This window comes from Pseudomonas entomophila L48 (assembly GCF_000026105.1).
In the GTDB taxonomy this organism is placed as follows: domain Bacteria; phylum Pseudomonadota; class Gammaproteobacteria; order Pseudomonadales; family Pseudomonadaceae; genus Aquipseudomonas; species Aquipseudomonas entomophila.
Window position 1 is genome coordinate 2,971,099 of the sequence record NC_008027.1, and the last position, 57,671, is coordinate 3,028,769.

Consider the following 57,671-nt stretch of genomic DNA (forward strand, 5'->3'; position numbering starts at 1 on the left):
CCAGTTGCTCGCTCTGGCCGCGCGCCTTGGCCAGCTGCGCGGTCAGCTCACGCACCTGCGCCTGGGCGGCGTCACGTTGCTGCTCGGCGGCCTGGCGGGCGGCGCTGGCCTGGGCCTGCTCGCTCTGCAGGGCCTGCAATTGCTGGGTGGTGCTGCGCAGCTGGGCGCGCAGGCGTTCCTCGAGGGTGTCGGCCGACACCGAGGCCGCCAGGCTCGCGCCCAGGGCCAGCATCAGCCAGGTGCAACGACGGCGATAGGCTCCCTTGTTCATGCCCGTGCTCCTTCCCTAGAACCGCGTGTTGACTTCAAGTTGTAGCACATCGATATCAAACGGCGCGCCGTAGACGGCTTCGCTGCTCAACCAACGGGCTGTGGCGTAGACGTTGTCGGCCAGGCCGTAGTTGCCGCCGAGGAAGTAGCCCTTGGCGTTGGTGCCACCCAAGTGGAAGCTGGAATCGTTGAAACCGTCCGGCAGCGCGTCGGGCTCGATGCGCTTGTAGCCGGCAAACAGGTTCCAGTCGCCCGCCTTGCGCATGTCCAGGGCATTGCCCAGGGTGAACTGGAACATCCAGGCATCACTGCCGCTCTTGATGTTGCCGTTCTCGTCGACGTTGTTGGCCAGCTGGCCGGCCGCGCGCTTGCGCATGTCGCCCTCGTCGTAGGCCAGGTTGTGGACGTAGTTGGCCTGGCTGCGCAGCTTGAAGTCGTGGGGCAGGTCGGCGTCCCACACCAGGTTCAGGTCGAGCAGGTCGAACTCCGAGGCGATCCCCACGAACTGCGGCTGCGGCGTGGCCGCCGGGTTGGCCGGGTTGGGTGTGATGTCGCGCAGCAGGAACAGGGTGTTGCCCTTCTGCATGAAGGTCGGCCGGGTTTCGTCGCTGTCGCAGCCCGGTTGGCCGTTCCACGGTGCGCAGGGGCTGGAGCGCTGGCCTGCGATATCGTCGAAGCGGTAGTAGGCCATGGCGCCCTTGAGTCGGTGGTGGTCGTTGATCGCCCACTTGGCGCCGAGCTGGGCGCCGTACAGCCACTTGTTCTCGCTGTCTTCCTTGTCGAAACCGTTGCTGCTGGCGCTGTCGTCGCTGTACTGCACCGGGAACGCGCCGACGGTGCCGAACAGGCTGAGGTCGCGGTTCAGCGGCTGGTCGAAGATCGCCGCCACGCCGTCGAAGTTGAGGTCGTGGGAGTACAGGATATCGGTGGACATGAACGGGTTGGCGATGCGCCCGCCGGTCAGGGTCAAGCGCTCGCTCGGGCTCCAGCTCACATAGCCCTGGTCGAGCCACAGGTCCTTCTTGCCGAAGCCGCCGCCCAGGTTCTGGGTGGTCGATACCGGGTTGTTGTTCGAACCGGTGGCGATGCGGATGCCCGCCACCCAGTTCTCGGCCAGCTGCGCCTTGAGGCCGAAGCGTGCGCGCAGACGCAAGATGCTGTCGCGATCTTCCCGCGTGTTGAGCAACGGCGGCAGGCTGGAACTGCTGTTGGGATTGACGTCGTAGGGCCCCTTTTCGTTGAGCTTGGCGAAATCGACGATCTCGTTGCTGTTGCCATCGGCGTAGTAGCGCGACTCGCCGCGCAGGCGCAGGTCACCGTCGAAGCTGATGCGCGAAGCCCAGTCGGGGAGTGTGTTGGGCGCGGCCCAGTTCTCCTGCTTGGCGGTGTTCATCACCTCGGCCTTGATCTCATCGCGGATCTGCTGGCGAACGATGGCCGGCACGTATTGCACCCGTACTTCGCCATTGGCCGCCGGGGCCTGGGCGACGATCGGCGCGGCGCTGGTGGCGGCGCGGGCCTGCTGGGCCTCGCGCTCGGCCTGGGCGATCAGCGCGTCGGCCTTGTCCTGCTTGAGCACGCCCTGCTCCACCAGCAGGCGGATCAGGTTGACGGTCGCGTTCTCCGACGGCGCGGCGTGGGCGACGGCCGGACCGACCGCGGTGGCGGCGGCCAGCAGGCCGAGCGCCAGGGTCAATCGGTTCACTGGGCACTTCATGGGTTTGCAACTCCTGTGGGTCAGTCGTGCTTCGTTGTTCATGGCCGGCGCCCCTGCAGGGCGATCTTCACCGGCAACGTCAGGCTGGCGGGCGGGCGCTGGTCGAGGGCCGGCGCCGCACGCAAGGCGGCGACCACCTGGGCGTCCACCTCGGGCTCGCCGCTGCCGCGCAGCAGCTCGACGCGGGTGATCTCGCCGGCGGCGCTGAGCCAGATCTCGGCCTGCAGGTTGAACACCAGGTTGCGCAGCTCGGGGTTGTCGCGCAGCAGGCGCTGGAAGGCGTAGGCCAGGTACTGGCTGTAGGTGCCGTTGCCCAAGCCCCCACCGCCGCCACCGGCCATGCCGCCGCCCTTGCCGGCGCCGACGTTGAAGCTGTCACCCCCCGCCTGTGCGTCGCCGTCCATCTGCATCGGTTCGGCCAGGTCCTGGGCGGGGTCCGGCGCGTCCTCGGCCGGCTTGACCTCCTCGGCCTCGGGCACCGGTTGCGGCTCGACGATCTTCTCCTCGACCGGTGGCTCGGGCTCTTTCGGTGGCTCGGGCGGCGGTGGCGGCGGTGGCGGTGGGGGCGGCGGCAACGGGATGATCGCCGGCACCTTGGGCGCCTCGCGGCGCACCCCGGCCATGTCGTTGGCCCACTGCCACAGCAGCCAGGCCAGGCCCGCGCCCGCCACGGCGAGCACGGCCCAGGTCAGCGGGCGGCGGGGGTTGGCTGTACGTTCCATGCCTGCCCTCACCCCTGGTTCGGCTTGCCGGTAACCAGCCCGACCTGGGCCAGTTCGAGGCGGCGCAGCAGGTCGAGCACCTCGACCACCTTCTGGTACTGCACGCCGGCGTCGCCGCGCACGATCAGCGGGAAGTCCGGGTTGCGCGCCTTCTCGCTGCGCAGGCGGTCCTCCAGCTCCTGCAAGGTCACCGGGTAGGCGTCGAGAAACACCTGGCCTGCGTCGTTGATCGAGATCGCCTTGGTCTTGGGCTGGGCCAGCGACACCGAGGCGCTGGCCTTGGGCAGCTGCACCTGGATGCCCGACACCTGGGCGGTGGCGGTGAGGATGAACATCACCAGCACCACCATCAGCACGTCCACCAGCGGGGTGATGTTGATGCTGTCCACCGCGGCGTCGGCGTCGTCGTCATGGGCGTTGTTCACGGATGCCATGGCTGCCTCCTCACGCCGGGACCGACGGGCTGACGGCACGGCCCTGGGGGCGCTGCGCCGCTTCGCCGGCCTGCCCTTCGCCATGCAGCTCGGCCAGGCGGGTGATGAACTCGTCGACGAACACCCGCATGTCGGCGCCAACCTCGCGATTGCGCGTGGTCAGGCGGTTGTAGCCGAACAGCGCGGGAATCGCGACGAACAAGCCCATGGCGGTGGCCAGCAGCGCGGCGGCCATGCCCGGGGCGATGGCGTTGATGTTCACGTCACCGGCCATGGCCGTGCCGAGGAACACCACCATGATCCCCAGCACGGTGCCCAGCAGGCCGATGTAGGGGCCCCCGGCAATGGCGTTGGACAGGGTCGAGAGTTTGGCTGAAAGCACCTGGTTCTCGCGGGTGCGCACGCCGTCCATGGAGCAGCGGATCGCCTCGATGGTGGCGGCGGACACCAAGGTGGTGTCCGCGCCTTGGGCGCGGCGGGTGCGCAGCTCCTGTACCGCCACCAGGTACAGGCGCCACAGCGACGAGCCCTGCAACCGTTGGTGCAGGCCTTGGTCGTCGGCGAACTGCTCAAGGCGCGTGCCCACCGTGGCGAAGTGTTCGCGGAACTGCGCGTTGGCCGCGGTGACCCGGCTCAGGGCGCGCTGCTTGCGCAGCATGATCACCCACGACTGCACCATCATCAGCACCAGCACGGCGATGATCACCCAGGCATCGACCGGCACCGCCTTGAGCAGGAAGCCCAGGCTGCCGAAGCCGAAGCCCGACTGCTCTTCATCGGCGCCATAGGCCACCAGGCGCGACTCGGCGCCCTGGGCCAGCGCATCCGCTTGCAGGCTGGCCTGGCTGCGAGCCACGCGGGAGATGCGCAGCTCATCCAGCGCGCCGACGAAGGGGGCGAAGCCGCTGGCAGGCGTGCCTTCGCTGGCGGGCAGGTCGCCACCGATGCCCACCGCGCCAGTGAATGCCGCCAGGCTGGCAGCCAGGCGGGCCACAGGCTGGCCATCGACCAGCAGGCTCAGGCTGCCACCCTCGCCCACCAGGGCCAGGTGCTGCCACTGGCCGGCCGTCAGCGCCTGGTTGGCGCTGACGCGCTGGCCATCCACCTCGACAAAGGCCACGCCCTGGGCCAGGCCCAGCAGCAAGCTGTGCCCCGCCTCGCGCCGGGCCAGCAGCAGCTGTTCGCCCACCGCCTGGTCCTGGCGCAGCCAGGTGCTGAAGGTGAAGGCCGCGCTGGCCGGCAATTGCAGCGAAGCACTGGCCGGTAGTTGCAGGGCCTGGCCGCCGAGCTGAATGGCCCGGCCGATTACACCGTCGACCGCCACGGCCTGGCCTTGCAGTTGATTGCCGTAAGGGCTGGCATCGCGCGGGCTGGTGCCGTCGAAGTGGTACAGCGCGGTGTAGTCGGCGTCGAAGCTGGGCTGGCCGTTGGCGGCCTGGGCCTTGGCGTTGCCGTAGTACATCCACAGGTCCTGGCGCTGGCCGGGCTCGATGCGCGGCACGTCGACCCAGATCAGGGCCATGCCCATCAGCGGGTCGAACTGCTCGATATGGTGGTTGAGCACGGTCTTGTCGTCGGCGCCGACGAAGCGAATGTCCGCGCCGGTCTCGCTGACACCATCGAAGGTGAAGTTGCCGGTGTGCAGGCGCACCAGCAAAGCAGTGCGGCCCAGCGCCTGGGTCAGGCCTGCGCCTTGCGGGGTGGTGTCCACGGCAATCTGCTTGCGGTACAGCCAGTCGTCCTGCCACCAGGCGCTGGCGCTGCCCGGCAGGGCGAAGCCCAGGCACAGCAGCAGGGTCAATATCAGGCGTTGCATGAGGGCTCTCCAGGGCGATGCCGGTCGGGGTTCAGAAAGTCGCCTGCACACTGAAGTGCACGCGCGAGTCGTTCTTGTCGGTGTTGGGGGCGTCCTTCAAGGGCACGGCCCAGTCGAGGCTGCCGGACAGCCAGTCGTTGAGCGTGGCGCGGGTGCCCACGCCGACGCTGGCCAGGCTGTAACGATCGTCCTGTTCGGGCAGGGCGTCCTGCAGGCGCAGCTGGGCGCCCTCGGCGAACAGGTAGAAGCGCCAGTCGCTGATGTAGCTGCCGACATAGCGGCCCAGGGAGGGGGTGCGCAGTTCCTGGGACAGCAGCACGCCGTCGTCGCCGGTGCGCTCGGCGGCCAGATAGCCGCGCACCGAGGTGGCGCCGCCGGCGGCGAACTGCTCGTTCGACACCAGTGGCCCGGAGGCCAGTTGGAAGGCCAGCTTCGAGGCGCTCTGCCATTGCCCGGCGAAGTCGAAGGTGTAGCTGGCGTCGCCCTTGAGCGCGGCGAAGCTCGAGTTGGCGCGGTAGCGCTTGTAGTCGAACGCCTGGTCGTCGCTGTTGTACCCCAGCAGCCCACGGGTGCCGGCCACCAGGCTCAGGCCCAGGCTCAGCTGGTCGTGCTCGGTGAAGCGGTAGCCGTTGTAGCCCAGGGTGATGGGCGAGTACTTGAGCGGGACCTTGTCGTGGTTGCCGCCCAGGGCGACCTTCTCGTCGAAGTCCTTGAAGTCGATGCCGATCGACAGCGCGTTGGCCCAGGCGCCGACACCCGGCAGGTTGTAGATCGCGGACACACCGTAGGAGTGGCCCTTGCCCAACACGTTGGTGCCGCCCACGGTGGCCACGTTGCTGTCGGAGTGGTAGCCGGAGAACTGCAGCGTCCAGCGTTCATTGAGCGGTGCGGCGTAGGAACCGGACCAGACCTGGGCGTTGTCACGGTCCTCGGGCGCGGTGAACCAGGTCAACGACACGCTGTGCCCGGCTTGCCAGAGGTTGTTGTAACCAAGGCTGACGACGCTGCGCAGCTTCTCGGTGTCGGCGCTGTGGTCGTTGTTCAACCCCAGGCTCAGGTTCCAGGGCTGCTTGTCCTCGACCTGCAGGTCGACGTCCATGGTGCCCGGGCGCTGGCCCTCGCGCACCAGTGGCAGCACCTGGCGCCCCGGCGTTCGGTTGAGGGTAGCCAGTTCGTTCTGCACCTGGGCGAAATCGGGCACCTTGCCCTCCTCCAGCGCCGGCACCTGCTCGCGGATCTCCACCGGCGAATAGTGCTTGGCCCCGACCACGCGTACCCGGCCGACCTTGGTCTCGGTGACCTGCAGGTAGACCACCCCGCCCTCGACCTTCTGCTCCGGCAGCTCGACGAACACCGACTGGTAGCCCCGGGCCTGGTAGCTTTTCTGCAGCGCCTCGCGGGCGCCCTCGAGGTCGGCCAGGGTTCGGTCCGGGCCGAGGTACGGGTACACCGCCGCCTCGATGGCCTGGGCGTCGAGCACGGTGTTGCCGCGCACCACGTACTCGTTGATCTCGACCCGGCGTTCAGGCTCGTTGGCAAGCGCCGTGGCGGACAGCAGGCACAGCAGTGCCCCTGCGCCCATGCCGCATCGTTTGAAGAAAAAGTGCTCCACACCGCCCCCTTGAGCGCCAGGAATTCGTTGGGTTTCTAGTGGTTGTGATCGGGCGTGCCCGGCCCGTGGTGACGGGCCAGCCAGCTGTGCAGCAGGGCCAGATTGAGACTGAATTCCGGCACCGCCTGCAGGCTGGCGCCGAGCACTTCATCGACCATGCGCTGCAACAGCGACACCGCCATGGCGCTGCTTAGCAGCAGCCCGAGGTCGTGGCTGAACAGGTTGAAGTTCCACACCCGCGACTTGAGCTCCAGGCCTGCGAACCAGCGGAACAGCAGGTTGTAGTTGAGTTGTTCGTAGAGCTGCTTCTCGCTGGGCACCGAATACAGCAGTTGCAACAGCAGCACATGCATCAGGGTGTGCGGGGCAATGGTCATGCCCTGCTGCTCGGCCAGCAGCGCCAGCGGCGCCTGGTACTCACCCAGCAGCGTTTCGATGCGCGGCTTGAGCAGGGCCAGCGAATGCCCCGGCGGCACGCAGCTGGCCACCTCGCGCAGGGCGCCCTGCCAATCTTCCTGGGAGACGATCCACACCCACGGCGCGCCGTAGCGGTACACCGAGACCGGCTGCTTGCGCGCCGCCTCGACGATCTTCGCCAGGCGCTGGTCGAGCTCCTGCATCCCCACTTTGGTGTAGCGTTCCACAGTTCCCATCGCCCCACTCCCCGCCCGCTCCTACGGTGCATCCGGCCCGTGGGCCAGACGCGTCGTCCGTGTCCATGGCTTTGACGGAGATGGCGCTTTGCTACCGAACTTTTGTCATGAAAGGTTCATCAGTGAGCGTATTTGGCGGGATTGTTGTGGCGACCATGAGATCGAGCGCCGCGCGGGCGGCGCTCGATCTAAAGGGCGAAGCAAGGCCATCGCCGGGCACCTGGCCGCTCTTGCGCGATCAAAAGCCCGACCGTGCCAGGGCCGGGCCTGAAGGAGACATCGGCGGAGGCCGCTTCGCCAGCAAGGCTGGCTCCTACAGGTGCGCGGCGTTCTCTCGATACATCATCGTGCAGGCAATGCCCGCACAACCAGGTTGTCCAGCACCACCTGGCTGTCGTCCTCCTCCGTGTCGACCGTGACGATCACCACTTCCGGGCCATCGATGATGAATTCCTTGGTGCCATAGTGCATGTCGCCAGGCCCATCCTCGAACAGCTCTTCGTGCTCCTGGGCAATCTCCCGCGTCATGCCGCAATAGCTGTTGCAACCCCACGAAAAGCTCACCAGCCGGCGCCCGGCCCCCTCAAGGACGAACCGAATCGTCGAGTTTGCCTCCAGGTGCTTGCCCTTGATCCGGCCTTCGCTCGCTTCATGGGGTTTGTCACTCACACCTCGGTTGTCACGGTTCAATGTGAACTCAACCCCATTCGACTCGACCCTCGCGTACGGCCCCACGGCCAACGCCTCGAAGTCCACGGTCGGGGTGGGCGTCGGTTGGCCCAACGCCTGGTCCCGCGGCTCATAGCTGAAGACCGCACGCTCACCCCTGTCGCCGGGAAACTTCACCCGCACGACCGGTATCGGCGGGCCGTACTGGTACGCATAACGAATCTGATCGAACTGTGCCTTCGCCAAAGCATCCCGCTCGCCTTCGACGTAGAAGAACGAGTGCAAGGGCAGCCGCCCACCCTGCCCCGGTTCCCAGACACGCAGCAGCACTTCGTTGTTGATGGGCCAGAACGCGTCGGCCAGCCCTCCACGCGCCTGCACCGACTTCTGGAAAGCGCTGGCCGCAGTGGCGGGCTCAGTGCGCAGGTCCCAACCACATACACGGTAGTTGCTCGCTTCGGGATACCTGTCCAGCCATTGCCGCGCCGATTCCACGCCCAGCGCCTGGCAGGTGTCGGTGGTGGTTTCATAACCGGCGATCGGGCCACACCCCTGCAAGGTCGGCCGTTGATTGGTGTTGGCATTGATCGGGAAGGTACACAGCACGTCGAGATCGTCGAGCTTGCCCTCTGGCGCCTCCAGGGGCGGATACAGGATCAGCCCGTTGAGGTTGCCGAAGGGTTTGCCGAACGTGCTGTCGTGGCGTATCCACGAGAACGCGACGCTGCCTTTTTCAATCTGACCGGCGCTCGGCTCCCAAGGCTGGACACCGGGGTTGCTGGCGGTGGTGCGCAGCGCGACGCCACTGCAGCGATAGCTGGGGCTGTCCGCGCCTGCGCAATCCTGAACCGAGCTTTCGTACCATCGCCTGAGTTCGAAGGCGGCCAGTTGCCCACGTTGGTCGAGGCTGAGGTGCGGTGATGGGTACGTGGCACAACCACTGATGACCACCACCAGCAGCAAACACAACTTGTACATGGGGATACCCCTGGCATTGAAATGTCGGGGTATTTGCCCATACACCCTGCCCAGGCGCCACTGGCAGAAATGACAGGTCCGACGCGAAACCCTGTTGCCGGCAGTACCGCCTAGGGTTGCTGATATTGACTCAGGTACTTGTCCAGCAGCGCCTTGTCCCCTGCCCCGTCCGCCGCCACCTGCCACAGCCGCCGCTCGATGCCCTGGGCCAGCAGGTGCCCCACCGCCGCCTCGATCGCCGACAGCACGCACAGCTGCGCCGGCTCGTTGGTGGTGTAGCCCACTTCGGCCTCGAGCAGCTTCTTGAACTCGATGAACTTGAACACCCCGGCGCTGCGCCCGACCGAATAGATGGTCTTGCTGGTCATCACGTTGGCCAGCACCTGCCCGGTGCGCACGTCCACCGCGCGCAGGTTCACGGTCACCTGGTCGACCCGGTACTCGCGGGATATGTCGATACCCAGGTAGCGGGCGCCCTCGCCGCCGCTGCGCACGTTGGTGTCGTAGGCGATGATGCCGCCTTCGAGCATCAGGTTGGCGGCCTGCAACGGCGGCAACTCGCCCTGGATGTTCTCGGCCACGTCGGGCTTCTTCTGCGAGGCGCGGATGATCTTGCGCTCGGTCAGCAGGTTCTGCAGGCCCTCGCGCTCAAGCACCACGAACCAGCCGCTGGCGTTGAGCGCGTCCATCAGCATGCTCGCCGCGCCCTGGGTGACGCTGGTGGAGAACGAGCTGGCCGGGGTCGGCTTGTACTGCCCGGTCTGGTCGCGGAAGCCGTACACCACGGCCATCAGCCGCCCGCGCGGCCGGGGCATGTTGATCAGGTCGTAGTAGGTCGAGGCCCGTGGCGTCAGGGTCGGCGTCTCGGCGTCCTGTTCGGCGGGCATCGGTTCGCGCAGGCCGCACCCTTGCAGGGCGGCGAGGATCAGCAACGTGCTCAGCAGGCGTTTCATGGTGTTCTCTCCCCAGTCATGGTCCCGTCCCTCTCAGGGGTTCAGGCCGCTCACGTCGATGATCGAGACTTCCCCCGTGGCCCGGTCGGTGACCCGGATGCTTAGGGCCCCGGAGTCGTCGAGCACATCGATCAGGAAGGCGTCGGTGGCCATGCTGCCGCCCTGGCCGTTGCCGATGTTGTCCAGCAACTGCCCCAGCAACCTCGATTCGAGCTGGTTGCTGAAGCGTTCCAGGGCGCTGGTGCCGCTGAACGCCGAGGCGCGGTCCTTGAGGTCCGGGTCATCGTGGTCGTTCTGCGCCTGGGCGTTGTTGAGCAGCCAGGTGCCGTTCAGCGGGTTGCCGCCGAATGCCGGGTTGACCGGCGTGTACACCAGCTCCGTGGCCAGGGCCGGGCCGGCGAGGCTGGCAGCCAGCAGGCAGGCGGCGATACGCAGGGGGGTGTGGGTGCTCATAGCTCGTCCCTCTCCAGGTCGGTGGTGTCCTGCAGCAGCCGTTGCAGCTTGCGCTGGACGATCTGCTGGCGGACCAGGTCCGCGGCCTCGATGGCCTCGTCGTGCAGTTGCGTGGTGTTGGGCGCCAGGAAGCGCCGGTACACCACCTCGCGTTCGTACTCCACGGTCACCAGGCTGCCCCAGCGGGCATCCGGGCGTTCGCGCACCACCAGGTTGAAATCCAGCCGGCTGGTGGCGCGCAGCCGGTCGCTGAAGGCGTAGTAGAAGTCGTGGCCGATGTGCGAGATGGTGTTGTCGACGATGAAGCCCATCATCTCGTCTTCGTCGCCGGCGTGAGCCTGGCCCTGCAACACCAGGCACAGGCACAGGGCGATGGCCAGGCGGTTCATGGCGCATCTCCCGGGCCGTTGTGCCGGCGCGCGCCACCGGCGCCTTCGGCGAAGGCTTGCTCGGCGACGAACTGCCAGTCGCTGTAGTGCTCCAGCCCCTCGAAACCGCTCCATTGGGCATCGAAGCCACTGCGCTTGAGCGGCAGCGCATCGGAGCGGCTGTGCACGCCGGTGATGCGGCCGTCGACCGCGCGCAGCAGGCCCCAGTCGCCGCTGCCGGTCAGCGGGTCGGGGTACAGCCGGCGAATATGCCGGCGTGGCGTGGGGAAGCGGTTGTCCTCGACCAGCTCGCCCAAGTCCTGCGGGTACTGGGCCAGCCCCGGCGAGGCGTGGTAGTAGCTGCGCAGGGCCTGGGCGTACTGGCCGCCCACCCACAGCAGCTGACGCTCGTGCTCGCGCTGGGCACTGGTGGCCCACAGCGTGCCGGTGGCGGCCAGGGCCACGCTGCTGACCGCGATCAGCAGCAGCACGCCCAGGTAGGTGAAACCCGCTTCACCATTCGGCATAGAGGCTGCCATCGCGCGCCCTCCCGCTGGCTCCGCTCTTGATGTCAGCCACGCCGCCCACCACGCCTTCGGGCGGCGGCACCAGCTGCCAGCCATCGCGGCGTTCGCTGATCGGATCGACCGGGGTGTTGCGCAGGTAGCGTTGCTCCACCAGTTGCTCAAGCGAATCGGGGTAATGCCCGGTGTCGCCGTAGTAGTGGTCCAGGGCTTCGCGCAGCACCGCCAGGCTCTGGCGCAGGGTGGCCTCGCGGGACGCCTCCAGGCTGTTGAAGTAGCGCGGCAAGGCGATGGTCATCAGGGTCGCGATGATCGCCATCACCACCAGCAGCTCGATCAGGGTGAAACCTTGGTTGCGTTTCATCACTGTCACCATTGCCCGTAGGGGATGCCGTTCAGGCCTTTGCCCGTGGCCGTGGAATACACGTCGAACACGTCCTCGCCTTCACGCGGGTTGTCGGCGCTGCTGTCGGAGGCGCGCAGCCCCCAGCCCCCCTGGTCGTCGGCCTTGGCCGGGCGCAGCGGGTCGTGGGGGATGCGCCGCAGGAAGTAGAACCGCGCGCCCTTGGCGCTGCGCACATCGCGCACGCCCTCGACCAGCACCTGCAGGCTCGGCGGGTAGCCGCTGGCGTTGAGGCGCTTCTCGATGTAGCCGGCATCGAAGGCGCGCTTGTAGGCGTCGATAGCGTCGCGGACCTGGTACAGGGCCTCGCGCAGCTGTTGCTCCTTGCCACGGCGCACCACGGTCTCGGTCAGTGGCGCGGCCATGCTGGCAAGCAGGCCCAGCAACGCCAGGGTGAGCACCACCTCGATCAGGCTGAAGCCCTGCTGGCGTTTCATGGCTGCGGCACCACGGCCATCTGGCCTTCGACCATGGGCACGCTACCCGGTGGTTGATCGCCATCGCTCGCGGGCAACGGCCGGGCCATCTGCCGGACCTGCATGCTCGACTCGGTGCCGGTGCCGAACTCCATGTCCGATGGGCTCTGGTACGGCAGGTTGCGCACGATGCGCGGGGTGATCGCCAGCACCAGCTCGGACTTGCTCATGTCGTCCTTGTTGCTGCCGAACAGCCGACCCAGGCCAGGAATATCGCCCAGCCCCGGGATCTTGTTGCCGCTGGCGTTGTGGTCGTTGCGCACCAGCCCAGCCAGCACCTGGGTCTCGCCGTCGTGCAGGCGCAGGCTGGTCTGGGCGTTGCGGGTGTCGACCTGGACCGGGATGGTGCCCTGGCGGGTCGCCTCCAGTGGCGTGGCGTTGCTCACCTCCAGCGCCACCTTGATCGCCACCTCATTGTTCAGGTGCACGGTGGGCTGCACTTCGAGCTTCAAACCGACATCCAGGTAGGTAACGCTTTCGGTGATCACCGGCCCTTGGGTCGAAGGCACCGAAGTGGCGCTGATGATCGGGACGCGCTGGCCGATATGGATACGCGCCTGCTCGCGGTTGCTGACCCGGATCACGGGGCTTGCCAGGGTGTTGATGTCCTTGTCCTGGGCGTTGATCTTGGCTTGCGGTGCCGGCGAGATGCTGATGCGGCTGGAGTCGATACCGCGCAGCTGGTCGAGCACGCTGACCGACTTGCCGTCGCTGGTCAGCACGCCAAAGGTGTTGGGCCATTGCAGGCCCAGGTCGAGGATGCGCGAGGTGGCCACCTCCATCACCTCCACCTCCAGCACCACCTCGGGGTTGGACTGATCCTGGGACTGCAGCAACTTCTCGGCCATGCGCACCGCGTCGGGGGTGTCGCGCATGGTCAGGGTGTTCAGGCGCTCGTCGACGAACACGTCGCGGGTCTTGAGCATGGTCTTGAGCATGTTCATCGCGGTATTGGCGTCGATGCTGGTCAGGTAGAAGGTGCGCATGACCAGTTCCTGGTAGTCCTTGGTCTTCTGCGGCGAGTCCGGGTAGACCAGCAGGGTGTTGTCGTTGACGATCTTCTGGCGCAGCTGGTTCTGCTCCAGCAGCAGCGCCACGGCGTCCTCGATACGCACCTCGCGCACGAAGATGGTGGCTTTCATGTCGGGGCGCAGGTCGCGGTCGAAGATGAAATTGATCCCGGCGACCTGGGCCAGCACCTCGAAGATGGTCTTCAGGTTGGCGTCGCGAAACTCCAGGGTGACCGGGCGCTCCAGCTTGCTGCGCAGTTGCGGGAACGGCTGCGCGGTGCGCGCCTGGACGTTCTCGATGTCGCTGCGCAGCATGATCCCCTTCTGGTTCTGCGGGTCCAGGCGCAGCACCTCGCGCATGTAGCGCTCGGCGCCGAACAGGTCGCCCTGGCGCAGCGCCGCCTGTCCCAGGGCAACGCGTTCGTCGAGGGTGCGGATCAACTCCAGCTGGCGGATGCCCTCCTGCGCGCGGCGGTTGTTCGGCTCGATGGTCAGCACCCGGCCATAGCCCATGCGCGCGGCGGCGAAGTCGTGGCGGATGCGGTCGCTGTCGGCCTGGCCCAGCAATGCCTCGACCGCCGCCTGGCGACCATGGGCCAGGGCGATGTTCAGCTCGGTGTCGCGCGGGTCGTCGCGCAGGGCCTCTTCCAGCCGGGCGATGCCGGCTTCGTACTGGCCCTCCTTCATCAATTCCGCGCTGTCCTTGCGCACGGCGCTGGAGCCACATCCGCCGATGGCCACGCACAGGGCCAGCAGCAGGAACGGCGTCTTCGAAGGCTTCATGGTGCGCTCCCTACAGACAGGGTCTGTGGCTGGTGCAGTGGCAGGTAGACCAGGCTCAGCTCGCTGGCCGAGACCCGGTCGAGGCGGTAGGTGTCTTCGATCACGTCGCCCTGGCGCACGACGTAGAGCTTCTCGCCGTTCTGCAGGAACACCTGCAGGTCGTCGCGGTCGCCCAGGCGGCCGACGAACTGGAACGGCAGCGCCGGCGCCGTGGGTGCGGCTACCACGGGGGCGGTGACCACGGGTTGCTCGGTGACGGTGGCCAGGGTTTGCGGTGGGGCCCATTGCTGGGCCGGGAACAGGTCTTTCGAAGGGGGTTGAGGTTTGTTCGCCGGCAAGCCGGCTCCTACAAGTGGCTGCGCGCTCCCTGTAGGAGCCGGCTTGCCGGCGAACGGGGCCACCTCACCCTCAAGGTCGAACCAATGCCCCGGCGCCCACGCCAGCAAGGCACTGACTCCAAGAAACCCACCCCACAACACCACGCGCTGAATGTTCATCACGACCTCGACAGGTAAAGGGTCATGCGTACCCGCCCGGTAAGCTCGCGCTCGCCGATCCGCTTGCGTTGCAGCTCCAGGTCTTCCAGCACCAGGGTCGGCAACTGGCCCAGCAGCGCCTTGAGAAACCCGCGGATCTGCGGGTAGCTGCCGCGCACCGGCAGGACGATCTGGTAACGCGCCAGCTGGGTCTTGGGGTCCACACCGAGGGCGTACTCGCCACGGGCCAGGCTGATGCGCTCGGCGTCGGCCAGCTGGTACAGCCGCTCGATCAGCTCGCTGGCCTGGGGTTGGCCAGGCAGTTGCTGGCGCAGATCGTCCAGCGCCTGTTGCTCAGGCCGCACCTGGACCTTCAGCTCGCCACGCGCCAGGCGCTGCACCTGAACGCTGGCGTCCGCCTCACTGGCGCGCAGCTCACGCACCTGCTGCCACAGCGGCAGCACCCAGGCCACGGCCACCGCCACCACCAACAGGGCCATCAGGATCGCGGCCAACCCCACGCGCCCCAGGCGCTGGACGGCCTCATGCAGGATCAGGCTAGGGACGCGCATGGCCGGTCTCCCAGGTGGCGGTAAGGTTGAAACGCACCGGGTGCTCGGCCTGCCCGGCGACGATCTCGTGGTTGAGCAGCGACACGTCCGACAGTTCCTCGCTGCGCTCCAGGCGCTGGTGGTACTGCAGCATGGCCTCCAGGTCGCGGGCCTCGGCGCTGATGCGCACCTGCCCCTTGCGCGCATCGGGGGTGAGGCTGAGCAGCGCCACATCCTCCTGGGGCATGGCCTCGAGCATGGCGAACAGCTGCTGCCAGGGCCGTTGCAGCTGTTGCGACACGCTGCGCATCTGCGCCAGGCGCTCGGCCTGCTCGCGGACCACCGCGCTGCTTTGTGGCACGGCACTGGCCGGGCGGCGGCCAAGTTGCAGTTCGAGCTGGTGCACACGGGCCTCGAGGCCGGTCTGCTCGCTCACCAGCTGTTGCTGGGCCAGCACCAGTACCGCCAGCGCCGCGCCCCCCAGGGCCAGCAGCGCCCAGGCCAGCGAGCCGTTGCGCCGGGGTTGGAATTCCAGGTCGAGGCGGCGCATGTCAGGCCACCGCCCGCCACATGGCGCACAGCGGATCGGTCTCGGCGGCCAGCGGGCACAGCTGCACCGCGCCGATGTCCGCGACCGCCTGCCGCCCGGGCGCATGCAGGTAGACCCGTGGCGGCTGCCCGCCGTACAGCTCGCAGGTGCGCGCGATCAACGCCTGCAGGGCCTGGTCGGTGTCGGCGCAGCCCTGGGCCAGCACCTGTTGCCAGGCGCCGTCGGCGGCCAGCAGCAGCACGCTGCGCCGTGGCTCGGCGAGCACGAAGAGGAAATCCCCCTGCGCCATCTGCGCCGCGCAGCGGTTGTAGGCGGCCATCAGGTAAGGCTGTACCGAGCGCAGGCTCAAGCGGCGCTCCCGGCCCAATTCGCGCAAGCCCTGCAACAGCGCCTCAGGCAGTGCCGTGGCGATCCGTGCGGCGCCGGCAGGCTCCGGCGACAGCACGATGCGCCAATCATCCAGCGGCTGCCCGTAGAGATGCTCGAAACAGGCCCGGGCATAGGTGTCCAGCTCGCGGGGCGTGGCGATTGCATCACTCCAGGGCACCAGGCAGAAGCGGCTGAAGCGCGCCGACAGCAATACCCGCAGTTGCCCGCCCTTCACTGGATGGGCGGCGAGCAGTTCGTCGAGGGCAGCCAGCGCCGCGCCCCAGGCCGGTTGCGCGGCCAGGCAGTCGAACGGGCGGCTGCCCAGCCAATGGTGGTGACGACCGTGCCAGCCTCCCAGGCCGACACCCTCGGCGCCGAGCACGGCGCAATAGTGATCAGGCAATGAATGTGACACGGTTGATCTCCTCAAGTGTGGTGCGGCCCGCACGGACCAGGTCCAGGGCCGAGGCGCGCAGCAGGCGCAGGCCGCGCTGGCAGGCCAGCTGGCGGATCTGCGCCAGGGGCCGGCGCTCGACGATCATCTGCCGCAGGTCGTCGTCCAGGTGCAGCAGTTCGGCGATGGCGCTGCGCCCGCGGTAACCACTGCCGCGGCACTGGCCGCAGCCCTGGGCGCGCATGAACCGCCAGCCCTCCACACCGTCACGGCTCAGCCCCGAGGCCGCGAGCAGTTCGTCGTCCGGCACGCAGGCCACCGCGCAGTGCGGGCAGGCCAGGCGCACCAGGCGCTGGGCCAGCACGGCGTTGAGCGCCGAGACGAAGCTGTAGGGGTCGACCTGCATCTGGCTGAAGCGGCCGATCACATCGAACACGTTGTTGGCGTGGATGGTGGTGAACACCAGGTGCCCGGTGAGCGCCGACTGCACGGCGATCTGCGCGGTGTCCGGGTCGCGGATCTCGCCGACCAGGATCTTGTCCGGGTCATGGCGCAGGATCGAGCGCAGGCCACGGGCGAAGGTCAGGCCCTTCTTCTCGTTGACCGGGATCTGCAGCACCCCGGGCAGCTGGTACTCGACCGGGTCCTCGATGGTGATGATCTTGTCGACGCCGTGGTTGATCTCGCTGAGCATGGCGTACAGCGTGGTGGTCTTGCCGCTGCCGGTGGGGCCGGTGACCAGGATCATGCCGTAGGGCTCGCTGGCCAGCCGGCGCAGGGCGCGCAAGGTGTGTTCCTCGAAGCCCAGGGCCTGCAACTGCACGCCGCTGACCTTGTCCGACAGGTCCTGCTTGTCGAGCACCCGCAGCACCGCGTCCTCACCGAAGATGCTCGGCATGATCGACACGCGAAAGTCGATCTGCCGCTCGCCGATGGCCACCTTGAAACGGCCATCCTGGGGGATGCGCTTCTCGCCGATGTCCAATTCGGCCATCACCTTGATCCGCGAGATCACCTGCTCGGCGAAGGCGCTGCCAGCGGCCTTGCCGGCGCCGTTGAGCACACCATCGATGCGGTATTTGATAGTCAGGCCCTGGCCGGTCATGCCCAGATGGATGTCGCTGGCGTGCTGCTTGAGCGCGTCGTAGAGGGTGGCGTTGACCAGCTTGACCACCTGGCTCTGGTCTTCGCTGATGCTGGTCAAGGACAGGCGTTGCAGCGGGTCGGCATCGGTGCCGGCCTCATTGTTGCTGTCGAGAGTGTCGACGGCGTGGAAGCTCTCTTCGTGACGCGCCAGGAACGCCGCAAGATCGGCGGCGTGGGCCAGGTACAGTGGCGCGCCCTGCAGGCAGTCGTCGATCCAGGCCAGACGGGCACCGTCGAACGGGTCGGCGAACACACCCACCCACTGCCCTTGGTGTTCGACCAGCGCGCATTCGTGTTTCAGGCACTGGGCCAGGCTGACCCGATCGAAAGCTGGCTTGCTGGCGAACAGGGCCTGGGTGTCGAGCACCGGGTAATGCAGGGTGGCGGCCAGGCGTTGGGTGAAGGTGGCGGGCGGGTCGTTGGCGAGGCGTTCGAGGTGGGTCAGCAGGCGGTCTTCACCCGCCTGGGTGCGGGCCTGGTTCAGGAGATCGCGGGCGTAGCCCTGCGCTTGCCGTGAGTCTGTATCGAATGCCTGGGACATGGCCTGCGACTCCGCTCAGGGGCGCATCGCAGGCTGGGGAAGTGGCCGCGGGCGCCGCTATTCCCCGGTGAGCAGTTGGTCGTCGTCAGGTTCGGGGGGCTGGCCACCGTTGCGTCGGCGGTCGGCCAGGACCCAGCTGCCATCGTACAACTGCAAGGGGAACGACTCGTTCCTGTTCTGGCGGCGTTCGACGAAACCCTCGGCCGGGCGGTCCGTGGCCCTGCGCTGGCGCTCGATGCCCATCAGGTCGAAGATCGCGCGGGCCAGTTCCATCAACGGGAACGGCTTGAACAGGACGTGGCTCACACCAAGCTCGGCGGCCCGCTCACGGACCTCGACGGTCGGGTGGGCGGTGATCAGCACGAAATGGCACGGCCTGTTCCTGCGCACGGTCTCCAGGACCTGAAACCCCTCCATGTCGGGCAAGCGATAGTCCAGCACGATCACATCCGGTGCCAGGGTTTCAGCCTCGCTGATGCCGCTGGCGCCATCGTGGGCGACGTGGACTTCCAGGCCTTGCGCCTGCAGATACGCCTGCAGGTTCTGCGCAAGGGTCTGTTCGTCGTCGACTACCAATACTCTGTTCACCAAGGTCCACTCCCATGAACTGCCCGGTCTCCCGGTCTGCGAAGTGCGGCCTTGTAGAGGCTTGAGCAGGCTTCGTGCCAGGCATGAAGGGTCATTGCGCACCACATTCAACTGACTGTTTCTTATCGAAATTTTTATATCGCCCACGGCTTGCGGGCGCGCCCTCCCCCATTACCGGGGAAGTGATGGCATTTGGCCAAACCCGCTTTCCCCACTGTTGGGGAAACGCCTTGTCGGGCCGCTCAGTCAGCGCGCTCCACTGTAGCGGATTCGCGCAAACGTTGGCGCACGGCCTGGCGGGCCTGGGCCTGCAACTGCGCGACCAGCGCGTCCCTGGCCAGGCGCAGGTTCGGTTCCGGTAAGACAGAAGTATTATCACTTTGGTTCTGCATCCCTTGCAGTCTTTGTCGATTGGCGTCATAGAAAGCCGCGATCTCGGCAGCGCTGGGCTCTTCGACCACGGTCAGCCGCGCGAACGCTTCCTGGGCGGCCATCTCATGTCGAGTGTAGTCAGCGAAGCTGTCGTGATCGAAGCCTGCGTCCTCCAGGCGGCGGGCGAACACTGCGGGGCTGCCGAAAGCGGCCTCGACTTCAGCGACCCGCGCCCTCACCTGCTCATCGTCGATGGCGATACCTTGCCGGCGCGCCTCCTGCCACAACAGTTCCTTGTCGATCAACTCGTCCAGGGCCTGTTCGCGCAGGCGCTGGTACAGGTTGGGGTTGCGGATGCTCGCCACCGCCCGCCCCTGGGCCTGGAGGTATTCGGTGAAGTAGCGCTCCAGGCGCAGCGCGCCAATCTCCACGCCGTTGACCCGGGCCACGGGAGCTTCAGCGAAGATTGCCGGGGTGACGCCCAGCAGCAGGCACAACAGCAGGATACGCATGGCAGCCTCCTCTCATTGTGTGGGTCTGACGCGGTCCGTTGTAGGAACGGCTTCAGCCGCGATCACCCGCGCAGCGGGTGCCCTGCACCGTGTTGGATTCATCGCGGCTGAAGCCGCTCCTACAGGCCCCGTTCATGGCGCCTCCGGCACAGGACGATATGGCGCAACCTCGGTGAAGCCGGGCCCCGGCAGGCTCACCTCGACCACATGGGCCCCGGCCATGCCCTGGCGTCGTCCCGGACCAAACCCCAGAGGTGGGGTGAGGCCGGTGTCTACCGCGTGCAGTTGTTCCAGTGTTGCGATCAATTGCTCACGGCTGGCATCCCGCCCAATCGTTTTCAACGCCTCGGTCATCAGTTGCCAGGCACACAGAGTGCCGATCTGCAAAGACGCCTGCCTGGCATCCAGCCCCTGACGTTGCCGAATACCCGCCAGCGTCGCTTGACCGGTGTCGGTCCAATCACCTGGAACGAACGGGTACGCAAGCAACAGGCGCTGCGACCACTGCGCCGAAAGCGTCGGCACAACGCTGGCTATCTGGCTGGAAGCGGCAAACAGGTACGGTGTTCGCCCCTGCGCCTGTAATGTCGCGGCCAGCTCGGCAAAGACAGGGGCAGGGCCGAGGAAAACAATGCCCTCGCCGCTCGGTGCCTGGCCGTTGAATACCTGCGCCTCAGGCAAGGCAAAACCCAGGCTGCGCAGGCGGATCAGCAACGCATTGGCAGCGGCCGCCTGGTCCTCACCGGCATAGACCACCTGCAAGGCAGCGGCGGGCATGCCGAGCCCATCACGGGCATGCACCGCTAGGCTGAGCAACTGCTCGGGCAGCGAAGGCAGCGGGTCGAACACCTGCGCGCTACCGCCGTCACGCGGCGTGCTGCCCACCAGGGGCACACCTTCCCGGGCCAGCGTGGCACTGTCGAGCTGCGCGGCCAGTGGTGCGATCAAGGCGAACACCTGCTCCTGGCGCAACAACCTGTCCAGCGCCTGCCCGGTGCTGGCTGGATCGTATCCGGGGTCCAGCGCAACCAGCTGCAGGCGCCGCCCATGCACGCCGCCCTGCTGGTTGATCTGGGCGGCACCATCTTCCAACACCGCCCGCACCACCCGCCCGGCCTCAGCCAGAGGGCCGTTTTCCGGCAATAGCGTGCCCAAACGCAGGACACCCTCCTCCACCCCTGGGTCGCGTTCCTCACCCAGGCGTTTAAGGTAGGCCGTAAGGTTGCGCTGATCGGCCAGGCTCAGGTCGAAGCGTGGCATGGCCGGGTCGAGGCGGTTGCCGGCGGGATCGATGCCACTGTGGATGACCCGTGCCAGGCTGGCCTCCGTGTAGGCCGGGTAGCGTCGGTTGTTGGTTTCACGCGCGCCGGGCCCAAGGGCCAGGTGCTGCCAGTCAAGGCTCGGCGGTCGCACCCCGCCCTCGCTGCGGCCACGCCCATCATTGCCATGGCAACTGGCGCAAGGCAGCACGCTGGCGGGCACTGTCATGTCGCTGGCGCCGACCCGGGCCAGCAATTGCGCGTCGCTGCTGGAGAGCCCTTCGCGATACAGACGTTTACCCGCTAGCTCTTGGGCCGTCAGGTCGAGAGCTTGAGCCGTGTTGCACAACATCAGACACAGGGCCATCCAGTAACAGCACAACGCCCTGATGCCTGCCAGCCCCCCTGTAGGAGCCGGCTTTGCCGGCGAATGGGCCAGTGCAGCCAATACAAGCCCCTTGCGCCCACAACCGGCGTGTCGCCCACTGCCCCTGCGGTTCATGATATTCACCGCCCTGCCAGGGGCTGCGCCAGCAACTGCATACGCTGGGCAATGGCCGCAGGCGGCGCGTCGGGGCGGATCTTGCTCCAGCGCTTGCCCGCCACATCCCCGGCGATCAGTTGCGTCGAGTGCTGCTCGGGGCTGGGCAGGAACTGCCCGAGGCGCCCCAGCACCAGGTCGACGCTGGCCTTGTCGCCAGTCAGGAACACCCAGTTGGGCCCATCCACCCCCTGCTTCACGGCAAAGGCCTTGAGCGCCTCGGGGGTGTCGTTGAGCGGGTCGCTGCTCACCGAGACGAAGGTCACCTGCGCCGCCAGTTCCGCGCCCATGGCCTCGCGCACCTCACGCAACTTGCGGGTGATCAGCGGGCAGGCATCGTTGCAGTGGGTGAACATCACATTGAGCATCACCACCTTGTCCTTGAGCACATCGCTGTAGAAGCGCAGCTCGCGGCCGTTCTGGTCCTTGAGCACGGTGTCGGTGAACCAGGTCTGCGCATCACGCGTACCGCCACCGCTGGCCATAGCCTGGGGCGCAGGCTGCGGCGTCGGAGCATGGCCTTCGTGGGCATAGGCCACCGAGGCGAGGATCCACAAACAGGCCACCAGCACCACCCAGTCGAAGCTGCGCATGCCCGCAGGGCGTGGGCTCAGGCTGCTCATGGCTGCACCTCCTGGCCGGCGATGGCCGTGGTCTTGGCATGGACCCGCCGTGCGCTGAGGCGGTTGAGCTCGGTGATCAGCACATTGGGGTCGGTAAAGCCGTAATAACGCGTCCAGTGCCCAGTGCGGCCATCACCCACCAGGATCAGCGGTGGGTGCTCGCTGAGGTTGGCGCTGAAGCTGCCCAGGCCCTTGAGCGTCTCGCTGATCGCATAGGGCGAGCCGGTCAGCCAGCTCCAGCCCGGCCCGTGCTGGAAGGCCCGGGCATAGCTGGCCAGGCGCTTGGCGTCGTCGCGCTGCGGGTCGACGCTGATCGACACCAGGCGGATCTCCTCCCCGACGCGCCCGCCCAACTGCTGCTGGACCTTGCCCATGATCGAGGAGACTACCGGGCACACCGTGGTGCAGCTGGTGTAGATGAAGCCCATCACCACCAGACGGTCACCTACCAGGTCCTTCTCCAGGCGCACTGGCATGCCGTCCTGATCGAGCAGCGACACGTCGGCGAAGCGCACGCTGGCCTTCTCCTGATGGGCTGCCGGCGGTGGCGCGGGCGGCCCGCCATGATCGTGGCCGCCATGGGCCAGGGTCAGCTGGCTGGCCAGCAGCAGGCTCAGGGCAATCAGCTGGCGTGGAGAGTTGGTATTCATCGCACACTCCTGGGTTCCCCTTGGGAAGCGGTAGGCGCCGCGGCGGCCGGTAGCACCCGCAGGCTGGTGTAGTTTTCTTCGGCGAACTTGCGCCCCAGGCTCGGCGACTGCACATGCAGGTACCAGGCGCCGGCCTCGGGCAGTGTCAGCGCGGCCTGGTACTCGCCCTCGCCCACTTCGTTGAGCGGCAGGTTGCGCGGCAGCGACGACGGCGCCAGGAAATAACGCAGGCTCAGGTCGCCCAGCCCCGTGCGCGGCTTGCCGTCCTCCCCCAGGATGCGCACCCGTGCCATGAACGGGCTGTGCTGCAGCAGCGGCCGATCGATACCGATGAACTCGGCGCGCGCTGCCTTGTGCCCGCTGGCCTGGGGCAGCGCCGCCACCACGGTGCTGAAGCAATGGATGATCTGCGGCTGGTTGAGCAGGAACGCCACGTCGAAGGTGCCAGCCGCCGGCAATCTCACCGTCGAGCCATACACCCCGGGCGCCACCTCGCGCAGGCTGCGGTCGATGACGATCGCCGCGCGGGCCTGGTGGCCACGGTTGTTGTAGCCGGACATCGGCGCGTTCATGCCTTCGGCGTAGAAGTAGGTGGTGTTGTCCACCGGGTTGACCACGAACACCGCGTTGTCATCACGGGACACGCTCAGCCCCTGGGCCAGCGGCAGGTCGCCGGCCTGGCGCGGCGCAGCGGGGCCGGCCTCGAAGCCCTGGACGATCGGCGTGCGGCCCTGGCCGAGGCTGGCCAGGTTGATCATGCTCACCTTCGGCGACGCCAGGCCGCGCACATAGGCGTAGGCCTTGGTGAAGGTCAGCTGGTACGGCTCGGCGGCCACGGGAATGCGGTGGATCAACTGGTCGGTACTGGCATCGATCACCAGCGCCTGGTTTTCCAGGGTGTTGAGCACCACGCCAAAGCGCCCGTCGCCGCTGAAGCGCATCGGCCCCAGGCCCTGCTCGGCCTTGACCGTGTGCCGCGGCTGATGGCTGCGGGCGTCGATCACCCGCACCGTGCCTTCCTGGCCATCGACCACGTACACCGCCTGGGACAGTGGCGAGTAGGTGACGGACAAGGGCTGCGGGCCAACCTCCAGGGTCTTGGCCAGACGCATCTCGGTGATATCGATCACGCTGAGGGTGCCGGCGTCGCGGTTGCTGACAAAGGCGTAGCGCGAGTCGGCGCTGAAGGCAATCTCGTGGTGCCCGGAGCCGGTGCTGAACGACTTCAGCGTGGTGCGGCTGGGCACGTCGATCACCGTCACCCCGCCTTTGGCCGGGTCGTCGCTGTTGTTGCCCACCCACAGCAGGCGCTGGTCGGGCTGCAGCGCCACCCGCAACGGCTGCGCGCCGGCTTCGAGGATGGCCACGCGGCGGAAGGTCTCGGTGTCGATCAGCGCCACTTGGCCGCGCTCGGGCATCGACACGAACACTTGCTTGTCGTCGCCGGTGGCCACCCAGTCCATGGGCCGGCCCGGCAGGTCGATGCGCGCCAGGGTGCTGGTGACGCCGCCTACCGAGACGGTCGGGTCGATCACCGTGAGGCTGGCGTCCTTGTTCAGCACCAGCAGGAAGTAGCTGTTCAGGTCCAGCAATGGCCGGGCGCCGATGCTGCTTTTGAGGAACAGCGCCACCCGCGCCTTGCAGCTGCTGTCACGGTCGCCAGGTGGCGCCGACTGCGCCGGGTCCAGCCAGGCGCCGGGGGCCATGCCCGACAGGGGCTGGCCGCTGCTCTGGTCGCTGACCTTGAAGCGGATATTGGCGAAGTCGCCCTCGCGCAGTTCGCTGCCGGCCAGGGGGCTGGCCTCGAACTCCACGGTCACGCCGTCGCGGCTGAGGCGGTGCTCGGCCGAGGGGTCGGCGGTTTCCTGCAAGAGCTCGCGGGGGTCGCACCAGAGTTTCTCGTAGGCCACGCCCAGGCCAAGCAGTGCTAAGCCGACCAGTAGCCCCAGGTAGGCGGGGCGCACCTTGCCGCTCATGTTGGCACGCCTCGGTGATGAGGGGTTGGATACGGCGCGCGCGGGGCGGCACCTTCGAGCGGGATGACCATGCTGCACCTCCATGGGGGCCTAGGGTTCTGTGGAGGGAGTAGCAAGCGTTGTGCCACTGATTAAGTGCTTTTGAATCAGTGGGTTGGAGAATCAATGCGAGAAAGTTGGGGAGCAGCACCCAGGGGGATTCCCCGAAGGCGGGGGTGGGCACTTGGGGCCGCTGCGCGGCCCATCGCGGGTAAACCCGCTCCTGCAGGGATTGCGGTCACTACAGATCCTGTAGGAGCGGGTTTACCCGCGATGGGCTGCACAGCAGCCCCAATGCTCAATGCGCCATGCCCAGCTCGGCATCATCCATCAGCGCCTTGGCCAAGGCACTCAGGTAGTGGGCCGCCCAGACCATGCGTTGATCGTTCTCCATGACCCCGACCAGGGTCAGGTGACGCACACAGTCCATCAGTTCGGAGGATTGTTCGCGGGCGTGCCGGCATGGAATGCCGGGCTCGATGCAGAACAGCGGTTGGGTGTTGTTTTCACCCTGGTAGAAGCGGGTCTGGCCGACGGTGGTGTTGGGGTCTTCCGGTGTCATGGGGATCTCCTTGAAGTGGGTATTTCAACCATCAGTGCAGGGTCGCCTGCACTTGGGCCAGTGCCGAATCCAGCAAGGCCTTCACCGTTTCCATCTCGTGCAAAGCAGCCAGCACGAGCATCGAGCCGGGTGATCTGGAAATGAGCGGGATGGATTGCTGGGCGACGGCCAGGGCGCAGCGGACGTGTTCGGAGGTCTGGACGAGGGTGTCTTCAAGGACGGTGGGGGGATCGGGGACTATCTTCAGCATTCTCAGTTCCTCAGTCGAGCGACCATCCACCTGCTGTCAGACAGGTGGGTGGCAGCTGTGCGTAGGTTGACAGACCGGAGGAACTGAGAAGACCGGCGCACGCGAACGTGCCCTACGCACAGCCACCATTGAGGGCAGACCGTACGCATACAGTTCATCGCGACCTGTCAAAGTCGCGTCGCTGATTGCAGCGACCAGGCGAGACTAGAGGGCGAAAATGGCCACCGCAACGGAAAAACGGCGCGGGCATTATCTTTGGGAAAGGGACTACAAGAAAGCGGTTAAATCTGATGGATCGGGGCGGGAAGACCGCGCTGGGGCGGACAGGGGCTTGGCGTTCGCCTTGTTGCGCTCTTGAGATCGAGCGCCGCCCGCGCGGCGCATCGCGGATGAATCCGCTCCTACAGTCGGTTGCAACGTGCCCCTTGATGCAGGCAAGGCGGCCTCGGTGCTCTTTCAGGCATAACTGGCCCGAAACAAACCTGTAGGAGCGGATTCATCCGCGATGCGCCGCGCGAGCGGCGCTCGATCTCACAGGCGCTGCCTCTCTCTCGACTAACACCTGGTGGCCTCCCCCAACTCCGAGCCAGGCCACCAGGTGCCTTCATCTACTGCGCCGGCGCCACCGCCGGCGGCGCCTCGTTGGTCACCCGCAGAATCCCCCACAACCCCGAGGTATTCCCATACGCCGCATAGTCGCGGAACAGGTAATCCCCCGGCACCGCATTGGCCCCGCCCGCACTGGGCAACATGAAGCTGAAGTGCGCCGCCGGCAGCACGCTCTCCTGGGCACCGATGAACATCGCCATCGGGTTGTAGCCGAAACGCACCGACCCAATGCCCGGCAACCCCATGGGGTAGCCATCCACATCGCTCTTCTCGGCCTGGAAGTTATGCAACGGCCACACATGCCCATCCAACTGGTAGGTCATGCCGCGGCTACCACCACTGGGCATCACGATATGGTTGCGCACCGGCTGCCCGGGCTTGGCATACAGCACCGGCGTCTGCGGATCACCACCCACCAGGGCATTGCTGTAGGCCATGTGCACGTTGGGAATATCCGCAAACCCAAGCCCATCGGCACGCCCGAACGGCGCGTCCGGCGCCACGCCAAAGCGCAGCCACAACGGCTCGGTCTTGTAGTTCACCGCCATGTTGCCGTTGTCCTGCGGATCACCCGCCGCGCCATTGCCCTCGGTATTGATGCCCGCCACCGGACGGCCATCGGCCCAACGCATGTTCAGCGCCCGCTGCCACACCGTGACGAAGTCGCGGTAGTCCGGCTGGCCGCTGACCTTCACCGTGGCCTGGGCGCGGCTGGCCGTGTCCTCGGTCCAGGTGGCGGCCTGCGGCAGGATGCTCATGCCACCCACCAGGCCCTTCTGCGGCTGCTTGATCACATCCGCCGGGGTGAGGTTGAGGCCGCCGAACTCGATGGCGGTGGTGTTGATGTTATCCACCGTGCGCCCCAGTTGCAGGGTCGGCTTGCCTTCGCGCTCCAGGTGCCCGGCATAGTACTGGTACACCTTGGTCGGCCAGGCGCCGCTGCTGCCGCTGCGCGGCGGCACGGTCTGCACCGGGTTGAGGCCGACGTTGACGCCGTCCGACTTGGTGATGTCGTAGGCCAGCAACTGTGCATGCAGGCCAACATGGCTGGACGGGCGCATCAGGTTGTTGGCGAAAGCCGTCGCGCCTTCACTGTCAAAGCGGTCGCGCTTGACCACGTTGTGCATCACCGCGGTGCTGGGCAGGTCCGGCATCACCAGTGGCAGGCGGTTCTCCAGGGTGATGCTGATGCAGTCGCCGGCGTTGGCCCGCAGGATCAGCGGCTCCACCGGCACCCCGGCCTTGAGCTTGCCGGTGCTGGCGTCGAGGTCGGCCTTGCGCACGTACAGGATGGCGGTGGGGTCGTGCAGCGGCGCGCTGTGGCCACCGATGGTGAAGGTCTCGCCGTCCTCCGGGTCGACCCCGCTGACCAGCGGGATGCTGGTGCGCCGGCTGTTGAACACCAGGGTGCCGCCGTTGGCCTTGAGCGGGCCGCCGACATGCTGGCCGATCCCGGCCGGGTCACTGATGCTCACCCCCTGGCGGTTCTCGAGGATGTCGTTGGCCAGGGCCGCCACCACTTCATAGCTGCGCTTGACCGTCGGCCGGGTGCCCACGCCAGTGGGGTTGGCCGTGGTTTTCGGGCAGATGCCGTCGAAGTTCACGGTGTTGCGCATGGCCACCGGCTGTGGGTTGTTGGGCAGCGGGAACAGGTCGGAGCGCTGGGCGGTGTAGTTGCGCATGATGCCCCAGATACCGTTCCAGTAGCCCTCCAGGGCCGCGTCCAGCGAGTACAGGTAGTCGCCGTTGGTGGCGGCGGAACTGGAGATCATCGACACCGGCGCCATGAAGCCCAGTTGCTCGGAGATGCCGATCATCTGCGACGACTTCCACCCCGAGTTCGAGCTGTTGCCGAAGCCCGAGCCGTTCTGCAGCCACTTCACGCCGTGCAGGGTGACGTTGTGTTCCTCTTCATGGCCGCCGGCGTGCATGCGCAGGCGCACGTTGTCGCCGGAATAGGTGCGCAGCATCGGCGTGAACGGGTCGCCCGGTTCGCTGCCGGCCTTGTTGATGTGCGGCGGGAACAGCGTGGTGCCACCGGTGGGCCCGACCGCCTGGGTGATCGCCGACGGCGCCAGGTTCATCGCCGGGATGGCGCGGTCGGTGCGGGTCTGCAGGGCGTAGCCCAGGTCGCCGCCCAGGCCGTCGGCCTGCATGCCGCGCTTGCCGTCGGGGCCGACCTTGTTGGGGTCGAACACGCGCAGGGCCAAGGGCTCATTGCGGTAGTTAACGACGAACATGCCCGGGTCATCGACCGAGATTGCCTGCGGGCATGGCCGGCTCGGGCAGCCGGGATTGAGGCCGCCGCGGGTCTCGACGATGGCCTCCAGCAGGTTCGAGGCCTTGCCGCGCACGGGCGGGTTGATGGCGTAGCGGAAGCTGTCGGCGGTGGCCGGGTAGCTCTGCCCATCGGGGATGCCGTTGGGGCCGGCGCCCACGTACACGCCAGCTTCATAGGCGTGCTGGAAGTCGCTGTACTCAAGGAAGAACTCGCGGTAGCTGTCGTTCTTGCCGTCGCCATCGTGGTCGCCGGTCTGGATCACCGCCTGCCACGAGGTCGGCCCGCCGTCCTGGCGGGTGGCCGGGTTGTACAGCTGCTCGCCGGTCTCGGCGTGGTACCAGGTGGAGCCGGCCGGTTCGGCCAGCACGGTGGCGTACAGACCCAACTGCTGGTGGGTCGATGGGCCGAGGTGGTCATGGGTGAAGATGGTGCCCAGGCCACGGTCGACGTTATGCACGTTCACCAGTGGGTCGGCGAACCAGCGCTGCATGGCCGTGCGCGCGCCCAGCCAGTCAGCCCGGCCGAAGCGCCCGAAGTACGGGTGCTGCTTGGCTTTCGGGCAGGCGGCGGTGCCGTCCCGGGCATCGCCTTCGCTGCAGTTGTTGAAGGCACGGATGGCATGCACCCGCTCCACCACGCTACCGGGCGAGAGGATCCCGTCCTCGTAGTTCCAGCCGTTGGCCGAGCCGTCGGCGGCGGTCAGGTCCCACTTGGGCAGGTGGATATGCTGGCCGATCACGTCGGTGGGCGTGCGCACCTGGTAGTCGTCCATCTCGTAGAACGACGGGATCAGGTTGGTGTGCACGTACTGGGTGCAGTCGAAGGTGTTCATGCGCAGCACCATCGGCTCCGGTGGGCGCTGCTTGGTGATCACCGGCCAGGCGTCTTCCCACAGGGCGAGGATGCGCGCCTGCGGGAAGTGGTAGCCGACCTTGTTGTACACCGCGTCGAACTGGATATTGGCGGCCTTGTAGATGCGCGGCCGGTCGGCGGTGAAAGTGGACGAGCCACGGAAACTCATGCCGGTGAGGTTTTCGCCGCTGAAGAACTCGCCCACGCCCGAGGACTGGGTCAGGCGCTTGCCACGGTCATCCATGCACGGTTCGTAGTACGGCGCGCCCGCCGTGGGCAACGCGCCATTGGTGCGGAACGCCTTGGCCACCGGGGCGCTGCCGGGGATCAGGGCGAAGCTTGGGTGCTCGGCCTTGGCGTGGAACTGCATCGCCGCCTGCTCGACCTCGGTGCCCTCCTCGGGCAGGTAGATCGGCTTGGCCTTGTGCACCACCTTGGAGAAATCCAGCTTGGTGGTGGTGGTCACCGCCTCGCCGCCGGCCGATACGCCATCCAGCGCGTGCCGACCAAGGCCGCCGTCCCAGCCATCGACCTGGTTGGGGTCGAGGTTGGCCCACAGTGCCTTGCCGCTGTCCTTGAGCTGGCGCGCCAGGGCCGGGTCAAGCATGTCCAGCGGCGGGGTCGGTGGGCGCTGGCCGACGCTGCTTTCCATGCCGCCGATCCAGAACGGATAGCCAGGGTTCTTCAGCGAGCCGTCGGCGTTGCGGTTGGTCTCGCTGCGGTCGACCAGGGCCAGGGAGCCGACGGCGCGTGGCGTGGCAGGCTCGTCCGGGTGATCGTCGCCCTCCTCTTCGTCATCGTCGTGCTCGGCCACCAGGGTTTCCGACAATTTCGGCACCACGGTCACTTTGCCGGGCATCGGCGCCATGGCCTTGCCGGGCAGCGGCACGATGGCCGGGATCGGCGTGCCGGCGACGATCTCACCATCAGGCAATGCCCGGGCACCCGCGGCAGGCTTGCCGTTGCGCAGGGCGAACGGGGTGCTGTGGTAGCCATTGGCGCCCTCGCCGCTCACCTCCAGCCGGGTGCCGGGCTCGAACACGTCGTGCACCCGCCACATGGCCCACATGCCCTGGGCGAAGTGCGGGTAGAAGTGGCAGTGGTAGATGGCGTCGCCCGCCACCCGGTTGCGGTTGCCCGAGCCACCGTTGGCGATTTCGTAGGTGTACCCCACACCGGGCCCGATACCCTGGGCGTCGATGTAGTCGGAGTTGTCGTCGTTGGGGTTGAACAACCACTGGTGGCCGTGCAGGTGGAAGATGTGCTGCTCGTGGCCGTTGTGGGTGTTGCGGAACTTGGTGAAATCACCGATGTAGCTGTGGTGCACGTTGGCCGGCTCGGCCGGGTACAGGGCCATGGTCGCCTTCACGCCGGTCGCGCTGGCCGGTGGCACCTCGCCCGGGCGGATACGCTCAAGGCCGACGTTGGCCGGAATATCCACCAACGTGCCGATGTCACCCACGGTGTGAGAACTGAGGAAGAACTCTTCATAGGCGCACGACAGGCAGTCGTGCATCGGCCCCACCCCCAGGCGGTTGGCCACCACTTCGGCACCCATGCCGCCAGCGGCGTAGTTGATCATGAACGAGTCGCGGGCCGGCTCCAGCACATGGCCCATCACCGGGTCCGCCCAGTAACCGGGGAAGGCCTGGGTACCGGCCACCTCGTCGGCGAACTGCGCGGCGAAGTCACGGAACGCTTCCAGGCGGTTGGGTAGCGCCGGGTTGCGCTTGCCCACGCTCTCCAGCGGATAGGTGGCTTTCGGGAAGCTACCGTCCGGATTGGGACCCATGACGATGGCATCGGTTTCGCTATTGAGGATCTCGTTACCGTCGATCATGGCGATGATCGGCTTGCCGGCCTTGCCTTCGGCGATCCACGGCTCTGCCTGCGGGTAGCGCGCCTCGTAGTCGATCACCGGCTGGCCGGTGGCCGTGCGCCCGGTGGTGGCCAGGCGCATTTCCTCTTCGGTGAGGGTGTTGCGGTAGGTGCGCCCGCCTTTGGGTACCACCACCACCTGGCCGAACAAGCCGTTGGCGACATTGCCGGCGTTGCCCTCGCCACCGAACGGCGCGCCACGGCTGGATACGGCGAAGGCGCCTTCGCGCTCGGCGTACAGCGTGTAGCTGCGGGTGCTGCCCGGGGCGACCAGGAAATTGCCATTGCGCCCGGTGTTGGCGGCGATGTCGGCGATGCTGTTGACCGCCTGCAGGCCGTTGACCTGGAAACCGGTGTGACGGTCGGTCACCTGCTGATCGGCGACGAAGTTTTCGTCATCCTCGACCTCCGGCACTTCGGCCTCCTCCCCCTCTTCGCCTTCGGGCTCTTCAGGATGGATGCCGTGCTTGTTGGGGTTGGCCTGGTAGGCCAGCAGGTTGGTCAGGTTGACCGTCAGGCAGTCGCCGGCCGCCACCCGCAGCACGATCGGCCGCGGGCGCTTGTCCGGGCGCAGGGTGACCTTGCCCGGCACCGCCGCGCCGCCCTTGTTCAAGGGCACCTGGTGCTCGTCCACCACGTCCTGGCGCAGGGCGAACATCATGCCGTTGGCGTTCTGCGCGCCAAGGCGGTTGAACATCAGCGGCTGGTCCAGGGCCACCACGTTGGCCGTGAGCGTGCGCTGGCACTGCACGGCGGCCTCGCCGCTGGCCTGCCAGCCCAGCAGGGCCAACAGCAAGGTGGACAGGACAGGGCCTTTGCGCGGGGTCGACATGGGGCACCTCCGGAGGACACGGGGACTCTGGAGGGTGGGGAGCAAGTCCTATGCCATGAAAATAGACGTTTATTTTCAATGGCCTGAAACGACAAAGGCAGCGCACTGGGGCGGATTCCCCAGTCGCTGCCCCTGTATTGGGTAACGTTCAGCCGACGGTTTGCCCGGCACCTTTGCCGGCCTGCTCCAGGCGTTGCATGAACTGCTCGGGCGGCACCGGTTGCCCCAGCAGGTAGCCCTGCAACGAGTCACAGCCCAGGCGGGTGAGGAAGTCCTGCTGGCGGTCGGTCTCGACCCCTTCGGCGACAATGCGCAGGCCCAGCGCCTGGCCCAGGGCGACGATCGCCGAGACGATCGCCGCGTCGTCGCTGTCCTGCTCCAGGTCGCGGACGAAGCCACGGTCGATCTTCAGCTCGTTGGCCGGCAGGCGCTTGAGGTACATCAGGCTGGAATAGCCGGTGCCGAAGTCATCGATGGACAGGTCCACGCCCATGTCGGACAGGCGCTGCAGCACAGTCAGGCTGGCGTCGGCGTCGCGCATGGCGGTGGTCTCGGTGATCTCCAGGGTCAGGCGGTTGGCCGGCAGGCCATTGTCGTTCAACGCCCGTGCCACGCTGTCCACCAGCCCCGCGTGGCAGAACTGGATCGCCGACAGGTTGACCGCGATGCGCCAGTCGTCGTGGCCCTGGTCCATCCACTGGCGCATCTGCCGGCAGGCCTCGCCCAGCACCCATTCGCCGATGGGGATGATCAAGCCGGTCTTTTCGGCCAGGCCGATGAAGCGGTCCGGCAGCATCAGGCCGTGCTGCGGGTGCTCCCAGCGCAGCAGCGCCTCGGCGCCGATGGGCTGGCGCGCGGCGGCGTCGAACTTGGGTTGGTAGTGCAGGCGGAACTGGCCCTGCTCCAGCGCCGTGCGCAGGTCCTGCAGCAGTTGCAGCTGCTGGCGCGCGTTGGTGTTCATCGAGGCGTCGAAGAAGCTGTAGCCGTTCTTGCCGGCGCTCTTGGCGTGGTACATGGCGGCGTCGGCGTTGCGCAGCAGTTCGTGCTGGTCGGCGCCGTTGCCCGGGTAGAGCACGATGCCCAGGCTCGCCGTCAGTTGCAAGTCGTGCTCGGCCACGCGGAAGGGCCGCGACACCAGGTTGACCTGCTTGACCGCCACGCCCATGGCGTCGTCCGGCTCACCCAACTCCACCAGCAGCACGAACTCGTCGCCGCCGATCCGCGCCAGGGTGTCCTGGCTGTGCAGGTGCCCGCGCAGGCGCGCCGCCACCGCCTTGAGCAGCAGGTCGCCGACATGGTGGCCGAAGGCGTCGTTGACCGGCTTGAAGCCGTCCAGGTCGATGAACATCAGGGCGAAACAGCCGCCCTGCTCCGCCACCCGGCCGATGGCCTGGTCGATACGGTCGGCCAGCAAGGTGCGGTTGGGCAGGCCGGTGAGGGTGTCGTGCAGGGCCAGTTGCGTCAGTTCCTGGTTGGCCAGGGTCAGCGAACGCGCCAGCTCCGCCGTGCGCGCTTCCAGGCGGGCATCCAGCACCGAGGTCAGCAGCGCCACCGAGAGCACCGCCAGGGTGGTGATCAGCACCAGGTAGTCCAGGCCATCGCCGGCCAGGCCGTCGACCAGGGCGCCGCAGTAACTCCCCGTGGGGAAATTCGCCGCGGCCATGCCGGTGTAGTGCATGCCGACGATGGCGATGCCCATCACCACCGCTGCCAGCCCACGGAATTGCCGCACATACGGGGTGTGCTGGCGCAGGCGGAAGGCGATCCACAGTGCGGCCGCCGAGGCCCCGACCGCGATGGCCAGCGAGGCGCCGAACAGCGTCGGGTCGTAGTCGATGCCCGGCTGCATGCGTAGCGCCGCCATGCCGGTGTAGTGCATGCAGGCGATGCCGCTGCCCATGATCAGCGCGCCGAAGCCCAGTTGCTGCCAGGGCAACTTGGGTTGGCTCACCAGCCACAAGGCGAAGCCCGAGGATGCCACCGCGATCAGCAGCGACAACGCCGTCAGCGTGGTGTCGTAGCCCAGGTTGATCGGCAAGCTGAACGCCAGCATGCCGATGAAGTGCATCGACCAGATGCCAATGCCCATGGCAAAGGCGCCGCCCAGCATCCACAAATGCACCGCCCGCCCCTTGGCCGTGGCAATGCGCCCGGTGAGGTCCAGCGCCGTGTAAGAGGCAAGAATGGCCACGCACAGCGAGATCAACACCAGCGAGGAGGAGTAGCTACCGATCAGCATTTGCACATCCAGGAACAGGCCGGGGAAAGGCCCTGAAAAAGCCGATGATTGTACTCAAGCTTTGGCGAAACGCACGGGGTTTTCACGCAGTAAAAAAGGATCCAATCACAGGATTTTCCTCAAGAATTTTCAGCGAACGCATGGACCAGGTGATCGATCACCACCCGCACCCGGGCGGTGTGACGCAGGTCCTGGTGGGTGACCATCCACACCTCGGAGGGCTTTGCCCGTGCAAGCGCCGGCCAGATCCGCTGCAGGCCGTCGCGCAGGCCAAGCGCCACGGGGATTTCGCCGATGCCCAGGCCCTGGCCGATCGCCCGGCGCAGCATCAGGCTGGCGTTGGCGGCCAGCACCACCCTGCCCTCACCGATGGGCACGTCCACCAGGGTCGGCCGGGCCTGGTCGCGCCAGTACGGCTCATACACCACCAGTTCGTGGCCCTCGAAGTTGCCGACGGCCGGCACGCCTCGGCGAAGGCGGTCAATTGGTAGCCGGCTGGCGTGCGCAGGAACAGGGTCGAGCCCAGGTCCGCCCCCAGCGCGAGCCCATGGTGGCCTGGTCGACCCCCAACAGCCGCGCGGCGCAGGGTCTGTTCGCGGCTAAGGACCAGGAGCGTGCGGGCGTCGTCCCAGTTCAAATGATTCATTCCTGCCTGTGGGAGCGGGTTTTACCCGCGAGTACGTCGGTGAATTCACAATTGTATTAGCTGGCAAAGCCGGCTCCCACAGGGACTGCGGCCGGCTGCCCGAACGTGAAGAAATTTCGCGGCACCGTGTCGCAAAATCGCCGCGCGACCCCATTGTGGTTGTTCCCTGCCCATGTGTCTGTCGGCAAGCACGCGGCGCCAGGATGTGCTACCTGATATTTTTGCTAGTTGTCGCAGGTGGCAATGTTGCGCATGCTCACTCCAACCACCTTATGAAGGAAGACGTAAAGTTGAAGCGACAGGGTCAGTAAATTTTAGCTTTCCATGACTTGAGTTGTGATATCCCGAGGGTGACCTATGTGCTGCCTCAGGGCTTCGAGCAAGTCAGGATGAATCGATAAGTATTGAAAGCAGATTTGGCAATCTACGCAACCACATGAGAATGTAGCCAACGACACTTACATCCTATCGCAATATAATTAACAGCGCGCATCCCGCTCTGTCACCTGCACATCTTGCAACGGAGGTTAGGAGACAACAATAAATCAAGGAAAGTTCCAAGCTATACGCAAGGCATTGACCAGAGAAATACATAACATCAACAAGCGCGAGACTGAAATATATGGCTTCCCAAGTGTCGACTGCAGTGCTTGATCGTGTCGTTGTGAGACGATGAAAAACCAGAAGTTCAAAGTACAGGATCAATAGATGCGCCTTGCCTATGGCTGGCGGTTAATTTTCATTAATTGTGGAGCTTGATATGAGCAACGAATCTTCTGCAACTAACATCCCACAAGATGCAGAGACAACTGAACCTATCCGCTGGGGCTTTATTAAAGACCACACATTCATTCAACCGGAAACTATTATCCCGTGCACCTTAGCGATAAAGAGCATAGGCAGAACTGACATGTTGCTTGCCGCATACGGAAAACGCTATCTACGCTATGAAAACGCAGGAAGATTTTATAACTACAATATCACAATGGCGAGCATTGACATCGAAATCCCAGAACACCTGCTGGAAACCGCAAGACTGGCAGTCAGTCTGCTTAGCGACGGCAGAAGATATTCATCCCTTTTTCAAATGACCTTCAAGAGCGGCAAACTTTACACTGCCAAATATATCATGACTGGAACAATTCCAAACATCAGCCCTCCAGAATTGCAATGCCCCTTTACTACCAGAACAACTTCAGACATGCCACCCGACTGCCAACGGTGCACCAGCATGTATTGGTTGCTGCGGGAGAGGTGCGGCTGTAATGCCTGAAAAACCGGGGCACTGCCCCGGTTTTTCAGTTGTCGGCGACTGCAAATCGAGCTTTTCTGGGCTAAGCGCTCGCCCATCGTTCATAGATTCGATAGCGCCATTCGCGTGGTCAGTTATACCATCTTCTTGGCCAACCCGTGGAAGTGGGTCTTCAGGTAGCCGGACTGGCGTTTGACCACGCAGATAAGCCTGGCCAGCCCACCGATGTAGAAACAGTTGCCCAGTTTCATTGAACGTCTGAGTAATCAACCTGATCAAGGTCGGCAAGTGCATCGGCATCGCACAGCACCTCAAGGCCGCCCACTTCGAACCTGACGAGGTGATCGCGTGCCGCTGCAACACCGGACACGCGCCCTCATCAGCGCGCAATAGAGCGATTTTGGCGATCGTGTCCCGAGAAGTGGTGTAACTGAACCAGCCGAAAGCGCCCTGCGGACGAAAGAGGATGGTCATCGTGGTTCTTGGCTAACGTTGAGTTTGCGGACTTAACCTTCACCAGAGAAACCACGATGACCAAGCCCACTATCGCATTGACTGAGTTGGTTGAGAAAGGGGCAGACGCTGATCTGCTCAAGCAAATGATCCAGTTCGTTGCCCAGCGCATGATGGAGTTTGATGTCGAAAGCCTGTGCGGCGCCGGCTTCGATGTCAAAAGCCCCGACCGGACGACCAGCCGCAACGGCTACCGGGATCGCCTCTGGCAAACCCGCGCTGGCGATGTTGACCTGAAGATTCCCAAACTGCGCCAAGGCAGCTACTTTCCAGGCTTCCTTGAGCCTCGACGCACTGCCGAGAAAGCGATGGCAGCGGTGATCCAGGAAGCCTATATCCAGGGCGTTTCAACGCGCTCAGTGGACGAGCTGGTCAAAGCCATGGGCATGACTGGCATCTCCAAGAGCCAAGTGTCACGGCTGGCTGGCGAGATTGATGAACGTGTCCACGCCTTCCTTGATCGCCCGCTTGAAGGCGACTGGCCCTATCTCTGGATTGATGCCACCTACGTCAAAGTGCGGGAGGCTGGGCGCATCGTCTCAGTCGCCGTCATAATCGCCGTGGCCGTGAACACCGATGGTGGCCGTGAAGTCCTGGGCATGCGGGTTGGCCCGTCAGAAGCTGAGCCCTTCTGGACGGACTTCCTGCGAAGCCTGATGCGGCGTGGCCTGCGTGGCGTGAAGCTGGTCATCTCCGACGCCCACGAAGGCCTCAAGGCGGCTGTTTCCAAAGTCTTCAATGCAACCTGGCAGCACTGCCGCGTGCATTTCATGCGTAACGCCATGGCCCATGTCGGCAAGGGCCAGCGCACCATGGTGGCGGCGCTTCTGCGCACGGTTTTCGCCCAGGACAGCCGTGCCGAATGTCACCAGCAGTGGCGCCTGGTCGCCGACCAACTGCGCGAAAAGTACCCCAAGATCGCGACGCTTATGGACGGCTGCGAGGATGAAATGCTGGCACACATGGCGTTTCCCAAAGCGCACCGACAGCAGTTGCACAGCACCAATCCACTGGAACGGCTCAACGCTGAAATCAAACGTCGCACCGACGTCGTGGGCATCTTTCCCAACGACCCTGCAATCACACGGCTGGTAGGCGCGATGCTGCTGGAGCAGAACGACGAGTGGTGCCTGCAACGGCGATATATGCAGTTGGAGGCCTTCGAGGCGGTCAGCGATAATCCACAGGCCAAGCTGTCGGCCGTGATCAATTAAACGGCAAACTCAGTGGTCAAGGCCATGATGAGTTACACCACTTCCTGGGACACGATCATTTCGGCCAGGACTGCAAGCTGAACAACACCGAAGTGCATTCAGCTCCTGGCAGTGCGCAGACATCACAATTCATGGTCAAGCCAAGTCAAGTCAAACCTTCAATTCATCAGGTCTGTCAGCCAGATTTGGCACGGTTTCCGAGAACGGTTCTATTTCCAGCTCTACGTTGAACTCAACTGGCGTGAAATCAACGTACATAGTCCAGCTCGATCCCGGGTGTATGGTCAACCGGCTTGGATACCCATAGCCAGGGTTCACCCTCACCTGCGGCTTTATTTCCAGCATGCTGGCTTGGAAGGTGTTCTTAGTCAAAGGGCTCTCGGGCTTCAGAAATACTTGAAACAGAGTAGGCGTACTTGTGATACGCACCAAGGAGTCGCCAATCGGTTTATAGTTGAAATGTATCGTAAATTCATCCTGCAGTTGATCCGAGATCAACACTACCTCCGGTGTTTCCAAGGGTATCTTGAAGCCCTCCACCTTGGCACCCAAGATAAAGGTACCGCTGGTGCTATTACCTTTGGTCCGCGTCCATTCAATGCCACCTGCGGTCATTGGCTCTTCATCTTCATAGGGCGGTACTACGGGCACCTGGCCCTTACTCAGGCTACCCGCTGTGAAGGTGAGCTGCCCCTTCAACGCTGTCTTTCCCAACGGGCTGTGAATATCGTCCCTGGGCTTGAGTGCGATCTTGCTGGCGTTCTGCCGATACATGACTATCGAGGTGCCGCCCACGTCTTTGCCATCGATGACTATACGCGCTTCATCACTTAGCACATTCGACATCAAGAAGGCCGATTCCAGCTTCAGCGGGGCCGAGAAGCCCGTCACCTCCACGCTCAAGCCGAACTGGCCACGGGCCTTGGCGGGGTTGATCCTCCAGGTGACATCGGTTTCTGGAGCCAAGTCGTGTCCTGTATTGTAGGGCGGCTCGGCCGGCAAGGATGCTTGCTTCAGGTTCGCTTCAAGTTCAACGAACTTCAACGTGGCAGAAAGCCCCGACAGCCCCAGCGGGCTGCCGGCCTTGGGCTTGAGGCTTACCCGCTTTGGCTCGCCGATCCAGAAGTAAGGCGACAGAGGTTTTCCGTCGTCGGCGTTGACCAGATCCGCTTCGTCTGCCAGGTTTTGAGAAAGCAGGATCACGTTCGCCAATTTCAACGTGCTGTCGAAGGGCGACACACGGATATCCAGAGTGAAGGTGCCGCTGGTGCTATTACCTTCGGTCCGCGTCCATTCAATGCCACCAGCGGTCATTGGCTCTTCATCTTCATAGGGCGGTACTACGGGCACCTGGCCCTTACTCAGGCTACCCGCTGTGAAGGTGAGCTGCCCCTTCAACGCTGTCTTTCCCAACGGGCTGTGAATATCGTCCCTGGGCTTGAGTGCGATCTTGCTGTAGTTCTGCCGATACATGACTATCGAGGTGCCGCCCACCTCTTTGCCATCGATGAATACACGCGCTTCATCACTTAGCACCTTCGACATCAAGAAGGCCAACTCCAGCTTCAGCGGGGCCGAGAAGCCCGTCACCTCCACGCTCAAGCCGAACTGGCCACGGGCGTTGGCGGGGTCGATCCTCCAGGTGGCATCGGCTTCTGGAACCAAGTCCTGTCCTGTATTGTAGACCGGCTCGGCCGGCAAGGATGCTTGCTTCAGGTTCGCTTCAAGTTCAACGAACTTCAACGTGGCAGAGAGCCCCGACAGCCCCAGCGGGCTGCCGGCCTTGGGCTTGAGGCTTACCCGCTTTGACTCGCCGATCCAGAAGTAAGGCGACAGAGGTTTTCCGTCGTCGTCGTCGCCGTCGGCGTTGACCAGATCCGCTTCGTCCGCCAGGTTTTGAGAAAGCAGGACCACGTTCGCCAACTTCAACGTGGTGTCGAAGTTCGACACATGGATATCCAGGGTGCAGGTGCCGCTGAACGCCAGTCCTTTCAGCTCCCAGCTCCGACCGAGCGGCTCCATCGGCTTTTCTTCATTGAACTTGGGCTTGGCTTCCACGCTGCCCGGCTCCAGCGTACCCTTGGTAAAGGTCATCCAGCAGTTGTATACCGTCTCTGCCAGCGGGCTGCCCGCCTTTGGCTTGATGGTGATCGTGGAAGGGATGCCGCGTCGCAAAACAAGTGGAGAAGGTACCTCCTTATCACCAATCCGCACGTCAGCCTCATCACTGAGCAATTCAGAGATCAGCAGCGCGTCCTTCAGCTCGATAGGCGCAAGGAAACTCTCTACATGAAGAGCCAAGGTATACATACCGCTCTTGTTCTGCGCCCCCGTCAGCCTCCAGCTCAACCCATCCTTTCCGTTGGCGGGTTCCTTGGCATCATAGGACGGATCCGATTCAACATCCCCCGGATCCAGCGCCCCCGATTTGGTAAAGGAGATCCAGGCCTTGAGCTTGGTGTCTTTCAGAGGGCTATTGATATCCGCTCTTGGGATCAGCTTGATTTCCAGCGGTTTCCCCCGGCGCGAGATCAAACGACTGCCAATCGCGCTTCCGTCGACCTGCACCCGTACTTCATTCTCTAAATGGCTTGACATCAACAACCCCGCCGGAAGCTCCAGAGGGGTCGTGAAACCAGGCATCTCGATTTTCAGGCCGAACTGGCCATGCTCGTTATTGGGTGTGATTGTCCAGGGGACCCCTGCATCCGTCACCGCAGCACTGGCTTCCCCATACGCCGGGACAGCGCGCAGTTTGTCGGCCGGCAGCCAATCGTTGAGTTGAACGAACCGCAGTGTTGCAGACAGCTCCAGCCCTCCCAGGGGGCTACCCTGCTTGGGTACGATACGTACGGTTTTCTCCACCCCGGCCTGGAAAACCGGCCGCTCCTCTTCCCCGGTTCTCACAACGACCAGATCAGCCTCATCCCCCAGCGTCTGCGACATCTGCACCCCGGACAGCAGGTACGGCACACCCAGGCCATCCGCATTCGCCGTCAAGGTGAACTTCCCACTCTGGCCACCGCCCGTGATCTCCCAGCTCAACCCTTCCTCAGGCATCGTCTGCGCGGTCTCGGGTTTGAACTCAATGCCCAATTGATCTCTCACCACTGGCCAGCCCAGCGTGATGGGTTTGAACTCAATGCCCAATTGATCTTCCACCACTGGCCAGCCCAGCGTGATGGGTTTGCCAATGAAGAAATTGTCTTTCTTTTCCTTTTCCGTGGGGATCAGGAACAACTTGTATTTGCCACCACGGACCAGGCGAATGTCCAGTGGTGTGACAGGAACGGACGTCCCATCCATCTCATGAAGTTCCAACCTCAGTTGATCCGACCAGGGAGTCTTGACGAAAGCCGGCAGTTTTAAAGATTTAATGCTGTCCTGCTGCAGACCATCGACACATTTGGCCTCGAACGTGACCTCATCGGTGATGATTTCCTCCTCCCTGGGCAGGTATGTCAACTTCGAATAGCCTTGCTCATCCGTGGTGGTGCTCTGGTAGAACTTGCCATTGAGCCACCATTCCACCGTAGCCCCCCTGATGGCGCGGGTCTTGTCAAAGACGTTCTCCACACTGGCGGTAAGGGTGGTGCTCCTGCCTTCCTCCACAATCGGGATAACGTTGTCCCAGTCCACCCGGGTGATTTCATAGTGGAAATCGCCCATCTGCGCCAAGAACTCGTGCTTCCTGGCCTGCCAGTAGCTGCCCAGCCCCAGCTTCATTTCACCTGATACCACGTCGACCCCGGCCATTGCCGTCAGCGTCCATTTGGGGCCTTCCTCGGACAAGACCTGGTATTGGCCCTCATCGTCCGTGCCGTCTTCGGTTTTCAGCTCAGGCTTCATCTCCGAGAAAAATGTGCCCTTCTCTGCCGAGTTGCCCGCCATCCACAACACACACAGTTTCTGCCCGGCCCAGGTAGTGCCCTCCGGCGCGCTGATTTCCAGGCGATGCGTGGCACCATGGCACAGCTTGAACGGCAGCATGTCCTGGACGATTTCCTTTTTCGGCGATTCCACGACTAGTCGCCCGGGCGACGTGACAATCTTGGAAGTTGAAGAAGTGCTGGAGTCTTCTGCGGATTCACATATGGACATGACGGTCTCCGGTGTACGTAGGCACGGTTGTCCGAAGACTGTATCGAGCGGGGCAGCCGCTAGAAACTGGCAAAAATATCAGGTGATTCGCGCAGCACACAGCCACTGAAGCGCTCAGCCCTTCACGTCTTTATCTTGGCCAGATGAAGCGCGGGCGCATCGCGCAATACCCACTGTCCTTCACATCCAGCACGACGACACAATCACGATGCCACTGCAGCAGCGAACGCGCCCCTTCATCCCTTCCCATTCGGGTCAACTCGGTCCAGAATCTCCGACCGAACAGCAGTGGGGTTCGCCGGGCAAGATCAGGCCTATGCAGCGAATGCCCGGACCAGGTGGTCGATCACCACGCGCACCCGGGCGGTATGGCGCAGGTCCTGGTGGGTGACCATCCACACCTCGTAGGGCTTCGCCCGTGTGCACTCGGGCCAGATCCGCTGCAGGCCATCTAGCAGGCCAAGTTCCACGGGAATCTCGCCGATGCCCAGGCCCTGGCCGATCGCCCGGCGCAGCATCAGGCTGGCGTTGGCGGCCAGCACCACCCTGCCCTCACCGATGGGCACGTCCACCAGGGTCGGCCGGGCCTGGTCGCGCCAGTACGGCTCGTACACCACCAGTTCGTGGCCCTCGAAGTTGCCGACGGCCGGCATGCCCCGGCGCTGTACATAGTCCGCCGACGCGAACAGCCCCATGGTCCAGCTGGCCAGCTTGCGCAGCACCAGGTCGGGGTTGTCCGGGCGCAGGTTGCGGATGGCGATGTCAGTCTCGCGCTGGGACAGGTTGACGATTTCCGAGCTTCCGCTGAGCACCACGCGGATGCCGGGGTGCTCGCGGTGCAGCTGGGCCAGGGCCGGGATGACGAAGTCCTGGGCCAGGGAGTCGGTGGTGGCGATGCGCACTTCGCCGGCCAGTTCGTTGTCGGCGCCGCCGATGCGTCGAGTCAGCTCGAGGGCGGCCTGTTCCATCTTCAGCGCCATTTCCACGGCAACCTCGCCGAGGGCGGTCAGTTGGTAGCCGGCCGGCGTGCGCAGGAACAGGGTCGAGCCCAGGTCCGCCTCCAACGCCGCCACCCGCCGGCCGACGGTAGCCTGGTCGACCCGCAGTACCCGCGCGGCGCGGCGCAGGGTCTGTTCGCGGCTCAGGGCCAGAAGCATGCGGGCGTCGTCCCAGTTCAATGGATTCACTCCTCGTTGGTTTGGCAAGGTACCTGTGGGCTGGCCGTACTGGCCTATTCGCCAGCAAGGCTGGCTCCTACAGGTACAGCGTTGAGCTTGAAGCGGGTGTGGTCCCTGTAGGAGCGGGTTTACCCGCGAATGCGTCGGTGAGCCCACTATCGCATTCGCGGGTAAACCCGCTCCTACAGGATCATGTACCCAGCCTGGCTGAAGTAATTTCGCGGCACCGCGCCGCAAAATCGCCGCGCGACCGCCTCGTGGTTGTTCCCTACCCTGTCATCCAGCGGGCCACCCAGGCCCTTGATCAGAATGACAGAGGTTCCCATGCGTCACATCATCCCGTCCCACATGACCGCCATTGACATCACCCAGCCCGGTGGCCCGGAGGTCCTGCTACCCACCACACGCGACACGCCCCGCCCCGGCCCACGGGAAGTACTGGTCCAGGTTCACGCCGCCGGCGTCAACGGCCCTGACCTGCTACAGCGCAAGGGCCTGTACGCGCCACCGCCTGGCGCCTCGGATATTCCGGGCCTGGAGATCGCCGGCAGGGTCGTTGCCCTCGGTGAACAGGTCAGTCGCTTTGTTGTCGGCGACGCGGTCATCGCCCTCGTGCCGGGCGGCGGCTACGCAGAGTACGCGGTAGCCGACGAGCGCACCACCGCGCCCCTGCCGGCCAACCTCAGCATGGTCGAGGGCGCGGCCCTGCCGGAAACCTTCATGACCGTGTGGGTCAACCTGTTCCAGCGCGGTGGCTTCAAGGCCGGTGAGTCGGTGCTGATCCACGGTGGCGCCTCGGGCATCGGCACCACCGCCACGCAACTGGCCAAGGCCTTCGGCGCGTCGAAGATCTTCACCACGGTGAAGGATGCCGAGCAGCAGGCCGCCAGCCTGGCATTGGGCGCCGACGTGGCCGTCGACTACACCCGCGAAGACTTTGTCGAGCACGTGATGCAGCACACAAACGGCCAGGGCGTGGATGTGATCGTCGACATCATTGCCGGCGACTACGTCGCCCGCAACTTCAAGGCGGCGGCCATGGACGGGCGCATCGTGCAGATCGGCGTGGTCAAGGGCCCGGCCAGCGAGGTCGACCTGTTCCCCCTGCTGGTCAAGCGCCTCACTCATATCGGTTCGACCTTGCGTGCGCGCAGTATCGATGACAAGGCGGCGATCCTCGACGACTTGCAGGCCCGTGTATGGCCCCATGTCTGTGGCGGCTCGGTGAAACCGTTGATCCATGCGACCTTTCCGCTCACGGCTGCCCGCCAGGCCCATGAACTGATGGAGTCCGGCCGACATATCGGCAAGGTGGTGCTGAGCTTGGCGTACCAGGGCTGAGACACTCAGCCCAGCACGCCACTGCCCAGGGCGATCCTGATCGCCTGGGCGGTGGTGGCCACGCCGAGGCGGCGTCGGGCAGCGCGCAGGTGGTTCTCGACGGTACGCACCGACAACCCCAGGGTCGCGGCGATATCGGCCTGGCGTTGGCCGGCGGCGGTCCAGGCCAATACCTGGCGCTCGCGCTCGCTCAGCACGCCAACCTCCTGCCCGACCGGCGCCTCGAGCAGGCGCCGGGCCGCGTGGAACGCCGCGTTGGCGAGCAGCGCCAGGCACATGCGGGTAGCGGGCGAGGCATCAATGTGCAGGCCTCCAAGGCTCATGGCGCCTTCCAGGCCGGCCGGGCCGAACACTGGCACCTGCAAGCCATGGACTCCCGTGCCGACCGGTGCTCGCACCACGTGGTAGCGCTCGCCCCCCTCGCCTTCACGCTTGCTCCAGAAGAACGGCTCGCGTGCCGTCAGCAGGTGCCGGTTCACCGGGCAATGGCGTATGTAGGTCTGTGCATCGACCCGTAGTCCATCGCCGAACCAGTCGCCCTCCACCCAGTGGATGCGCTCGACTACTTCGTCCCGCGCGGCATTGGCGCTGAACAGCACGAAGCGGTCATAGCCCAGCGGCCGGGCGACGCTGCGCACGGCCGACTGGATGAGCGCCAGGGTGGTGGCCTGTTCAATCTGCTGGACCGCCTGCACCACCTTGTCGAATGGCATCCCGCTCACCCGGCGTTGACAGCCTTGAGCAACGTCGCCGCAGCCAGCTTGCCCAACGCGTTGCCGGCCAGCGGGCTGTCACCGGTGAGCAGCTTGCGGTCCTGATGGACGGCACCGGAAATACCCTGGTTGATGATCTCGACACCCTGGGCCTGCAACCGCTCGCCGAACTTCCAGGCCAGGTGGCCGGGCATGTAGCCGATGTCGGGGGTCTTGGCATCCAGCTCATCGGGGAAGGCGCAGATCTTGTAACCGTCATAGAGCCTGCCGCTGGCCAGCAGCGCTGCTGGGCCATGGCACAGGGTGATGACGAACTTGTCGTTGTCGGCCGCCCACTGCAACACCTGCCCGACTTCCTTGCTCTCAGGCAGGCCGATCAAGGCGCCATGGCCACCGGGGATGAACACACCCAGGTAGTCGGAGCCGTCGCCCAGGGCGTTTTCAAGCACATCCGCGAGCTTTCGCGGCTGCTTGAACGCCTTGCGGTAGCGGTCGAACAGGCCCAGCACTTCGGTGTCCTCGCTGGGCATGGCCCAGTATTCGAACTTGACCGGGTTGCCCGACAGGGTTGCCACGTCGAAGGCGAAACCGGCCTTGTCCAGGTGGTACATGGGCAGCAGGGTTTCCACCGGGTGGTTGCCGGTGGAAAACAGCGTGCCGTTGTCGGTGAGCAGGTAGCGCTCGTCGGCGCCGATCAGCAGGATTTTCCACCGACCACCTTCATAGGGCTCGGGATAGTTGGCGTCGCTGAGGTCGGATTTGCTGGACGTGAACTGGCTGAGGGAATACGGCGAGGGAAAGAAGGCGTTGTCCTCGGCCGGGTCGGGGGTGGGGCGTTTTTCGTCGTTGGTGTTGGTCATTGTTGTGCTCCTATGCCTGGGTGTTTGACCGAATCCATGCTAGGAGACCACCGGATAAGCGGCAATGAGGGTTTTCCCTCAGTGGTGGCTGTGGCATCGATGAAGCAGACCGCTCCTGCAGAAGGTAATCGCCTGCACCGGTCGCGCAGTTGGCCCAGAGCCGTCTAGCCGAGCGCAGCAGGCGTATCGACGTCGCGCAACACCCCAGCGTCGTCCACCTCGACCACCAGCATTTGCTGCCGATGCCGTTGCAGCACCGAGCGCGCGCCCTGGTCACCCGCCAACACAGTCAACTCTGGCCAGTAGGTGCGCCCGAACAGCACCGGGTGCCCGTTCTGCTGATGGTGACACGGCACCACAATCGCCGTTGGGCTGGCCGCCTCGATCAGGCGACGGAAGGTCCGCGCCTGGATCCAGGGCATGTCGCCCAGCACTATGGACACGGCCTCGGCGGCGCAATTGTCGAGCGACGCCGCGCCGGCCGCCAGGCTATGGCCCATGCCGAGCCCCGCCTCGGGGCTGACCACGATGCGACACCCCGTCGGCAACCCCAGGTCCTCGGCCCGTTCGCCAGCGCGCAGCACCACGCGCACTTCGTCGAACACCGCCAGGGCACGCTCGACACTGTGCTGCAACAGGCTGCGTCCATCGGCCAGCAGCGCACGCCGCTTGTCACCACCGAAGCGCGAACCCTGCCCCGCCGCCAGCACCAGCGCGACGACGCTCACAACGCCTCGCGGGCAACGCCGCTGCGGGTACGGAGGATATCGGCCAGCACCGCCAGGGCGATCTCGGCCGGGGTCTTGCTCCCCAGGTTGAGACCAATGGGCGCATGGATGCGCGTCATCTCTGCGTCATTCAGCCCACCAATGCGGCGCAGGCGCTCACGGCGCTTCTCGGAGGTCGCGCGCGAGCCCATCACGCCTATATAGAACGCTTCGGTCTGTACGGCTTCGAGCATGGCCAGGTCATCGATCTTCGGGTCGTGGGTGAGCGCCACCACCGCGGTGTCGCGGTGGCAGCCGCCGTTGGCGATGAACACCGAGGGCAGCTCTCGACGGATTTCTATCCCGTCGAGCACCACGTTGTCCATCACCTCGTCCCGCGGATCGCACAACACCACCTCGAACCCCAGGCCCTTGCCGAACTCGGCGCAGAAGTGCGCCACGCTGGAGTACCCCGCCAGCAGCAGGCGCTGGGCGGCGCCGACGCGCAGACGCACGCGGCCCTCACCTTGCTCCACCCGCAGTCCATGGCTGTGGTCGTCACACACAAGGCGCTGGCCGGTGCGCAGGTCGACCTCGCGCAGCAGGCGGCGACGCCCGAGCAACGCCGCCTCCAGCTCGCCGAGGTGGGCCTGGGTGGCACAGTCGCCGGGCAGGTTCTCCACCAGCACATCGAGGATGCCACCACAGGGCAGGCGGATGTTCGAGCGGCTGTCGCTGGCATCGCCGTAGCGCACCACGGCCACCGCCTCGGCGAACTCGCCGGCGGCGACGCGTTCGAGGAAGTCCTCCTCGACGCAACCACCAGACAGCGAGCCGACCCAATGCCCTTGACCGTTGACCGCCAGCAGCGAGCCTGGCGCGCGCGGCGCCGAGCCATAGGTACCAAGCACCGTGCACAGCCACACGCGCAAGCCATCACGCGACCATTGCGCCGCCTGTTGCACCACCTGCAGGTCGAGATGCTGCACGGTTCAGTCCGCCTTCAGCTGGGCCAGCTGTTGTGTGGTCAGGTCGCCCGGCAAACCGCCCCAGGCTTCGCGCAGGTAGTTGACCATGTCGGTCAGCTGCTGGTCGTCGAGCTTGTCGGCGAAGCCCGGCATCGGCTGCATGCGCTCGAAGCCGGTGAACTGCTGCTCGCGGATGCCGTCGACGATGGCCTTGACCAGGTTGCGCGAGTCAGCCTGGCGCAGGATGGTGTTGCCCGCCATGGCCACGGCGATGTGCGGCTTGCCCTCGCCTTCGCCGCCATGGCAGCCGGCGCAGACGTTGAGATACTGCTGGCGGCCGCGCTTGGCGCTCTCGCCCAGGGTCTCGTGGGCGACAGCTTGCACCACCTTGGCCGCTGGCGGCTGGTCGCCCAGCAGGTAGGTGGCCATGGCCGACAGGTCGCTGTCCTCAAGATGCTGGGTGCTGTGGTGCACCACCGGGTACATCTCGTTGAACATGCTGCCCTGGGCGCTCATGCCGTGCTTGAGGAAGGTAGCCAGGTCGGCGTGGTTCCAGCCGCGATCAGCCAGGTCCTGGGCCAGCAGGCTGGGCGCCAGGTAGCCCTGCAACAGGCCACCGGTCAGACGCTTGTCCTGCTGCAGCGCACCGATGGGGTTGCGTGGGGTATGGCATTCGCCGCAGTGGCCGAGCACCTCGACCATGTACTGACCACGCTTCCACGCCTCGCTGTTGCCTTTGCCCTCCTCCAGCTGCACGCTCTTGCCGTACAGCATGTTCCAGCCCATCAGGCCCAGGCGCACGTTGAACGGGAAGCTCAGGCTGGTCTCCGGCGCCGGGCGGTTGATCGGCGCCACGGTCTTGAGATAAGCGTGAATGGCGTCGGCGTCCTCGCGGGGGATCAGGTGGTACGAGGTGTAGGGCATGGCCGGGTACAGGTTGGCGCCGTCCTTGCGCTTGCCCGCGGTCAGGGCGGCGAAGAACTCGTCGTCGCTGTAGTTGCCGATGCCGTACTGCTTGTCCGGGGTAATGTTGGTGCCGTAGATGGTGCCGAACGGCGAATGGATCGGCAGGCCGCCGGCATAGGGCGCACCGCCTTCGGCGGTGTGGCAGGCCATGCAGTCGGCGGCGCGGGCGAGGTATTCGCCGCGCTTGACCTGGGCCTGGTCATCGGCCTGGGCACTGAACGCCAGCACTGCGCCAATGGCGATCGCCAGGCCACTCAGAACTTGCTTCATGCTCAACCCTCCTTGACCAGGCCGAGGTCGCCCAGCACTTCGCGGGTGGCCTCGTAGTAACGCACGTAGCCGGTGCAGCGGCACACGTGGTGGCCGAGGCTGGCCTCGATGGCGTCCTCCAGCTCGCTCTTCCTCAGCGGCTTGCGCTGGGCCTTCTCCACCAGCACCGTGGCGGCGTTGACGAAGCCCGGCGCGCAGTAGCTGCACTGGAAGGCGAAACGGTCGACGAACTTCTGCTGGATCGGGTTCAGCTCGCCGGGGTTGCCGGCCTCATCCAGCTTGGCGTGGCCTTCGATGGTGCGGACCTTCTTGCCCTCGAAGTAATGCGCGCCGGTGATGCAGGTGCGCACTTCTTCGCTGGTGCCGTCGGGGTTGTCGACGATCACCACGCAGGCGTGGCAGATGCCCTGGCCGCAGCCCAGGCGGGAGCCGGTGAGGTTCTGGTATTCGTGCAGGTAGTCGATCATCGCCAGGTCATCGGGGACCACTTCGGTGACGACAGGTTGACCGTTGAGGGTCAGTTGCAGCTTGCGGTCAGCCATTGAGGGCCTCCTTGACTCGGGCGGGGGTGATGGGCAGGTCGCGCACGCGCTTGCCGATGGCGTGGGCCACGGCGTTGCCGATGGCGCCGACCACCGGGATCATCACCACTTCGGCGATGCCTTTGGACGGGTCGGTGGGTGACAGCGGCGGCAGGATTTCCGAGGTCTGCTTCCACACCGCCACATGTTTGGCCATCGGCAGGCGGTAACGGTTGAAGTTCCAGTCGCCCTCGCCCGGGCCGCCCTCGTACAGCGGCATTTCTTCCAGCAGCGCGTGGCCGATGCCCATGGCGATGCCGCCTTCGAGCTGGCCTTTGACCAACTCCGGCACCAGCACCCGGCCGCACTCGACCCAGCTGTGGTGGTTGAGCACCGTCACTTCACCGCTGCCCTTGTTCACCTTGACCTCGACGATGGTCGCCACTGGGCTGTAGTAGGTGACCATGGCGTTGTTCAGTTGAGTTGCCGGATACTCGGCGTTCTGCCGATCCAGCAGGTGGAAGCCGTTGCTGTTCATCTGTGCTTTCTTGGCATTCAGCGCGCCGTCGCCATACTTCACCGCCAGAGCGTCGAGCGGCAGGCGCTCGCGCACACCGTCGATGACGAAGTCGGCCTCGGCCCAGCTCCAGCGGTTGAAACCGTGCACGCTGACGCCGGTGACCAGGCCCATTTCGTGGGCCTTCTTCGCCAACTCCGCGAACGGGATCGGCGCCAGGCCGTTACCGGTCAGCGCACCGTTGACCCACACCGCGTTCTCGCGGCGCACCACCAGCGGGTTGGCCTGGCCACCGTACGGGCCTTGGCTCCATAGGGCCATGGCCGCTGGCCACAGGCCGTGGTTGAACAGCACGCGGGCCGCTTCGCGGGTGGCGTGGCTGAAGTAGAACGCCGAGTTGGTCGCCGACGAAGGCGAGGCCAGTTTGCCGACCCAACGTGGGTTGCGCAGTGCGGCGTCCTGCTCGGCCTGGCTGATCAGGTACGGGTTGCCGCTGGTGCTCAGTTGCAGCTCGGGCCATTCGGTCTGGGCGGTCTTCACCTCATCGGCAACGCGGCCGAGGAAGTCGCTGACCACCAGGGCCTGGGAGGTCGACATGCCGGTACCCAGCTCAGTGCCGATATGGCGCAGGGTGATACGCCCATCGGCGGTGAATTCGACGGCCGCCATCGGTGCTTCAGAACCGGTACCGAAATCTTTCTGGGTGATGGCGAAGCCCACGCCGTACCAGTTGTCGTGGTCCTTGGCGTCCTCGGCCTGCTTGCGCGCGTGGCGGTTCTTCCACCAGTCGTGCTCGGCGGCCTTGTCGAGGATCTCGTGCAGGCGCAGAGCCCCGGCAGGCACCGCGCCCTGGGTGTTCTTCATGCCCGACTTGAGCGCGTTCTTGCGGCGCAGCTCGATGGCGTCCACGCCCAGGCGGTCGGCGATTTCGTCGACCATCATCTCGGTGGCGGCCATGCTCTGCAGGGTGCCGTAGCCGCGCATGGAGCCGGCCTCGACGCCACGGGAGTGGTAGGCGGTCACAGACAAGTCGTTCTGCGGCATGTAGTAGATCGACTGCGCAGCAGTGGCGCCCACCGCTGCCACCGACGGGCTGTAGTTGATGCGCCCGCCGCCATCGACGGTCATGTCGGCGCGGAAGATCTTGAAGCTCATGTCCCGCTTGTCGACGGCCAGCTGGTAGCGAATGTCGAACGGGTGGCGCTTGATGCCGCTCTGGAACTGCTCGTAGCGGTCGTTGGCCAGGCGGATCGGCACGCCCGCGCCGTACAGCGCAGCAACGGCGGCGTAGAACACGAAGATGTTGTTGTCCTTGGAGCCGTAGCCGACGGTGTAGCCCGGGTGCATGTTCAGGTGCTTCAGGCCGAAGCGCGACGGCTTGATCATGTGCACGCATTCCTGCGCCACTTCGAACGGGCACTGGGTGGCCACGACGAAATGCAGGGTGCCGGTGGCCGGGTCGTACCAGCCGTTGCCGTTATCCGGTTCAAGCGCGGCGGGCTCGATCGACGGAGTCTTGTAGCGCTCGTCGAACAACAGCCAGTCCTCGGGCGGCTGCTTGAGCTGCTCGTCGATACGCTGGGCGTAGAACATGCCCTGCTCGGTGAGGGTGCCGTGCTGCTTGGGCTCGGCGGTCCACACCGGTTTACGGGCGAGGATGGTGGGGAACAGCATGGTGTTCTTGAGGCTGGAGTACTCGTCCTCGTCGAACGGCGTCTTGCCGCCCACGCGTACAAAACGGAAGCTGCCGTAGGGGTCGCGCTGGTACAGCGGGGCCTGGGCGCCGTAGCGGATCGCCTTGTCGTTGAACTGCAGCTTGAGCTTGGCCTTGCGGAAACGTTCGAAGTCGTTCCAGATCAGGATCGCCACCGGGTGGCCGATGAACATCGGCACTTGGCCGGGCGGTAGCAGCGGATCTGGCGAGTGGGCTTCAGGCCAGGCGATGCCATCCTTCTTCAGGTCGTCGGCGGTGACGATGCGGTCGGGTTGCAGGTCGGCGCCGAGCAGCGACAGGTCGTAGCCGGCATAGATCTGGTCGGCCTTGGTGGCCTTGAGCAGCATGGCGTGGCCCTGCTGCTGCGGCCAGCCGGGCATGTCCTTGGCGCGGATGTCGCGGGCGAAGACTTTGTTGCCACAGACCTTGGACAGGGCGTCGTTACGCAAGCGCGCCTTGCCGTCGTGGTTCATCCACTTTTGCGGCGAGGTGGTGACCTTGTTTTCCATCAGGGCGGCGAAGGCCTGGCTGCCCAGCGGGGCCAGGGTCACGCCGACACCGGCGATCAGCCCGCCTTGCAGGAACGAGCGCCGGGAAATATCACGGTTGGACATGGTTGATCCTCTGGGCGGTCGGTCGCCGCCCATGCTTTGTTCTGGTGCTGTGAGACACGGAGGGCGCGCAATTTCACAAAATCTGACCTTTAAGTCAAGATACACGGCTTGTTACATGTGATGAAGTCAAGCAGACAACTTGTCGCGGGCGGGGGATTTGCTTCGGCTTCGGCTTTCAGAGTGTGGGTTTGGGCGGGTGTGAGCATATCCATTGGCGATAGAGACGCTGATTCACCTTTCCGCCCTTACGGCGGGTTACTTTGGTCGTGGCCAAAGTAACCAAAGCCGTCGGCTCCATCATCCGGCCCCTGCGCTTCGCTCCGGGGTCCCCTCGCTCCGTTCTTGCTCCCGTGGGTACCGCGCTGAACGCCCCATCCTGGGGCGCAGCGCTCGACGGCCATCCATGGCCGTCGCCCCACTACGCAAGAACTCCGCTCGGCCTCCTGAAGTCGCAATGGGCGGCGCCTGGACTATCGCGCACCAAGATCAAAAGCCGGGCGAGGCGCTGCGCGCTCGCAGAAGCGAAGAGCGAAGAGCGAAGAGCGAAGAGCGAAGAGCGAAGAGCAGAAAATTTGATGATGTTGTGATGCCGTGACGGATGGGTTGTTTGTTCCATTGGTTCGCCGGCAAAGCCGGCTCCTACAATGGAGCGGCGTACACCATTCGGTAGGAGCCGGCTTTGCCGGCGAATGTGTACTCAAGGCCACGAATAAACAGCTAGCGACAGCTGCGCCTGCGCAGGCGCCGCCCGTAACTTCGCGACTTCAGGAGGCTGAGCGCAGGCGTCTGGAGGGCCAGGTGCGCAGCACCCTTCGGCGTTAGCCGAAGGCGCGAGATGTAGACTTGCGCAGCAAGTCGTAGGCCGCGCGGGCCTGGAAGGCGCCGGAGCGAAGGGACCCCGAAGCGTAGCGTAGGGGCCGTATGATGGAGCGCACGGCTTTGGTTACTTTGGCCACGACCAAAGTAACCCGCCGTAAGGGCGGAAAGGTGAATCAGCGTCTACCTAGCAAACGGATATGCCGACAAATTGAAGAACCACCACCAACAACAACACAGACTCAAGGCTCTCAACCAATCGAAAGCCTAGCAAAAACAAATAAAGGCACATCGCCACCAGTCATCCCCCCGTCATGTTTCTGTCGTAATCTGCAACCTCAAACCCAAGGCCGGGACCCCAAGCAGTGATCCGCCGCCCCCTCTCCCCCGCAGGCCTCCTGCCACTCCTGCTGATGACCCTGTGCGCCGTCACCCTGACCTTCCTCTGGGGCCTGCACATCAGCCAGAAAACCGCCTCACGCCAGGACGCTCTTGCGGCGAAAGCCCTCGAACACCTGAACCTGGCCAGCATCGTCGCGGAAAACCTGCGCCAGTTGGTGGACCGTGCCCAGGCCGTCGGTCGCGTCACCCAGGACGACATGCGCCGCCTGCGCCAGGGCAACCTGAGCCTGGCCCGGGTACTCGCCGAAGACCCGGTGTTCAAGCGCATGAGCCTGTATGACCGCAACGGCCGCCTGCTCTCCTCAAGCCACGCCGACGAACCCGAGCAACTGTCGCAGGCCTGGCTCGACCAGCTCAAGACCCATGTCTCGCACTACGGTTTCAAGGCATTCCTGCCCCGTGTCACCCCGTCCGCCTCGACACTCCCCAACTGGCGCCTACCCTTCCTGCTGCCGCTGACCGACCTGCCAGGCCGCGAGATCGACAGCATCCTCGTGGTCCAACTCGACATCGGCTACCTCGCCGTGCTGTTCCAGCACATCGAGCTGGGCCACAGTGGCCTGGTGCGGCTGCTTCAGGATGACGGCCAGGAGCGGCTGCGCATCGACACCAGCGGTGTGGTGGTGGCCGGCGATACCCTGGTCCCGGGCCTGCCAGGCACTGGCGACGAGGCCGGCCAGCTCACTCAATACACACTCGCCGGCCCTTACCAGAGTCTCTACCGCCGTGTCCCCGAACGCGGCTTCAGCGTGGTGGTCAGCCAGCGCCACGACGAGATCCTCGCCCCCGCCCTGCTCGCCAGCCACCGCCAGTTCTGGCTCAACCTGAGCATGACGCTGCTGATCCTCGCCAGCCTGGCGTGGGGCCTGCGCCTGCTGCGCAAACGCCACGAAGCCTTCCGCGAACTGCAGCACGCCCAGCGGGTCAACCAGCAACTGATCGACCGTCTGGAGGAGGCCCACCGACGCAGCAGCCACGCCGCCGCCACCGACCACCTCAGCGGCCTGCACAACCGCCGCCAGTTCGTCGAGATCGCCACCCAGGCCCTGGCCCACCAACGCGGCAGGCGGCGCCTGATGGCGATCCTGTTCATCGACATGGACCGTTTCAAGTCGATCAACGACTCGCTCGGGCACAAGGTCGGCGACCTGTTGCTGCAGGCCGTGGCCGGGCGCATCCAGCGCCTGCTGGAGCCCGATGATGAAGCCTCGCGCTTCGGTGGTGACGAATTCGTCGTGCTGCTGGCTGGGGAACGCGGCGAGGAACAGATCGACGCTTGGGTACGCATGCTGGTGGAAAAACTGTCCGCCACCTACGCCCTGGCTGGCCAGGAGGTCAACACCAGCCCCAGCGTCGGCGTGAGCATCTGCCCCCGCGATGGCCAGGACATCGACACGCTGATTCGCAGCGCCGACGCCGCCATGTACTCGGCCAAGCAGGCCGGGCGTGCCCAATACCGCTTCTTCGACCCCTCGTTGAACCTGCCCGATATACAGGCCTTCACGCTCGAGCAGGCATTCGGCGGTGCACTGGTCGAGCGCCAGTTCGTGCTCCATTTCCAACCGCAGATCCGTCTCGACACGTTGCAGGTGCACAGCTACGAAGCCTTGGTACGTTGGCAGCACCCCGAATTCGGCCTGCTCTACCCCGATCGTTTCATCGGCGTCGCCGAGCGCAGCGGCTTCATCGTCGAGCTGGGCTGGGAGGTACTGCGCCTGGCCTGCGAGGAGCTGGCGCGCTGGCGCCTGCGCGACCACAGCGCTTGCCTGGCGGTCAATGTCTCGGCCTTGCAGTTGCGCCAAGCCGACTTCAGCGAACGCTTGCTGGCCGAGCTGGACTCCTACGGCATCGCCCCCCAGCGCCTGGAGCTGGAAATCACCGAAACCACTGTGCTCGACCCGCAAGGCTGTGCCGTCGAACACCTGCACCGCCTGCGCGCTGCGGGGCTGGGTATCAGCCTCGACGATTTCGGCCGTGGCTATGCGGGCTTCGCCCACCTGCAATCACTGCCGCTGTCCAAGCTCAAGATCGACCGCGCGCTGATTGCTCCGCTGTGCAACAGCCACGACGACAGCCCGATCGTGTCCTCGACCATCATCCTGGCCAAGCGCCTGGGCCTGGAAGTGGTGGCCGAAGGGGTCGAGACCCGTGAGCAGGTGGTGTGCCTCAAACTCGCCGGTTGCGACATCGCCCAGGGCTACCATTTCAGCCGGCCATTGTCGCCCGCTCAACTGCACGATTATCCGCCTTTCAACGGCACCGAGGAGAAGGCATGCGTGTACTGAAGACCCTTGCCGCAGTGGCCCTGGCCGGCTTGCTGGCCGACACCGCGCTGGCCAACTGCAAGCGACACAGCCTGCGGTTGGCGATCATCCCGATCAAGGACGTCCAGGACATGGTGCGCGAGCACCAGCCATTGCTCGAGCGCCTGGGCGAGGCCGCTGGCGTGCCGGTGGAACTGGTGGTCAACAGCTCCTATGAAAGCGTGGTCGATGCCGTCGTTTCTGGTGGCGCGGACATCGCCAGGCTGGGCCCGGCCGCCTACTGGCTTGCCCATCGCCGCGACCCGCGCATCGAGGCTTTCGCCACCTTCACTCTCAATGCCGGGCCCTATACACCGGCGGGCAACCATTACCAGGCGCTGTTGCTGACCCGCGCCGAGGGGCCTGCCAACCTCAACGCCCTCAAAGGTACTCGGGTGGCGCTGAGCGACCCGGCCAGCACCTCGGGCAGCCTGGTGCCCAGTGTCGAATTCGCAAGCCTTGTAGGTGCGCCGTTGCCGGGTTATTTCAGTTCGCTGGTGTATGCCGGCAATCACGACAAGGCCCTGCAGGCGTTGCTCGACGGGCGGGTGGATGCCACCTTCGTCGCCAGTGAGCGGGCCGACGCCTACCTGGCCGAGCACGCCATCGACCCGGCACAGTTGCAGGTACTGTGGCGCTCGACGCCGATCCACTACGACCCCTATGTGTTCAGTGCTGGCCTGTGCCCGGCATTGAAGCAACGATTGCGCAAGGCGATGCTGGAGGATCAGCAAGGGCTGGCGGGCTTCCTGGCCTCGCAGAAAGCTACTGGGCTGGTGCCCGTGGGGCCCGAGGAGTATGCGGGGCTTGAGCGGATCATGAAGGCCTCGCGGCAGCCTTGAATGGCTTTGGGCTGCGCCGTCGTCCTCTGTAGGAGCGGCTTCAGCCGCGATGCAGGCGACGCGGTGCTTCGCGGGTGATCGCGGCTGAAGCCGCTCCTACAGAGGACGGGCATCAGTTGTCTTGAAGCGCCACACGCCACAACCGCGCCACATCCCCTGCCCGCGACTTGAGCAGCGCCCCGGCTTCGGCGCACGCCTGCTCCAGCGTCATCGGCCCGCTGGCCAGGGCGAACGCGGCATCGATGCCATGGGCATACAACTGCTCGTAACCCACACCAAGGGTGCCGGCCAGCACCACCACCGGCACACCATGGCGCTTGGCCACCCGCGCCACACCCAGCGGGGTCTTGCCTCGCAAAGTCTGCGCGTCGAAACGGCCCTCGCCGGTGATCACCAGGTCGGCGCCCTGCACCAGGGTATCCAGCCCGGCCAACTCGGCGACGACCTCGACACCGGGGCGGAAGCGCGCCCCCATGAAGGCCTTGGCGGCAAACCCCATGCCACCGGCCGCGCCACTGCCTGGCTCGTCACGTACGTCCTTGCCCAGCAAGCGGGCGCAGTGATCGGCAAAGTTCGCCAGGGCGTGGTCCAGCGCCTGCACCTGCTCAGGGTTGGCGCCCTTCTGCGGGCCGAAGATCGCCGAGGCGCCATTGGGGCCGCACAGCGGGTTGTCGACATCTGCGGCGACCTCCACCTGTGCTTCGGCCAGGCGTGGATCCAGATCGCTTGCGTCTATCCGCGCTAACTGCGCCAAGGCCAGGCCGCCCTCGGCCAATGGCTGACCGTTGGCGTCGAGCAGGCGCAGGCCCAGCGCGCACAGCATGCCGCTGCCACCATCGTTGGTGGCGCTGCCACCGATGGCCAGGACGATCCGCCGGGCCCCCGCCGCCAAGGCTGCGGCGACCAGCTCGCCGGTACCCCAGGTACTGCTGCGGCAGGCATCACGTTGAGCGCTGGGCACTAGCTGGATGCCGCTGGCCTGAGCCATCTCGATCACCGCCGTGCGGCTGTCGGGCAGCCAACCCCAGGCGGCCTCTACAGATTCGCCCAAGGGGCCACGTACTACCTGGCGGCGCTGCTCACCGTGGCTGGCCGCGACGATGGCCTCCATCGTGCCCTCGCCGCCATCGGCCATCGGGCACTCGACAAGTTCAGCGTGCGGCCAGACCTCGGCCAGGCCGCTGCCAATGGCCTGGGCGACACCGGCAGCGTCGAGGCTGTCCTTGAACGAATCGGGGGCGATGACGATTTTCATGGGGATCTCCTGTCCTGATATCGCGCA

At 65.4% G+C, this 57,671-nt stretch carries 45 protein-coding genes and 1 pseudogene (1 of these 46 running past the window's edge); 5 read left to right on the top strand and 41 right to left on the bottom strand.

Annotation, left to right across the window (positions count from 1 at the left end; genetic code table 11):
• The 31 genes and pseudogenes from PSEEN_RS13100 to PSEEN_RS13250 all read right to left on the bottom strand — a co-directional run.
• A protein-coding gene (locus PSEEN_RS13100) for a hypothetical protein (protein WP_011533999.1) crosses the window boundary here: on the bottom strand, positions 1–271 show its 5' portion. The gene continues 377 nt to the left of window position 1, outside the view; 271 of the gene's 648 nt are visible here — the first part of the coding sequence; its start codon is at positions 269–271; the stop codon falls past the left edge of the window.
• A 15-nt stretch (positions 272–286) separates the two neighbouring features.
• Entirely contained in the window at positions 287–1,987 is a 1,701-nt protein-coding gene (locus PSEEN_RS13105) for a putative porin (protein WP_011534000.1), read from the bottom strand.
• A 38-nt stretch (positions 1,988–2,025) separates the two neighbouring features.
• Positions 2,026–2,709: an energy transducer TonB family protein gene (locus PSEEN_RS13110; protein WP_044488105.1), complete on the bottom strand. Its 684-nt coding sequence runs from the start codon at positions 2,707–2,709 to the stop codon at positions 2,026–2,028.
• Between the two features lie 8 nt (positions 2,710–2,717).
• Positions 2,718–3,143: an ExbD/TolR family protein gene (locus tag PSEEN_RS13115; RefSeq protein ID WP_011534002.1), complete on the bottom strand. Its 426-nt coding sequence runs from the start codon at positions 3,141–3,143 to the stop codon at positions 2,718–2,720.
• Between the two features lie 10 nt (positions 3,144–3,153).
• Positions 3,154–4,959, bottom strand: a complete 1,806-nt coding sequence (locus tag PSEEN_RS13120) for a DUF2341 domain-containing protein (protein WP_011534003.1) — start codon at positions 4,957–4,959, stop codon at positions 3,154–3,156.
• 31 nt (positions 4,960–4,990) lie between these two features.
• Positions 4,991–6,541, bottom strand: coding sequence for a ShlB/FhaC/HecB family hemolysin secretion/activation protein (locus tag PSEEN_RS13125; RefSeq protein ID WP_044488107.1), 1,551 nt, complete (start codon positions 6,539–6,541; stop codon positions 4,991–4,993).
• A gap of 280 nt (positions 6,542–6,821) precedes the next feature.
• A pseudogene (locus PSEEN_RS27495) lies at positions 6,822–7,224 on the bottom strand (transposase); the annotation flags it as partial.
• Between the two features lie 342 nt (positions 7,225–7,566).
• The gene (locus tag PSEEN_RS13135) at positions 7,567–8,871 is read right to left on the bottom strand and encodes a hypothetical protein (protein WP_011534006.1); all 1,305 of its coding nucleotides are present in this window, start codon (positions 8,869–8,871) and stop codon (positions 7,567–7,569) included.
• Between the two features lie 110 nt (positions 8,872–8,981).
• On the bottom strand, positions 8,982–9,824 hold the full coding sequence (locus tag PSEEN_RS13140; protein ID WP_011534007.1) for a CsgG/HfaB family protein: 843 nt from the start codon (positions 9,822–9,824) through the stop codon (positions 8,982–8,984).
• Between the two features lie 33 nt (positions 9,825–9,857).
• The gene (locus tag PSEEN_RS13145; protein WP_011534008.1) at positions 9,858–10,277 is read right to left on the bottom strand and encodes a curli assembly protein CsgF; all 420 of its coding nucleotides are present in this window, start codon (positions 10,275–10,277) and stop codon (positions 9,858–9,860) included.
• Positions 10,274–10,666 (bottom strand): curli production assembly/transport protein CsgE, encoded by a 393-nt coding sequence (gene csgE, locus PSEEN_RS13150; RefSeq protein ID WP_011534009.1) that lies wholly within the window; start codon positions 10,664–10,666, stop codon positions 10,274–10,276. The genes PSEEN_RS13145 and csgE overlap by 4 nt, the downstream gene beginning before the upstream one ends.
• Positions 10,663–11,184, bottom strand: a complete 522-nt coding sequence (locus PSEEN_RS13155) for a type II secretion system protein (protein ID WP_044488112.1) — start codon at positions 11,182–11,184, stop codon at positions 10,663–10,665. Before PSEEN_RS13155 ends, csgE begins: the two co-directional genes overlap by 4 nt.
• The gene (locus PSEEN_RS13160) at positions 11,159–11,533 is read right to left on the bottom strand and encodes a type II secretion system protein (RefSeq protein WP_011534011.1); all 375 of its coding nucleotides are present in this window, start codon (positions 11,531–11,533) and stop codon (positions 11,159–11,161) included. Before PSEEN_RS13160 ends, PSEEN_RS13155 begins: the two co-directional genes overlap by 26 nt.
• A gap of 5 nt (positions 11,534–11,538) precedes the next feature.
• On the bottom strand, positions 11,539–12,009 hold the full coding sequence (locus tag PSEEN_RS13165; protein ID WP_011534012.1) for a type II secretion system protein: 471 nt from the start codon (positions 12,007–12,009) through the stop codon (positions 11,539–11,541).
• On the bottom strand, positions 12,006–13,841 hold the full coding sequence (locus PSEEN_RS13170; protein ID WP_011534013.1) for a secretin N-terminal domain-containing protein: 1,836 nt from the start codon (positions 13,839–13,841) through the stop codon (positions 12,006–12,008). The genes PSEEN_RS13165 and PSEEN_RS13170 overlap by 4 nt, the downstream gene beginning before the upstream one ends.
• Positions 13,838–14,338 (bottom strand): hypothetical protein, encoded by a 501-nt coding sequence (locus tag PSEEN_RS13175; RefSeq protein WP_011534014.1) that lies wholly within the window; start codon positions 14,336–14,338, stop codon positions 13,838–13,840. Before PSEEN_RS13175 ends, PSEEN_RS13170 begins: the two co-directional genes overlap by 4 nt.
• Complete coding sequence (gene pilO / locus PSEEN_RS13180) at positions 14,338–14,889, bottom strand: type 4a pilus biogenesis protein PilO (RefSeq protein ID WP_011534015.1); 552 nt, start codon at positions 14,887–14,889, stop codon at positions 14,338–14,340. Before pilO ends, PSEEN_RS13175 begins: the two co-directional genes overlap by 1 nt.
• The gene (locus tag PSEEN_RS13185; RefSeq protein ID WP_011534016.1) at positions 14,876–15,418 is read right to left on the bottom strand and encodes a PilN domain-containing protein; all 543 of its coding nucleotides are present in this window, start codon (positions 15,416–15,418) and stop codon (positions 14,876–14,878) included. Before PSEEN_RS13185 ends, pilO begins: the two co-directional genes overlap by 14 nt.
• Before the next feature lies 1 nt (position 15,419).
• Positions 15,420–16,202, bottom strand: a complete 783-nt coding sequence (locus PSEEN_RS13190; RefSeq protein WP_044488113.1) for a hypothetical protein — start codon at positions 16,200–16,202, stop codon at positions 15,420–15,422.
• The gene (locus PSEEN_RS13195; RefSeq protein WP_011534018.1) at positions 16,183–17,868 is read right to left on the bottom strand and encodes a GspE/PulE family protein; all 1,686 of its coding nucleotides are present in this window, start codon (positions 17,866–17,868) and stop codon (positions 16,183–16,185) included. Before PSEEN_RS13195 ends, PSEEN_RS13190 begins: the two co-directional genes overlap by 20 nt.
• Positions 17,869–17,925: 57 nt before the next feature.
• The gene (locus tag PSEEN_RS13200; protein WP_044488116.1) at positions 17,926–18,459 is read right to left on the bottom strand and encodes a response regulator; all 534 of its coding nucleotides are present in this window, start codon (positions 18,457–18,459) and stop codon (positions 17,926–17,928) included.
• Between the two features lie 239 nt (positions 18,460–18,698).
• Entirely contained in the window at positions 18,699–19,340 is a 642-nt protein-coding gene (locus PSEEN_RS13205; RefSeq protein WP_011534020.1) for a SurA N-terminal domain-containing protein, read from the bottom strand.
• Positions 19,341–19,472: 132 nt separating this feature from the next.
• Positions 19,473–20,966, bottom strand: a complete 1,494-nt coding sequence (locus PSEEN_RS13210; RefSeq protein ID WP_011534021.1) for a cytochrome c/ABC transporter substrate-binding protein — start codon at positions 20,964–20,966, stop codon at positions 19,473–19,475.
• 140 nt (positions 20,967–21,106) lie between these two features.
• Positions 21,107–21,763, bottom strand: a complete 657-nt coding sequence (locus tag PSEEN_RS13215) for an SCO family protein (protein ID WP_044488118.1) — start codon at positions 21,761–21,763, stop codon at positions 21,107–21,109.
• Complete coding sequence (locus PSEEN_RS13220; RefSeq protein WP_011534023.1) at positions 21,760–22,413, bottom strand: SCO family protein; 654 nt, start codon at positions 22,411–22,413, stop codon at positions 21,760–21,762. The genes PSEEN_RS13215 and PSEEN_RS13220 overlap by 4 nt, the downstream gene beginning before the upstream one ends.
• Positions 22,410–24,389: a cytochrome D1 domain-containing protein gene (locus tag PSEEN_RS13225; RefSeq protein WP_011534024.1), complete on the bottom strand. Its 1,980-nt coding sequence runs from the start codon at positions 24,387–24,389 to the stop codon at positions 22,410–22,412. The genes PSEEN_RS13220 and PSEEN_RS13225 overlap by 4 nt, the downstream gene beginning before the upstream one ends.
• Before the next feature lie 337 nt (positions 24,390–24,726).
• A complete protein-coding gene (locus tag PSEEN_RS13230) occupies positions 24,727–24,990 on the bottom strand; it encodes a DUF3077 domain-containing protein (protein WP_011534025.1) in 264 nt (87 codons plus the stop codon).
• A 31-nt stretch (positions 24,991–25,021) separates the two neighbouring features.
• Positions 25,022–25,240: a hypothetical protein gene (locus tag PSEEN_RS13235; RefSeq protein WP_011534026.1), complete on the bottom strand. Its 219-nt coding sequence runs from the start codon at positions 25,238–25,240 to the stop codon at positions 25,022–25,024.
• Between the two features lie 608 nt (positions 25,241–25,848).
• On the bottom strand, positions 25,849–31,692 hold the full coding sequence (gene mnxG, locus PSEEN_RS13240) for a manganese-oxidizing multicopper oxidase MnxG (RefSeq protein WP_011534027.1): 5,844 nt from the start codon (positions 31,690–31,692) through the stop codon (positions 25,849–25,851).
• Positions 31,693–31,840: 148 nt separating this feature from the next.
• Entirely contained in the window at positions 31,841–33,931 is a 2,091-nt protein-coding gene (locus tag PSEEN_RS13245; protein ID WP_011534028.1) for a putative bifunctional diguanylate cyclase/phosphodiesterase, read from the bottom strand.
• A gap of 119 nt (positions 33,932–34,050) precedes the next feature.
• On the bottom strand, positions 34,051–34,395 hold the full coding sequence (locus tag PSEEN_RS13250; RefSeq protein ID WP_052299097.1) for a LysR substrate-binding domain-containing protein: 345 nt from the start codon (positions 34,393–34,395) through the stop codon (positions 34,051–34,053).
• Positions 34,396–35,337: 942 nt separating this feature from the next.
• Between PSEEN_RS13250 and PSEEN_RS26650 the strand changes: the two genes are divergently transcribed.
• Entirely contained in the window at positions 35,338–35,850 is a 513-nt protein-coding gene (locus tag PSEEN_RS26650) for a hypothetical protein (protein WP_011534030.1), read from the top strand.
• Between the two features lie 509 nt (positions 35,851–36,359).
• Positions 36,360–37,556, top strand: a complete 1,197-nt coding sequence (locus PSEEN_RS13255) for an IS256 family transposase (RefSeq protein WP_011534031.1) — start codon at positions 36,360–36,362, stop codon at positions 37,554–37,556.
• Between the two features lie 150 nt (positions 37,557–37,706).
• Here the strand turns inward: PSEEN_RS13255 and PSEEN_RS13260 are convergent, their stop codons facing one another.
• Both PSEEN_RS13260 and PSEEN_RS13265 read right to left on the bottom strand, forming a co-directional pair.
• Positions 37,707–41,657: a hypothetical protein gene (locus tag PSEEN_RS13260; protein WP_011534032.1), complete on the bottom strand. Its 3,951-nt coding sequence runs from the start codon at positions 41,655–41,657 to the stop codon at positions 37,707–37,709.
• Between the two features lie 314 nt (positions 41,658–41,971).
• A complete protein-coding gene (locus PSEEN_RS13265) occupies positions 41,972–42,835 on the bottom strand; it encodes a LysR family transcriptional regulator (RefSeq protein ID WP_044488124.1) in 864 nt (287 codons plus the stop codon).
• Positions 42,836–43,183: 348 nt separating this feature from the next.
• Here PSEEN_RS13265 and PSEEN_RS13270 point away from each other — a divergent pair, with 348 nt between their 5' ends.
• Positions 43,184–44,176, top strand: a complete 993-nt coding sequence (locus PSEEN_RS13270; protein ID WP_044488800.1) for an NAD(P)H-quinone oxidoreductase — start codon at positions 43,184–43,186, stop codon at positions 44,174–44,176.
• 5 nt (positions 44,177–44,181) lie between these two features.
• Here the strand turns inward: PSEEN_RS13270 and PSEEN_RS13275 are convergent, their stop codons facing one another.
• The 7 genes from PSEEN_RS13275 to PSEEN_RS13305 form a co-directional block, all read right to left on the bottom strand.
• Positions 44,182–44,889, bottom strand: a complete 708-nt coding sequence (locus tag PSEEN_RS13275) for a PA1136 family autoinducer-binding transcriptional regulator (protein WP_011534036.1) — start codon at positions 44,887–44,889, stop codon at positions 44,182–44,184.
• A 5-nt stretch (positions 44,890–44,894) separates the two neighbouring features.
• Positions 44,895–45,749, bottom strand: coding sequence for a glyoxalase III HchA (gene hchA, locus PSEEN_RS13280; protein WP_011534037.1), 855 nt, complete (start codon positions 45,747–45,749; stop codon positions 44,895–44,897).
• A gap of 164 nt (positions 45,750–45,913) precedes the next feature.
• Positions 45,914–46,477 (bottom strand): nucleotidyltransferase family protein, encoded by a 564-nt coding sequence (locus PSEEN_RS13285; RefSeq protein WP_011534038.1) that lies wholly within the window; start codon positions 46,475–46,477, stop codon positions 45,914–45,916.
• Positions 46,474–47,445, bottom strand: a complete 972-nt coding sequence (locus tag PSEEN_RS13290) for an XdhC family protein (RefSeq protein ID WP_011534039.1) — start codon at positions 47,443–47,445, stop codon at positions 46,474–46,476. The genes PSEEN_RS13285 and PSEEN_RS13290 overlap by 4 nt, the downstream gene beginning before the upstream one ends.
• Before the next feature lie 3 nt (positions 47,446–47,448).
• Complete coding sequence (locus PSEEN_RS13295; RefSeq protein WP_011534040.1) at positions 47,449–48,660, bottom strand: c-type cytochrome; 1,212 nt, start codon at positions 48,658–48,660, stop codon at positions 47,449–47,451.
• Positions 48,661–48,662: 2 nt separating this feature from the next.
• On the bottom strand, positions 48,663–49,202 hold the full coding sequence (locus PSEEN_RS13300; RefSeq protein ID WP_011534041.1) for a (2Fe-2S)-binding protein: 540 nt from the start codon (positions 49,200–49,202) through the stop codon (positions 48,663–48,665).
• Positions 49,195–52,026, bottom strand: coding sequence for a xanthine dehydrogenase family protein molybdopterin-binding subunit (locus PSEEN_RS13305; protein WP_011534042.1), 2,832 nt, complete (start codon positions 52,024–52,026; stop codon positions 49,195–49,197). The genes PSEEN_RS13300 and PSEEN_RS13305 overlap by 8 nt, the downstream gene beginning before the upstream one ends.
• A gap of 1,181 nt (positions 52,027–53,207) precedes the next feature.
• Between PSEEN_RS13305 and PSEEN_RS13310 the strand changes: the two genes are divergently transcribed.
• On the top strand, positions 53,208–55,529 hold the full coding sequence (locus tag PSEEN_RS13310) for a putative bifunctional diguanylate cyclase/phosphodiesterase (RefSeq protein ID WP_044488127.1): 2,322 nt from the start codon (positions 53,208–53,210) through the stop codon (positions 55,527–55,529).
• Entirely contained in the window at positions 55,517–56,389 is an 873-nt protein-coding gene (locus tag PSEEN_RS13315) for a phosphate/phosphite/phosphonate ABC transporter substrate-binding protein (protein WP_011534044.1), read from the top strand. The genes PSEEN_RS13310 and PSEEN_RS13315 overlap by 13 nt, the downstream gene beginning before the upstream one ends.
• A 112-nt stretch (positions 56,390–56,501) precedes the next feature.
• Here PSEEN_RS13315 and PSEEN_RS13320 read toward each other — a convergent pair whose 3' ends face one another.
• Positions 56,502–57,644, bottom strand: a complete 1,143-nt coding sequence (locus PSEEN_RS13320; protein ID WP_011534045.1) for a glycerate kinase — start codon at positions 57,642–57,644, stop codon at positions 56,502–56,504.
• Positions 57,645–57,671: the final 27 nt, after the last annotated feature.

Coding starts and splice junctions, on each gene's coding strand:
- PSEEN_RS13115 (WP_011534002.1), bottom strand. CDS start 3,143: ATGGCATCCGTGAACAACGCCCATGACGACGACGCCGACGCCGCGGTG.
- PSEEN_RS13225 (WP_011534024.1), bottom strand. CDS start 24,389: ATGAGCGGCAAGGTGCGCCCCGCCTACCTGGGGCTACTGGTCGGCTTA.
- PSEEN_RS13175 (WP_011534014.1), bottom strand. CDS start 14,338: ATGAACATTCAGCGCGTGGTGTTGTGGGGTGGGTTTCTTGGAGTCAGT.
- PSEEN_RS13245 (WP_011534028.1), bottom strand. CDS start 33,931: ATGCTGATCGGTAGCTACTCCTCCTCGCTGGTGTTGATCTCGCTGTGC.
- PSEEN_RS13220 (WP_011534023.1), bottom strand. CDS start 22,413: ATGAATACCAACTCTCCACGCCAGCTGATTGCCCTGAGCCTGCTGCTG.
- PSEEN_RS13305 (WP_011534042.1), bottom strand. CDS start 52,026: ATGTCCAACCGTGATATTTCCCGGCGCTCGTTCCTGCAAGGCGGGCTG.
- PSEEN_RS13260 (WP_011534032.1), bottom strand. CDS start 41,657: ATGTCCATATGTGAATCCGCAGAAGACTCCAGCACTTCTTCAACTTCC.
- PSEEN_RS13165 (WP_011534012.1), bottom strand. CDS start 12,009: ATGAAACGCCAGCAGGGCTTCAGCCTGATCGAGGTGGTGCTCACCCTG.
- PSEEN_RS13270 (WP_044488800.1), top strand. CDS start 43,184: ATGACCGCCATTGACATCACCCAGCCCGGTGGCCCGGAGGTCCTGCTA.
- PSEEN_RS13255 (WP_011534031.1), top strand. CDS start 36,360: ATGACCAAGCCCACTATCGCATTGACTGAGTTGGTTGAGAAAGGGGCA.
- pilO (WP_011534015.1), bottom strand. CDS start 14,889: ATGCGCGTCCCTAGCCTGATCCTGCATGAGGCCGTCCAGCGCCTGGGG.
- PSEEN_RS13125 (WP_044488107.1), bottom strand. CDS start 6,541: ATGGGCGCAGGGGCACTGCTGTGCCTGCTGTCCGCCACGGCGCTTGCC.
- PSEEN_RS13105 (WP_011534000.1), bottom strand. CDS start 1,987: ATGAAGTGCCCAGTGAACCGATTGACCCTGGCGCTCGGCCTGCTGGCC.
- PSEEN_RS13230 (WP_011534025.1), bottom strand. CDS start 24,990: ATGACACCGGAAGACCCCAACACCACCGTCGGCCAGACCCGCTTCTAC.
- mnxG (WP_011534027.1), bottom strand. CDS start 31,692: ATGTCGACCCCGCGCAAAGGCCCTGTCCTGTCCACCTTGCTGTTGGCC.
- PSEEN_RS13215 (WP_044488118.1), bottom strand. CDS start 21,763: ATGAGCAGCCTGAGCCCACGCCCTGCGGGCATGCGCAGCTTCGACTGG.
- PSEEN_RS13135 (WP_011534006.1), bottom strand. CDS start 8,871: ATGTACAAGTTGTGTTTGCTGCTGGTGGTGGTCATCAGTGGTTGTGCC.
- PSEEN_RS13140 (WP_011534007.1), bottom strand. CDS start 9,824: ATGAAACGCCTGCTGAGCACGTTGCTGATCCTCGCCGCCCTGCAAGGG.
- PSEEN_RS13210 (WP_011534021.1), bottom strand. CDS start 20,966: ATGGCCCTGTGTCTGATGTTGTGCAACACGGCTCAAGCTCTCGACCTG.
- PSEEN_RS13195 (WP_011534018.1), bottom strand. CDS start 17,868: ATGTCCCAGGCATTCGATACAGACTCACGGCAAGCGCAGGGCTACGCC.
- PSEEN_RS26650 (WP_011534030.1), top strand. CDS start 35,338: ATGAGCAACGAATCTTCTGCAACTAACATCCCACAAGATGCAGAGACA.
- PSEEN_RS13185 (WP_011534016.1), bottom strand. CDS start 15,418: ATGCGCCGCCTCGACCTGGAATTCCAACCCCGGCGCAACGGCTCGCTG.
- PSEEN_RS13300 (WP_011534041.1), bottom strand. CDS start 49,202: ATGGCTGACCGCAAGCTGCAACTGACCCTCAACGGTCAACCTGTCGTC.
- PSEEN_RS13155 (WP_044488112.1), bottom strand. CDS start 11,184: ATGGCAGCCTCTATGCCGAATGGTGAAGCGGGTTTCACCTACCTGGGC.
- PSEEN_RS13275 (WP_011534036.1), bottom strand. CDS start 44,889: ATGCCATTCGACAAGGTGGTGCAGGCGGTCCAGCAGATTGAACAGGCC.
- hchA (WP_011534037.1), bottom strand. CDS start 45,749: ATGACCAACACCAACGACGAAAAACGCCCCACCCCCGACCCGGCCGAG.
- PSEEN_RS13120 (WP_011534003.1), bottom strand. CDS start 4,959: ATGCAACGCCTGATATTGACCCTGCTGCTGTGCCTGGGCTTCGCCCTG.
- PSEEN_RS13110 (WP_044488105.1), bottom strand. CDS start 2,709: ATGGAACGTACAGCCAACCCCCGCCGCCCGCTGACCTGGGCCGTGCTC.
- PSEEN_RS13315 (WP_011534044.1), top strand. CDS start 55,517: ATGCGTGTACTGAAGACCCTTGCCGCAGTGGCCCTGGCCGGCTTGCTG.
- PSEEN_RS13145 (WP_011534008.1), bottom strand. CDS start 10,277: ATGAGCACCCACACCCCCCTGCGTATCGCCGCCTGCCTGCTGGCTGCC.
- PSEEN_RS13205 (WP_011534020.1), bottom strand. CDS start 19,340: ATGCGTATCCTGCTGTTGTGCCTGCTGCTGGGCGTCACCCCGGCAATC.
- PSEEN_RS13170 (WP_011534013.1), bottom strand. CDS start 13,841: ATGAAGCCTTCGAAGACGCCGTTCCTGCTGCTGGCCCTGTGCGTGGCC.
- csgE (WP_011534009.1), bottom strand. CDS start 10,666: ATGAACCGCCTGGCCATCGCCCTGTGCCTGTGCCTGGTGTTGCAGGGC.
- PSEEN_RS13235 (WP_011534026.1), bottom strand. CDS start 25,240: ATGCTGAAGATAGTCCCCGATCCCCCCACCGTCCTTGAAGACACCCTC.
- PSEEN_RS13295 (WP_011534040.1), bottom strand. CDS start 48,660: ATGAAGCAAGTTCTGAGTGGCCTGGCGATCGCCATTGGCGCAGTGCTG.
- PSEEN_RS13320 (WP_011534045.1), bottom strand. CDS start 57,644: ATGAAAATCGTCATCGCCCCCGATTCGTTCAAGGACAGCCTCGACGCT.
- PSEEN_RS13160 (WP_011534011.1), bottom strand. CDS start 11,533: ATGAAACGCAACCAAGGTTTCACCCTGATCGAGCTGCTGGTGGTGATG.